Below are 55,338 nucleotides of genomic sequence, written 5' to 3' on the forward strand. Positions count from 1 at the left end.
CCGCGCACCGTCCGTCAGGCCGCCGAACACCTCGCCTCAGCAATGATGTGGAACCTATGGCCGCTCCTGCTGCCCACCGACACCGCGACCGCGCTGCACTGCCAGGTCACCGCCGACGGAGTTGACGTCCAGGTGCCTCGGCCACAAGACGAGCCGTGTATCAAGCCTTTCGTCGACGCCTACCGCGCGCTGGGCGATTCTCCAACGACCATCCTCCGTAAACGTCCCGCTACGGTGCTCGGTCATTTTGCTGTCCGCACCGGCATCGCGCCGATCCACACGAGTGTCGCCTCGTTGGCCGCCCCCTTCACAGGTCCCGCCCACCACTGCGCCCGGATTCGGACGCCGCGCTTGATCGTCGACTACCTTGAGGGCCCCCGGCTGGCAAATGATGCGGTGCAATACGGCGCGGTGTTCCGGGCTGAGCAGGAGCATAACCAGGTCTTTGCCGATGCCGAACCACCGACCCACGACGCTTGGGTGCCTGACAAATTGACCGGCAACGCCGCCAGCATCGTCCGACGGGCCGAGGCTGAGTTGCGTACCGCGCTCGCGGCATACGCTGAACAACAGACCGGCACGTCGCTGGGTGGTGGTACCCAGCCACCGCTCGGCGCGCTAGCCAATCGCCTAGCTGCGCTGATCCCCGCCGCGAGCGGCCCAGGCGCCGACGGAGGCGGAGGCTCTTTCCCTTCTAACGGGGGCGGAGCTCCGCTGGCGCGGTTGACGAATGCACCCCGGATGGTGCGTCTGGATGGCGTCTCGCGCATCGTTGCCGGGTTCAGGGTAGCTCCGACATCGCAATCGGTTACGGTGCAGGTGATCGCAGCCGTCGCCCTGGACGTCGGCAGCGAGGACGAACCGCCGGTCGGCGCGGACGTCCCGGTCGTCTTGGAGATGCGCGACGAGGACGGTCGAACCGTTCCCGGCGACACCGTCACCGTAGGCCCAGCCGATCGGCGAGACTGGATCGTGATCATTCGCCCGGCGAGCGGCGCCGCCGCCAAGGTCAGACTCATCGCCCGGCACGGTGACGCGTGAACCGCGGGGTCCCCCCATTCTTGCTGCCCGACCCAAGCGTCGTCACCGCCGACCCTTGGCGGCTACACCAGGACACTGGCACCGCCGCACTGCCGGCATTTCTGGCCGACTGGGATTACAACACCGACCTGCATCTGTCCCGCGACATCCGGGTCGACGCGGCACGCGCGCGCCTAGAGTCTGGGCTGCCCGCGGATGCTCCGCTGCTGCTTGCAGTGGAATGGACCGCGGCCGCCGCGCAGATCTCCGGCCGCGCCCGCCGTATCCCGGTGTCCGACGGCGCGAAATTCCATGTAGACGTACACATACGCGGGGCCCTGCTCGGTGGTGCGCTGATTCTCGCCACCCGCCTGGTCCTCGGCGATGACACTCCGGCTGCGGACCCGTTCCTTGCACAGCGGGCCGGTGACATCCTGTACGAGGAAAACGTCCGAACCGAGTTGCAGGGCACCGCAGGTCGACTGCCCACATACGTCGTGGACTTCGCCGAGGCCGGGTTCGACCCCGACGCACGTTGGCACGTTGAACTGCCCACCAGTCTGTCCGAACCCGCGCTGGCTGCAGTGCGGCTTTACCTCAACAGCGCCGACACGGAGGTCGTCAACGCTGCGAAGAAGGCCGCTGCCCCGACACCCATACAAAAGCGGATTCTCGAGTGGATGGAGACGGACCTGACCTGCCGGCTGGTCGAGGCAGCTCTGCGACCCGAATGGCGGGAGACGTTGTACGACTACGCCGACGACAACGACACCATTGCCGCGAGCATTGCTGCATTGCTGAGAACCCTGTTCCCGCACGAATCCTTGGCGACGCTGGTCGTTATGCGCGACAGCGATCCAGGGCGATTCTACTCCTGCCTGCAGGGCGCGTTGAGACGGATGCGAGTAAACCGTGATGATGACGCTATATCCCCGGCTGTCTGACGCCGAGGGGCGGATACTCCTTAAGCAGATCCGACTCCAGAATGTCGACACCCTCGCCCGGGATGCGCGGCTCGATCACCCGAGGATCTACGCGCCGACCGGCGGCATTCCCGCTAGTCGAGAGCACCTCGAAGCCGTCGCCGGTGCGATCCGCCAGTGCGCCAAAGCCTACGGTTACCCTCATTTCATCGACGACGCCACTGGCGGCTTTGATCGGGCTCTAGCCGCCGTTGTATTCGAGGACACTGACATGGCTCCGGCCGAGGCCGCCGCACCCGAGGTTTGGACGTACATGGCGACCCGATTGGTGCCCGACGTCGTCATGTGGCGATGGCAGCCGAAGCACAACGACAAACGTTGGATCGGCCGCGGTCTGGTCCGTCATACTTTCGGCCGGCTATGGTGGCAGGCATACGCTCTCGGCGTCGCGGCTGGCGACGGACGCGACTATGCGCTGCTGAACTCGCTGTCCGAGGCCGATCTTAACCAGATCTTCGAACGTCGCAGCATCGGCGGTACCCCGCCGCTGGCCCGGGCCCTCGTCTCTGAACTCGCCGACGTCCGCGTCGCTGCATCGGGCCTGGCACGGCGCGCTGTCGTCCGTGATGTCACCAAGCGGGTTTGCCGACTCATCCCGTTCACTTCGTTCCTCGCTCTCGACGAACCGCAGATACGGGTGCGACTCCATGACCTCGTAACCGAATCCCTGACGGCTCTCGCAGCGACGAGGTGACTCGCTTCTTGCGGGGCATCTCCTCGCGTCTCTCGGGCGAATCACGCTCGGCCGGAAACGAGTCGGTCGGGCCCACGGTACGCTGTGTGACCGCCGAGCAGTTTGTTTCCCATGGGAAACCGAGTGCGAGAAGCTTGCGGCAGCATGAACCCAGACAGACACACCTGGAGATCCAGTGCAACCGGTCCTGATGGTTGACTTGTTCGCCGGCCCTGGCGGACTTGACGTGGCGGCAGAGAAGCTGGGTGTCAAGACGGTGGGTGTGGAATGGGACGACGGGGCATGCGCAACACGTCGTGATGCCGGCCTGGCCACCGTGAAGGGCAACGTCCGGGACTATGGACCGTCCTACCGTGACTTCTCTGACGCGGACGTGCTGGCCGGAGGGCCGCCATGCCAGACCTTCACGGTCGCGGGAACCGGGGCCGGTCGTAGGGCGCTTGATGACGTGCTGGGCTTCGTTAAGCGCATGGTTGCCCGAGAAGATCGTAAACAGATTGACCGGGAGCTCTCCAAGATGGAAGACGAGCGGACCGGATTGGTGCTGGAGCCGCTCCGCTGGGCTCTTCAAGCAATCGATGATCGCCGCAGCCCCTATCAAGCGATTATTCTTGAGCAGGTGCCGGCTGTGCTTCCGGTGTGGGAGGCCTATGCGGCAGCGTTGGAGAACGAAGGATATTCGGTGGACTGCGGTATTCTACGCACAGAGCAATATGGTGTTCCGCAGACCCGTAAAAGAGCCGTGCTGATCGCCCGTTTGAACGGCGGGAAGGTTGCTCTTCCTCTGCCTACGCATCGGGCCTATCGAAAAGGCGTCCCTCGCCAGGTCGGAAGTAATGAACTTCAGCCATGGCGTACTATGGAAGATGTGCTTGATAGGCGATATGAATTTTCCGTGATCTCGAATTACGGTACTGGTGGGGATCCCGAGGCTCGCGGCCGTCGCTCATCCAAGGAGCCGTCAGCGACAGTAACAGGAAAGATTTTCCGCAACCGCATCGTATCTGGCAAGAACATCGAGCGGAGGCGCTTCTCCTTTTCGGAAGCGGGTCGTCTCCAAACGTTCCCGGCCGACTATCCGTGGTCCGGTCGCGATGTGGGCCAGCAGATCGGAAATGCCGTTCCGCCACGTTTGGCTATGCATGTCATTTGTGCTGCACTCGGTTGGGTGCCTCCAACCGAGGATCTTTTGCAGAGGTTGGAGACGTGGGGATCGGAAGAAATATTGGAGTCGGCGGTTCCAAGCGATGCGAATTTTGACAGGCCGGATACGCCTAGTACCGGCATTCGCCTGCTCGGCGCGGCGTTGGGCGGCTAGTGTCCTGAGTCGGAAACTCGCTACATAATTCTGCTGGTGCGGCATGATGGCCGGATGGCGAGGACAGGACGGCCGAAGGCCGAGCTGGTGCTGACTGACGAAGAGCGTGGAGACCTTGTGTCGCTGGACCCGTCGTCGGGGCGTCCTCGCAGGCTTTGGCGCTGCGGTGCCGGATTGTTCTGGAGCGCGTGACCGGGTGCGGCTAACAAGGATGCCGCCGCCCGCCTCGGTGCTGTGGTAAGCCGGTGGCGGGCCGGTATGCGACCGGCTGGAGAGGCTGACCGATGAGCCGCGCCCCGGTGCCCCGCGGAAGATCACCGATGAGCAGGTCGAGGAGGTGATCGTCAAAACGCTGGAGACGACCCCGAAGGATGCCACGCATTGGTCGGCCCAGTCGATGGCCGAGCACGCGGGTCTGCCGCAGTTGGCCGTGTCGCGGATCTGGCGGATCTCCGGGCTACGGCGCCGGATAGGCGATCTCGCACTGGATCAAGTGTCGTGGGCTGGGCGTAGGCTCTAACCGCCAGTAGAAGCGTCCGGGAGGGGCGACGTGCACGGGCCTGAGATCATTGCACATACGCTGGAGCGGCCGTCGAGGCCTGACAGCCACGGCAATACCTGGCAGTATCACTCTAGGTCAGACCGTCACTCCAAGGTCGCATGCTGGACGATCTTGTATGAGATGCTACAACGGAGCACGGTTCTTCAAGATCAAGTGCGAGATGGCGCGGTGGTCCTTGGCATCGATCAGCCGCTCTGCGACTCGAGTACGAGGCGCAAGAAGAATCTAGATCTCGTTATCGCATCGCCTGGTGGCGATGAGCATCTCAAGTCGGAGACTCTCGAGGATCTCGCGGTCCGATGGGGTGTTCGTCTCGGCCGCTCGGACCAGGAGAGACTCGCTGCGCTTCCTGCGATCGCAACCGGACCGGTGGACGTCGTCCGGGTCGCCTTCGAAGCGAAGGCATGTATGACCGAGCACGTCAAGGCCCTACCCCGACTATTCGATGAGCTGGCCTCCAGTCAGCAGGTCGTACACGCGGACACCGAGGATGCGATCGCCGTTGGATTCGCGATCGTCAATGCGAGCGAGACCTTCATCAGTCCCGATCGGAACAAGCGAAATATCACGATCGATGCCGCTTACGTATCGACCCAGGCTCCGCACGGTGCAGCGCGGACAATGGCGAAACTTCGTGAGCTGCCGCGTCGTACAAGCTCGATCGAGGATGGCTTCGATGCCTTCGGGGTCATGATCATCAAGATGACCAACGACGGCGGTCCGATCGGGCTTGTCGACGGCCTCCCGGCGCCAGACCTATCGGATGATCTCCACTACGAGCGGATGCTGGAGCGTCTCGTGTACCTCTATGAAGCACCGCGCGCGGACGCGCGCTGACGGGCGCGCGGCAGCTGGCTGATTTTGGCGACACGCCACACGAATATAACAAAATCGTCACGGGCCGCCGTGCTGCCCACGCGCACAGAGCGGTCCGTCTCGAGGACGCTGACCTGCTTTCTCAGGAAGAGGCGTAACCTGGCGTCGGGCTTCCTGAGAGACTCTGCAGGGCAATGCGTCACGTCGAGGGCCCCCCTCGTGACTCGAACTCCACGCGCTGACTCCTTGGGACTGCTAGCCTGCCAGAGACAAGAAAAAACGGGCCGAACCCACGCAACGCTTCAAGTCACCGGGTCCGGCCCGAACCACTAGTACGCCCCGAGGGGCATACCAGCAGGTAGGTAGCACTCCTCATGGTAGCCCCTCAGGGTGCGTCGACGCGCATCCATGGAGAAGGGTTACTGCTGATGAGTCAGAACAACCACAATCCGGCTGCCGACGGAGGCTCCCGTAAGGAGCCCGCATCAAGTGGGAGCGGCGGGCGGTCGGCCATGCCGGACCTGTCGGCCGGCGTTCCTCTCAGGGGAACCCCCACCAAGGGCCTGATTTACGAGCACTCGATGCACGAGGTTCTTGAGAGTATCGCGTCCGACCTCGGGGACACGTACGCCGACACCTCGACCAAGCCGGGACGTATCAAGAACTGCAAGAAGGGAGACGGCCTGCTCACCGTGGCGGACCAGCCCGGCGTTCCAGCTGGCACCGCGCGAGTCGTGATCGAGATGAGTGATGCCGATCGGCATGTCCGGGACTGGCCCGACTGCCTGGAGCAATGTGAGAGGAACCGCGGCGCCCAATCCTCGCTCGGTCTCGTCCGCCACATCAGTCAGGTCCCGGGCGGCAGACGGATCCCGAGCGGAAAACGTCGCGTCCGTGTTTACGGCGCGCGACGCTTCGTGGTCGCATTCGACCCGGAGGTCGACGAGGTCAGTTTCCTGCACGCCGTGATCGCGATGCTGCGCAGCCAGGCGGTCCACAGGGCGGCACGCAGTGGTATGGCGCATCTCGCGACGGCGCAAGAGAAACTCGCGCACATCGAAACGCTCACGTTTGAGCTTACCAAGCTCCAAGCGATCGCCGAGAGGGCTCGGGTCTCGGCGACCAAGCTCGTGGCCGACATTGGTGTGCTGCATTCGAACCTCGCGGTCACCCTTGCTGAGGCGAGAAGCGCAGTGGGAGAAGTCGCTCACGCGACTCCGACCATCACCAAGAATTCCTAAATGATCCCGGCCGCCACGATGCCGCCGATCGAACCGGAAATGGGCAACGAGATGACGATCCCGGACGAGCTCGATCTTTCAGCGGGCCAATACATCAAGGGAATCAAGCTCAACGAAAAGATCTTCATAGCGCAGACGAACTTCAATCAACTGAAGGTGATAACACGCAATCCGACCATGCTTCAGGAGGGTGCCCGTCGCCCCGACTACGATGACGATCTCGCATCTGAGGCGGAGATACATAACCTCATCCAGCGTGCTCTCGTCGGCGCGAAGAAAAACAACGTTCCCAAATACCGAGATTACATCGAGCGGGTCGTTAGCGGTGGCGTGGGTGTGCTCCCGCCGATGCATCTGTGGTCCGAGCAGGAACTCAAGCTGGTCGAACTTGGCAGCACCGTTTACGTACTTGTGCCAAACGATGATCATCTACTCGCCATCGACGGTGAAACCCAGCTAACGGCACACTGGACGCTCAGCGGCAGCGCCAGCCCTGAGCTGAAGGATCTTCATCGCAAGTATCCGCTGGGAGTCATGATTCACCACAACGTTCCGATCGAGGAGGCGCGCCAGTACTTCCACGACCTCAACGTCCTCGCCGTACGTCCGAACACCAGCCTCAGCCTGTCGATGGACACAAGAGATCCTGTCATGCAGGTAGTCGGCGGGCTTGAAGCGAAGGTCCAATTCCTTAGGGGACGTATCGACCGACAGTCGCGCCAGCTGCCGAAGCGCAGCACCAAGGTCGTCACGCTTCAGTCGCTTCGCCAGATGGTCGTCAACATCGCACGAGGAATCAGCGGCATCCAGTACGGAACAAAGCCTGCACCGGTCGACGACATCGATCTCGATGATCTTAAGGATGTCGCCGTATCATGGGTCAACGCCTACGTAAATATCTTTGCCAACGAGATCGTCGATCGCGAAAGATACTTGGCCGGAGCGGGATCGGTCCTTGCAGCCGTCGGAGCCATGGGCCAGGTGCTGCTCCAGACCGAACCGAGCCAGCGCCCAGTCGTCGAAGAGAAGCTGCTGGACATGCTCCGTGAGGTCGATTGGTCCAAAGGCGATCAGTGGGTCGGCATCGCCGGTAACCGCACACCGACGGGTCACTTCTCGGTTAAGGGGACCAAAGAAGTCGCATACGCGGTATTCAACGCGCTCACCGACCGCGACAACAGCAGTTACGTTCGTGTTCGCCAAGGCGGCGGATCCTCACGGCGGTCGAACCACAGCATCTCGCCGCACGACTCGTCCGAAGATCTATTCGGCGACCTCGGAATCGACTGACACTCGTTCTCGGCCCGCCCAACAACTCTCATAAACGGGCGGGCCATGCAAGCGGAATCCTTCGGCTCGGCCATAGGCCGACAGCACGATGCCAGACAGGAGTTAGTGCCGCGTCCAAGATCGTTGTTCGTGTAATTGATCTTTAGCCGGGTGCGGGCCAGGCTGCCTTCGAGTGCGATCTCGGAGGTGGTGATGGGGCGTCCCCCGGAAGTCTTCGGCCAGCCGGTCACGATGACCGAAGGACAGCGGCTGCAGCGGATCGGCCGGACCTCGAAAGACCCGGTGAAGCTGCGGCGGGCGATCGTGGTGCTGATGTCGGCGCAGGGCCAGAGCGTCCCGGACATCGCGCACCTGTTGGATTGCTCGGCCGAGTACGTCCGCGGCGTGATCCACGACTTCAACGACATGGGGTTCGATGCGTTGAACCCAAAATGGAGCGGGGGCAGGCCGAGGGCGATCAGTGAGGCGGTCCGCCGCCAGATTCGCCTGATCGCCCGGTGCTGCCTCCGCGACCTGGGCCTGCCGTTCAGCACGTGGAGTCTGAGCAAGCTCGCCGAGCACCTGGTGGCGACCGGAGTGGTCGCCTCGATCAGCCGTGAGTCGATCCGGCAGATCCTGCGGGCCGGTGGGATCACCTGCCAGGCCACCAAGACCTGGAAGGCCCCAAACGACCCGGACTTCATCACCAAAATGCACCGTGTACTGGAGCTTTACGACACCCCGCCGGACGATGGGCGGGTGGTGTGCGCCGATGAGTTCGGGCCCTTGAACTTGCAGCCACGGCCCGGGCACGCCTGGCGTCCGGCTGGCCACACGGCCCGGCTGCGCGCCACTTACAACCGCCGGGGCGGGGTCCGCACATGCTCGCCGCCCTCGATCTGGCCAGCGGGAAGATGGTCTACCGGATCCGGACACGCAAACGATTCGGTGAGTTCTTGTCCTTCCTGAAGATCCTGCGCGCCCGCTGGCCGGGCGAGAAGCTGTATCTGATCTGCGACAACTTCTCGCCCCACAAGCATCCCGACGTGGCCGCCTGGGCGGCCGGCAACGACATCGAGTTGGTGTTCTTGCCGACGTATGCCTCGTGGTTGAACTGGATCGAAGCCGAGTTCGCCGCTTTGCGCTACTTCGCCTTGTCCGGCACCGATCACCACAGCCATGCCGAACAGGGCGGCGCGATCGCCGCATACGTTCGCTGGCGCAACGCCCGCGCTCAGCCCAAACGCGACTTCGCCCCCGAATCAACCATCCGTACCTGGACCGGTTACATGATCAACGTTGCATGACGCGGCACTAGGACGTCTGCGGCCGCATCGCTTCCACATGCTCCTTTAGCGCTATCTTGAACGCTTCTTGGGTACGCAACGAGCTCCTCTCAAGGCGGCTGTGAAAGCCCGCAGTGGCCTTGAAACTGAGGGGCGTCAGCTCTTCTTGATTAACCAGGTCGAGGAGATGTGTGTACTGGTGCTGCTCCGGCCACAACGAGACTGGCACCGCCCAGCGTTTACCAGACGAACCCCATGCCGCCTTCGGCCACTTATCGATCGGGCTGAGCGGCACACCGTAGTCGTGATCGAAGTCGCCCGGCGATGTCAATCGGCGGCCGAGCCATTCGGCGACTCCTACGGTGACGGCATTGCCGACGAGCTTCCATCGGGGCCCAGGCTTTCCGACCTCCAACGCGGCCTCTGTCCAGCCACGTGGGAATCCCTGCAGCTGCTCGGCGTCCTCAATGCTCGGCGTAACGATCGCCTGACCTCGCGGCGCGTCTGGGATCCAGATTGCCGGAGAGGATGGGATACCCAGCCCCGATCCACCCTTCAGCGTGGGGATCGCATCCTTAGCCCACCCCAAGCCGGTGTTTCCCTCGGTCCAGTAGAAGCCATAGGCGTCGTCTTTGAATCGATCATCCCCCGGTTCGCCCGCGTCGTCAGAGAACAAGACGTTGGTCGGGTCATCTTCCTTTGAAGCGACCATGATGACCCGCTGACGGCGCTGGGGGACACCCGTGAAGCGGGAGTCGACGAGTCGGTACGCCCAGCGATACCCGAGCCCTTCGAGCTGCTCCACCAGGTAGGACATGGCGTGGCCCTTACCGAGAACCAGCATGTTGCGTACGTTCTCGATTACTACCCAGCGCGGGCTCGCGTCCCTCAGCAGCTCAAACAGATGTTTGATCAACCCTGAAGCCTCCCCATGGATCCCAGCAGTGCGGCCAGCCTGTGACAGGTCGGTGCACGGGAAGCCGGCTGTGACGACGTCTGTCTTCGGAAGCTTGTCGAGGGTCTGGATGTCCTCGTGAAGAGGAACATCGGGAAATTTGTCCTTCAGGACGGCCTTGGCGGGACCCCAGACCTCGCACAGTAGCTTGGTCTCGCCGCCGGCCGCATGAAGCCCCAGCTCAAGTCCACCGATCCCGGCAAACAGCCCAGCGATGGTGAAAGCGGGAGGAACTGCTGAGCCGGTCATGGCAATGAATATCCCATGAGCCGAGGACAGTTCGCTGCATTCTCGCTGGGTGTCGCTCGTCTCATGTGTTACAAGACACCGCCGGTGCTCATGAGTCGCCAGGTAGGTGGGCTGTTGGTCCGTGAGGTGCCGGAGCCCGCCGCGGTGTTCTCGCCGTCCTCCCTTCCTCATGAGACGCCCGCAGCGCTCGACGCGGCTCGAACGATCGGCCGCTCGTCCGGCAAGAATGTTCCGGCAGCAGAGTCCGGATGCCCACGCAGTGGATCCAACCGTCGAACAGGCTGTGAGCGGAGGACGCGGACCAAATGGCGCCCCTCGGCCGTCCCAATCGCTAGCTCGCGACCGAGGTTGTCACAGGAGGGGCGTCCATGAGGTAGGCCATGCTCTTCTTCGAGCCTGGTGGCTCGTTCCAGAAGCTCTGCTCGACAGTTGGGCGCCGCCCGTCCGCACTTTGGATCGGACTGCCGGACTGTGCTGGCCGTCTTGATCTGGCCGGCCGCAGAGTCGGCCCCGGCCATCGGCCGTCCCGCCGCTGCATCGTTGAGGCAGTCGGATCGGACCTGGATGTCCCGCAACAACGCGGGTCCGGCTTCAGCCCGCCCGGGGAGCAACAGCGGCGGGACGGCGTCGAATGCGGCGCGGGCGTAGAGGCCCTGAGCAATAGGTTCGGCGACGCCGAGCGCCAGCGTTGCCAGTCCAGAGAACGTCAGCAGTCGTCTAGCTGGACGGAGCCGGGTCGGATCGCCAGCGTACAGGCTCAGGTAATGTGGTCCGATCAGCGGCGCTGCCCACGGCTCGACACCGAGCCTGAGTGCCAACGCCCACACGTTTCCGAAGCTGAATACGAACGTAGGCGTGGCGATGATCGCGTGGATCGTTGCGATCGTCTGGTGGGTGAACAAGTCCGCAGTTGAACTAGTCCGGGCTCCGATGCTGGCGGAAGTCCGAGCGGCCGTGGATTCGCCCTCGTGCGTAACCTCATACATGGATCCTCGCCCTCCTTTCCGGGGTGGCGTCTAAGGTCCTGCCGGGTGTGGCGCACTCGGCGGGCTCGTCTTGCTCAGGGGCCAACCGCACAGGCATCTCAGGCGACGCCTAGCCAGATGGCGATGTCGCTGATGTCGACCCCGACGAGCTGCATTGATGCGGCGATCGGTGTTCCCATCCTGTCCTTAGACCACTTGGCGTAGGCATTGAGCTGGGCGGAGAGGCTAGCTCTTGCCGCCCTACGATGGGCCGGGGTATGCGGCCGTTGAGCCACTTTGGAGACGCGGAGGCGGCGAAGGCCGTAGACGTCGCGGTCGAGTGGTGGGACGTACTCGTTGGGCTCGGCGGTTCTGTATGGATGTGTCGGTCCATGGCTGATCACCGTGACCCATCTTTGAAGGTGGCGGTGAATGTGCGGCTGGCGTGACCTCCGGACCAGGTCAGCTCGTTCGCTAGTGCCTGAACCGTGTAGAGGCCGCGGCCGCATTCGGACATGTCATCGAGGTCTGGGATCGTCGGCTCCTTCGGGCCGCCCTGATCCATTAAGGCGATGGTTGCGCTGTCCGAGCGGCGGCGTACCTCCACGAGGAACTGGCCGCCGAGCTGGGCGGATGCCGTATGGCGGAGGGCGTTCGCTACGAACTCGCCGGTTACGAGGACCGCATCGTCGAGGGCGGGCAGGTCGGAGAGAAGGAAGGCGACGAACTCGCGGGCTGAGCGAGAGTGCTCGGCCAGGCCCGGGAAAGCCCGTCGCCAGACCAGTTCACAACCCTCTGGATAGACCTCCACTGCGAGACCTCCTTGTCCGTGGTTGATGAGGCCGCGGCCCTGGTTGTCCCTCGTCCCACACGAATCCAGGGCCGCGGCTTGGCGAAGCGGTCAGGGGGTGCCGCTCGCCGTCGTGGCCGGCGCCGGTCCGAGCGTCCGGCCACCGGTACTCCCACTACAGGCCACCTGTCGACATATAGCGGATGTCTGCCGCAATCTGCCGAATGACCGTAGCCCACCGTGGTCGCACGGCTACACTCTGGCGCAGTAGCTCGGACCGCACAAGTGGTTCACAAACAAATTGTGGAGACGCCGTGACGTACACGCCGACGCTTCGCGCCCGCCGAGTCGCCAGGGAACTGAAGCACCTGCGCAAGGAACGCAAACTCACTGGTGACGATGTCTGCCGACTACTCGGGTGGGACACGTCGAAGCTCAGCCGTATGGAGAACGCCAACATGCGGACGACCTCGGGCGAGGTCATGGAGCTTCTGGAGGTGTATGGGATCACCGGTCCGCGGCGCCAAGAGATGATCCAACTCGCCCGCGACGCTCGAAAGAAGGGGTGGTGGCAGGACTACACCGACGAGGTGAAGGCAGGCTTCAGCGACTACCTCGCTCTTGAAGACGAGGCCCAGACGTATCGGGCTTACGACGTCCAGCTCATTCCCGGCCCGTTCCAGACCGAGGAGTACATGCGGGCGATCTATCGCGGTGCCCGCCCTCGGACAGAGGCGGAGACCCAACGGATGGTGGAGGTCCGCCTTGCCCGTAAAGAGCGCCTCACATCGTCGGTGGATTCTCTCCACGTCATCCAGGTCATCGAGGAAGCCGCCCTGCGCCGCATAGTAGGAGGTCGAGGAACGATGCGGGCGCAGCTCAACCACCTGCTAGAACTCGGTGACCTGGCGAACATCTCAATCCAGGTGGTGCCGTACCGAGCGGGAGTTCATGCGGCGATCGACGGTCCCTTCATACTCCTGACGTTCGATAGCTATCCCGATGTCCTGTACGTCGAGCATCTGATGGGTTGTCTGTATCTGGAGATGCCAGAGGAGACGACGCGAGGTAGCTTGGTGTTCGATCACCTCCGTGCATCTGCGCTCAATGCGAGTGATTCCCGGGCGCTGATCAAGGAGGTCGCACGAGACTTCTAGATCGAATGAGAGGCGGGCGCGGGCGTGAGTAACCCGGACCTGGCCCCTGCTCAGTGGCGCAACAGCACGTACAGCGGCGACGGCGGGCACTGCGTCGAGTGCGCCGTTGCCTGGCGAGCCAGCGGCATTAGCAGCGCTGAATCAGGGCGTTAGTCGCCAAGTCGCCGCAGCTGTCACCCGCGATGAGCAGGTCAGATTGTGGCGGTGAGGTTCCGCGCGACGGTTCAGTCGGACGGTAAGACGGCGACGGGGATCAACGTTCCGGATGACGTCGTGGAAGGGCTCGGGGGCGGTAAGCGGGCCCGGGTGAAGGTCACGATCAACGGGCACGCGTATTCGACCACGCTCGGGAGCATGCGCGGCGTGACGAAGATCCCGGTGAGCGCGGAGCACCGGAAGGCCGCCGGAATCGCGGCAGGTGATGAGGTGGACGTCGAGATCGAGCTCGACGACTCGCCGCAGGAACTGGCCGTACCAGCCGATCTGGCGGACGCGCTGCGGGCCGAGGCGGAGGCTCAACGATTCTTCGACGGGCTGCCGCCCTCCCACAAGAAGGCGTACGTGACCTGGATCGAACAGGCGAAGAAGGCCGAGACCCGGGAGCGTCGCGTCGCCCGGGCGGTCGAAAAGCTGCGCGAAGGACGTCCTTGGCGCTGAGTCGGTCTCGCGGAGATCAGCCAGCAGGCCGACACGGCCCCGGGCTGTCAGCGGACCGCGGCCAAGACGGTGAGGGTCGCCAACTCATGGCGCGTGACCTCGGAGGACAGGCCGCCGAGACCGCGCTCGATGCGGGCGAGCTGGTCTTCGGGCAGTGCGAGGCCGCGGGCGATCCGGGACGGCCGGGTCCCACCGTGCCAGGCGATCAGCACGCGCCCGCCGGGACGCGTCACCCGATGCAGTTCGCGCAGACCGGCTTCCAGATCCGGCCACAGCGCGACGTTGTTCACCGAGACCACGCAGTCGAACTCCGCGTCGGAGAACCCCGTACAGTCGGCCGTGCCCAGCCGCAGGTCGATCCTGCCCGCGGCGATCTGTGCCTTGTGCGGTCGGCCGGCAAGGTCACGCATCTCAGGCGAGGGGTCGACACCGCAGATCCGTTTCGCGGGCGTCCGCTGGAGTAGGCGGATCAGCCCGCCGGGCCCGTAGCCGACCTCCAGCACCTGCTCCCCGGCCTGGATGCCGAGCAGGTCGAGTATGTCCTGCTGCCGGTTCATCCACGGCATCAGACGGCTGGCGAGCCGCCCGGCCAGTCCGTTCGGCAGCGCGAACGGCGAGCGGGTGGGCTCCTCCCGGGTCCAGGGCGTCGCGGTCTCCACGCACTCAGGTTGTCGCCTCAAGTCGACTTGAAGTCAAATGGCCGACGTGGATCTGATTCCTATCGGTGAGGCCGCCAAGCGGCTTGGCATGCGAACCTCGGCGCTCCGCTACTACGAAGAACGCGACCTCGTACGACCGGCGGCGCGGGTGCACGGAACGCGGGTGTACGGCCGGCCGGAGCTACGGCGCCTGGCGTTCATCCAGATCGCGCAGCGGCTCGGCATCGGCCTGGACGCGGCGGCCGCCGTGCTCGACGAGGGGAGCGAGCAGTGGCGCGAGACGGTCGGCGCGCAGATCCAGAAGCTGGACGCGCTGATCGCCAGGGCACAAGGCGCGAAGGACTTCCTCAGCCACGCGCTCATGTGCCTGGCGGAGCATCCCGCGCGCGAATGTCCCCACCTCATCGACACGCTGGACCGGTTGCTCGACGGCACCTCGTTCGAAGAGTTGGCGAAGGAGCACATGGACACTCAGCACGGCAAGACCTGACCGGCCGGGATCGCAGGACGGCGCGCTGATCAGGGAACGCGGGAGGGGCGTATCACTCAGGCGGTCGAGAAATTGTGGGAAGGGCGAGGTCGGCGTAGCCGAGCGGTCCGATCGAGGAGGTGACCCTCGTCAACGGCAACGCCGGGGAATCGCTCGCGGACATCTCCGAGCACCTGCCGTGGCGGCCGGCTCATCGGCGAGCGCCGGCGGCTATCGCAGGAGCTTCACGCGGATGTCGGCGCCGTGCTGGGGGCGCGTGCCGGAGGCGACCAAGCGGCCGCTGTCCTCCCACGTGTACCTGACGGCGGCGGGCGGCAGGGAGGGGCAGCACTCGGCGTCCTGCGGCGCGTAGTGCGGGTAGGTGATCCGGAAGTAGCCGGGACCGCCGGTGAGGCCCCGTACGGCGTCGGTCTCCGTGACGGCGTCCCAGCCGAGGAACCTCGTGCCGTGCCAGAAGAAGACGAGCTGGCCCATGCCGTCCGCGGTCGGGTACCGCTGGCCGACCACGGCGGTGAGGGTGCCGCCCTGTCGGTCCGACGTGGTCACCGGCCTGCGGTCGAGGACGAAGTGCGTCGAGGGGTCCGGCGCCTCGACGGTGCGGGCCAGGACGCGCCGGATGGCGGCCCGGTTCGGGACGCCGACGGCGGGAACGGAGGCACTGGCCGTCGGCGGGGGTGAACGGGTCTCCGCCGTCGGAGACGGAGAAGAAGGGACGGGGCTCGACGCGGCGGTGGTCGGCGTGGCCGGGGCCGAGAACACCGGCGGCTGCGCGGAGGGCTTGTCCGGTCGGCAGCCCGCCGCGGTGACGGCGGCCAGGAGGACGACCGCCGCCGCCCGGGGCCGTACGAAGGAAACCCGGGCGTTGTTCTCGATCATGGCGACATCCTCCTGCGATATCCGATCGGGGTGCTGTGGGCTGGGGCGTGCGCGGGCCGCCCCGTACGGGGACCCGGCCACAGCGCCGATTCGGGGCGATCGGCGCTGTGACGGGGTCAACCGAACCGGCCGAGCGTGTGGGCCCGCTGGTCGGCCGGGCGCGGGCCGTGGTCAGGATCCGTCGTTGATGTGGATGAAGTTGTCGGGATAGGTCACGTGCCAGTCGCTGAAGGAAGCGGTGTGGTACGGGTCGGCGGGGTCGGCCGGGTGGTCGGCCTGCGTGTCGGTGCCGCCGCCGTTCGGGGTGAGGTGGAGGGTGGAGTAGCCGGTGTCGACGCGCAGGTTGTACTGGGCGATGTCGACCGAGCCGTCCGGGTAGACCTTGGTCACGTAGCCGACGTGCCCGACCGAGAACTGTCCCTCGTTGGCCGCATGCGGGTTGTTCGGGTCCGGCGCGGTCCACTGGGCGACGGCGCCGACGTGCGGAGTGTGGTCCACCCGGTAGGCGGCCGCGGCGGTGACGTTCCAGGAGCCGGCGTTCCCCCAGTCGGGCGTCACTGGGGACTTGGCACTCCCGTCACTGGGGAACCAGCCACTGGCCGGCCGGTGGGAGGGGAACTGCCTGCCGCCGTTGTTCTCGTACAGCTTCCACGCCACGAACGACACGCACTGCCCGTAGCCCATGCCCCATTTGTCCCCGATGCGGCCGGTGGCGGGGTCGCGGCGTAGTTTCTCGCCGTTCTCCCAGTACACGGAGAATCCGTCCCACGGGTAGTCGTTGTCGCCGTCGACCCCGCCGGGGTCGCGGACATGGTCGCCGATGTTGTCCGCCGCCCGTGTCTTACTCGGTGATCCGGCGGTCAGGGGATGGATCGGGTGGGACGGGGGTGCCTGGACGCAGGGCTTGAGCTGGGTGGTGACGTCCCCGCTGGTGTCCAGCCACACGTCGGCGACATATCCGAGGACGTTCGACGGGTCGACCGCCGCGGCGACCCGGTCCCAGTGCCCGTTGGTGCCGCCCCAGCCGCTCTCCTCATCGCCGTTGGTGTAGCAGAGCACCCGGTAGTAGCCGGCGTGGGTGTCGGCGATGCCGGTCGCGTCGTAGCGGGTGCCGGGGCCGGAGCGGATGTTCAGCGGCAGGCTCGCCCGTACGGTGCCCGCCACGCCGGGCAGGTCGGTGGCGTGCGCGGTGGCGCCGGCGATCAGCCCGGCCGTGAGGGTGATCGTGATGGTGGAGGCGATGCCGATGGTCAGGCGCCGAAGCGCGGCAGATGGCTGCATCCCTGGTCCTTTCCGTCATGGCGCTGCGGTGAGTGCGAATGACTCGACTGCGCATGGAATGGCGTGACAGAACATGTTTAGATGCGTAGTTGTCCATTTACCGCTTTTCGTGGACAACGCGGATGCCCGGTTGTCCACGGCACGCCGCCGGGGTTGTCCAGACCCCGGTCGACCAGCACGGAAAGGGGATCGGTCGCATGGGCCGCCCGCCCAGGAACGTCAGTCCGAACGCCGGCCCGGCGGCCCGGTTCGCGCTCGAACTGCGTGCGCTTCGCGAACAGGCGGGGAACCTGCCGTACTGGAAAATGGCACGTCGCTGTGGGGTGTCGAAGAGCGCGCTGGCCGAAGCGGCCGCGGGCCGGCAGATACCGTCCGAGCGGGTGCTGGACGCCTATGTGAGCGTCTGCGGTGGAGACCTGAACCGGTGGCGTGCCCGCCGCGTCGAGGCGCTCGAAGAACAGGAGACGGCGGCCCGGCCCGGGACGGCGCTGCTCCCGGCCGGCGACCGGTCACTGGCCGGCGAACCCGGCGAACCCGGCGACCGGCCCGGCCAACCCGGCGATCCGGATGACGCGTCCGGCTTCGCGGATGATGAAGACAAATCGGTACCGGCCCTCCGGCGGCCGGTGAGCGTCGCCGCGCCGGCCGCCGGGGGCTCCATTGCCGCCGACGACATCATCGACGCCGAGATCGTCGAGGACTCGATCCTCCACCGCGTCCGGGCGTCGATCGCCGGGCACGCCGCCGTCTACCTCGCGGGCCTCGCCCTCCTGGTCGCCATCGGTACGGGCGTCGCCGTGATGGTGACGCGGCCGGCCTCGAACGCGGCGATCGTCAGACCGGGTGTCTCCTCGCCCGCCTTGGTCAAGCCGACGGCGGCCGGTGGCGGCGCGCCCATCTCGGGGAGCCCATCCGCAAGCCCCGATCCCAGCGCCAGCGGCTCGCCCGTGCTGCCGCCCCTCACCGCGCCGACCACCACGCCGCCGGCGTCGGCGCCCCGGGCCGGCCGGACTCCCAGCGGCCAGACTCGTCCCACCGCCGGAAAGACCGGCGGCACGGCACACGTCTACAAGGTGACCGCCGCGGACAGTAAGGGCCTGGCGGTCCAGACCGAACCACACGTCGGCCACGTCGTCCACTACGTACCGAACGGCACCACGCTGCACGTCGTCTGCCAGACCAACCACGGCGACTGGGTCAAGGAAGACAACCGCTGGCTGTACGGACGGCACTTCACCACCTGGGACCAGCTCGCCGACGGCACGTGGGTCTACGACTGGTACACGAACACGCCCCGCATCGACCCCAGCGGCTACTCACCCGGCATCTCACCCTGCCCGGGCGGCTGAGCCCCTGATCGCCCCGCCCGTCCGCGGCCGGGCCGAGGTCCAGGGCAGCGGTGGCCGGATGGGTCGGCTCGATGAGTACGGAGCGTCGGTCCCCCCGCCGCAGCGCTGGGGAGGAACCGCACGTTCTCCGGCTTCGGCGGCACGGCCGGGCAGCTGGTGACCGATTCGGATGAACCGATGCAGCCCGATCCCCGTGGTCGCACCCTTTCCGGCGTTTCAGGCCCGTTTTCCAGCGGTGCGCGTGGTCTCCTCGCCCGCCCAATCGACCGCCCGGGCTCACATCTCACCTCGGCGATCGGCCTACGCCCGGATACGGATCCCGTGGTCCCTGAGTGGGCCGACATGCAGGCCGTGCTCCGCGCAATGATCGAGGACAGTCGGCAGGGCCCCGAGAGTGGAGTGCCAGGAACCGCTGGCGGAGGTGCAGTCGGAGTCGTGAAGCAGGATGGTGCCTCCACCGTCCAGATCGCGGCTGACGGTGTCGTACACGGTCTGCGCGGTCGCGCGGCTGCGCCAGTCTTCGCCCCAGGCGGTCCACAGCACCGGGGTCAGGCCGAGTCGGCGGCAGGCGAGATGCGCGCTGGTGCTCATCACGCCGTACGGGGGCCGGAACAGACGGGGCTCCTTCCCCACGGTGTCGGCGACGGTATCGCGGGCGCGGGCGAGGTCGTCGTACGTGGCGCGGGGGCCGCGTACCAGCAGCGGCCGGTGTGCCCAGCCATGGATGGCGATCTCGTGCCCGGCGGCGGCCATCTCCCTGGCCAGGCCGGGTGCGCGCTCGAGCATGGACCCGAGCAGGAAGAAGGTCGCGTGGATCCCGCGGGCTTCCAGCAGGCGCAGGAAATGCGGGGTCGATTGCGGGTCGGGTCCGTCGTCGAAGGTGATCGAGACGTGGTCGGGCCGGCCTCGTCCGGACAGGCGGGGCATCACCCGGTTGCGCAGTGGCCCGAATGTGGAGATGACGGGGGCCGCATGAACGGCGGCCAACGCCGGTGCCATCGCGGCTCCGCCCCACAGGGCGGATCGGATCAGGCGTGCGGACGTCATCGGTGATGTGCCTCTAGCAACTCTGCGGGCGAGTGGAAGTGTACGGGGAGGTGGCCCTCCACGGCTCCGGCGCTGATGCCGAGGCCGACGGTGGCGGCCACGGCGGCGGCGAAGACCTTGATTCTGCGCCGCGCCAGGCTGGGGTCGTTCCTCGTACGTGCGGCGACCGCCCCGTCCGCGACGACCGAGGCGATGGTGTGTTCCGGACCGGGGCCGGCCTCGTACAGTCTGAGCGCCTCGGTGCGTTGGCGACGGCCGAGTGGTCCGTCGAGGAGTTCGGCGAGCACCGGCTTGAGCTGGTCCGCCTCCCGGATCCACGCTGCCAGGCCCGCTTCCTCCAGGGCGGCGGCGTTCGTCCGGCCATGGCCGGGAATGCAGCGATAGCTCGCCACCGGGAGCCCGCTGGCGAACGCTTCCAGGCTGGTCAGGCCGCCTGCGTTCTGCACGAGGACGTCGCAGGCCCGCATCAGGCCGGGCATGTCGTCGACCCAGCCATGAACGTGACCGAGGCCGTCGTGCCGCAACCGGTCGGCCAGAGCCTGGTTGCGACCGCACACCACGACGGGTACCGCGATGCCACTGTTCAGGATCTCGGTGGCCGCCTCCCGAACGGATCCCACGCCCCAGGAACCGGCGACCAGGAGCGCGAGCGGGGCGTTCTCCGGCAGCCCGAAGCGGGTTCGTGCCGCCGCCCGCTCGGCAGGCATGGCAGGGGAGAAGGCCGGATCGACGACGGGTCCCGTCACGGAGACCACCGTGGCGCCCAAGGTGCGAGCCTGATCGGCGGATATCGGGTGGATGGCCATATGGGCGTCGATACCCGGCGCGACCCAGATCGGATGTACGGACAAGTCGGTCAGGTAGGTGAGCGCCGGTACGGCGAGGTCACCGCGTAGGCGCAGCCCGCCGAGCACCTGGCCGGCCGCGTGGTGGGTCGATACGACCGCGCGGGTGTCCAGCGGCAGTGCCGCCAGGGTGCGGCGTTCGGCGCTGCGGAGCAGGGCCCGCAGGACCAGACCCGGTCGGCAGGAGCGCTCGGTCGTGGCGTAGATCCGCTGGTACGCCGTCGGCGCGACGATCAGCAAGTGGCGATATCCGGCGCGCAGCAACCTCCCGAGACGGGCGGGGAACAGGTCCACGAAGTCGAGGCGGGTCACGCGGTATCCCGCCGCCGCAAGACGCCGAGCGACTTCGGTGGCCGCGCCGTCATGACCTGCGCCGACACTCGCCGAGATGATGACGATCAGCTGTCCATCGGAATGCCGCGTCGTATCGGCCCGCGGGTGCATTCGGTCACTCACCAGGTCGTCGCGAGATGACACGGCACATCAGCCTCCTGATCGACCAACGCGACACGGGGTTCACGACCGCACGCGACGCCGGGTGCGGGGCAGCGCGGCCACCCGGATGTCCCCGGTGGTTCCCGGATCAAGGAAGCCGTGCCAGAAGCTACTACACGGGTCGTAGTAGCAGGAAATTGGAGCTTGGTCCGGCCTGTGTTCCATGGCGCAGGCGGGCTCCACGAACGTCACGCCGGGGTGATCACATCGACGGCGGATGCCCGGCGGTCTGATGCAAAGACTCTTTGCAAAGAGTCTTTGCGATGGTCTATGATCTTCGTGTGGCAGATCGACCTCCGGCTCAGGAGATCACCGACGTCGCGGCGCTCCGGCTGCTCGTGCACCCGATACGGCGCAAGATCGAGCAGTGCCTGCGCGACGGGCCGGTGAACTCCGCGACCCTCGCCCGGGCGCTCGGCGAGAGCACCGGGGCGACCAGCTACCACCTCAGACAGCTCGCCAAGCATGGCTTCGTCGAGGAGGTTCCAGAGCTGTCCAAGGGACGGGAACGCTGGTGGCGTGCTGTGCCGGGTGATCGACGGTTCCCGGCTTACAGCCGCCAGACGCCGGAGGTGCGCGAGGCGCTATCGGAGATGGTGCAGCACAACTTCGCCGAACTCTTCGAGCTCTTCTCTCGCTTTGCGGCGAGCCGCGACGCGCTGGGCGAGTGGGCGGATGCGTTCTTGTTCTCCCGCGCCGCCCTTCGTCTCACGCTCGATGAGGCGAAGGAGTTCTTCGAGGAGTACATCGCGCTGATCTACCGCTTCTCACGATCGGCAGAGGAGACGCCTCCCGACGCACGCCTTATGCACGTCCGGCTGCTCGGCATCCCCGAGGCGGCCACCTCCGAACCCACGGCAGGCTCCGAGGAATGAGCCGGGCCGCCGAGCTGGCACTCGGCGACCCGGTGAACGGAGTCCGTGTCACCACGCCCATGCGGCGTGTCTTCGCGTACACGAATCCCAGAGAAAGGAGAGCACGTCGTGCTGCTCTCGTTCAAATCCCGCCGGGTCCGAGTGGCCGGGTTGGCGATCGGCCTGCTGGCGTCGCCGCTTCTGGCGCTCATGCCGTCGTCGGCGACAGCGACCCGCGCCACGTACGACGCCGCTGGTACGAGTTCCACGCGTGACGGCGTGAACCGCAGCGATGTCACCTTCTGCGGCGGTGCGGGTGTCATCCTGCACGGCACGGTCGTCGCGCCGAGCAAGATCACCGGCCGTGTTCCGGGCGTCGTTCTGGTGGGTGGTGCGGGTCCGGGGCCCCGGCAGGAGTACACGCAGGAGGCCGAGGCGTTCGCCCGCGCCGGGATCGCCGCGCTCGTCTACGACAAGCGGACCATCGGCTACTCGAAGACGCACCGCGACTTCTCTCTCCTGGCCGCCGACGCGCTCGCCGGCGTGCGTGCCCTCCGGGCCCGTCCTGGCGTCGACCCCGCTGAGGTCGGGTTGTGGGGTTTCAGCGAGGGCGGCTGGGTCGCGCCGCTGGTCGCGTCGCGGTCCTCGGACGTCGCGTTCGTGATCACGCTCGGCGGCCCTGGCTACACGCCGCTGCGTACGCAGACCTGGTACCTCGCCGTGCATATGCGGCATCAGCACATCTCCGGGTCGTTCCTCGACACGGTCGCCGGACCGGCGGCGCACCTCTTGGACGGTACGGGTCTGTTCCCCGAGGCCGACTACGACCCGGTGCCCGTTCTCGAACGCCTGCGGCAGCCGGTGCTCGCGCTGTGGGGCGAACATGACACTCAGGTGCCGCCGCGAGAAAGCGCGCAGATCTTCGAACGCGTCCTCGCCCGTGCGGGGAACGAGCACGTGACCATCCGGTTCGTCGCCGGCGCCGGCCACAACGGGCACCGTACGACCGACGGGTTCGACCACATCGGCGGTCCCTTGCTGGGCGGCCACCCGCTGGGCGCGCTGGCCCCCGGCTATGCGGACACGATGACGTCGTGGGTCCACCAGGTCGCGGATGGCCACGCACCGCTGTCCAGTACCGCCGCACCTCCACGGCAGGCGCTCACCAGCCGTGCCGCTTCGAACGGTGCCTGGTACGAGGCGAACGGCCTTCAGTGGGCCGCGATCGCGTTCTTCCTGGTGGTGTTCGCCGGATATCCGGTGACCGGGATCGTACGCCGGATCACCGGGCGCGCAGGAGCGGCCCCAGCCCGCCGCTCAGCCCGCCTGCTCGCGGCGACGGGTCTGGCCGCCGTCGCCGGAACGCTGCTGGTCATGCTCTCGGTCTTCATCACCAGCGGGCAGCTGAACGGGCCGGTCCTCGCCGGTCGCCCGATCCCGTGGCTGATCCTCCAACTCCTCGCCGTCACCGTCACCATCACGACGGCCGCGACCGCCACGATCGCCTGGCGGAACCGGCGTATATCGACGACCGGCTCACGCATCCGCATCGCCACGGTGGTGGCCGCCGGAGCGATCTTTATCCCCTGGGCGGCCTACTGGGGTCTTCTCGCCTGGTGAGGAACGACCAGCGAAGACGAACCTCACCCAGTTCGTCAGCTGCTGTGGACGATGACGGCTCGTTGTCATAGGGCGTCGGGGCCGGGCCTATGACAACGAGCCGAGAGCGGCGTTCAGGCCGACCTCAAGCCGATCCAGCAGACATCGTCATAGGTTGTCGTCGTGGGCGAAGAGCCAGATGGCGGCCGTATCGCCGGATTCGTCGACGAAGAGCGGCGATTGACCGGGCTGCTCGACGGTCTGGCTCCCGCGGCTCGGGCGGCGCTGGCGGCGGCGGTCGCCGCCCGCCTGCTGCCGCACTACTGGCGGTTTCATGAGCAGACCGGGCTGGGTGAGCCACTGGTGCTCCAAGGCGCTCTGGGCGGCGTCTGGGATCTGCTGGAGCAGGGATCCGCCATCGACATCGTCACCGTGGGCGTGGCCTGCATGGACCAGGCGTTCGTCGCCGCCGAGTTCGGTTTCACCCTCGCCGGGACGAGGGCGTGGGAGGCGTGGAGGGTGGTGAACGGGGCCGCCACGCCATTGGTGGAGAACGCCGTACACGCCGCCTGGGCTGTGGCCGGCGCCTGCCATGTCGCTGTCCACGGTGGGGTCACGGAGACACTGCACTGCCTGCGGTACGGCCGAGGCGCTGCGCTGGCAACGGCCCATTCTCGTCGGCAGGGGGCCGAGGTCCAGTCGGTTCGGGCCGCAGAGAGCGACCTGCTGGTTGAGCAGGAAGAACGCCGCCAACTGCTCGACATCGAGATGCTGGGACGCTCGGCGCTTACCGCGCAGGTCCTCGCCGAGCTGCGAAGGCCGACCTGACGCGTCACCGCAAGAAACAGCCGCCCCGGCTCAGACGCTGACCCGCCCGTTCACGTCGGCGGCGTTCAGGCCAGCCTCAGGTCGATCCAGTCGACGTCGTCACCGGGCAGCTGGTACCTGTCGAACTCGACGAAGCCGTGCTTCTCCGCGAAGCGCAGGCCGTCGACGTTCGCGGTCCAGACGACCGTTTCGATGACCTCGGCGCCGAGCTCTCGTGCCTGCGCCAGCCCTCGCTCGTACAGCGTCTCTCCGAAGCCCTGGCGGCGGTGTTCCGGGAGGATCCGGGCGATCACCGTGGCCGTCGATCCGTTGTCGCTCGTCGGCGGTCGTACCGTCGTGCAGCCCACGAGGACGTTGTCGGCGTACGCGACGTCCAGCAGGTTGCGGCCGGAGCGCTCACGGACCTCGTCGAGCGACAACGTGGCGGCCGGAATGATCAGGTTGTGGACGTACTGCCAGTCTTTGAGGCCGGTCTCGCCGTCCACCCGTTCGATGCGAAGGTTGGGCACGGGCACAGAGAAGCGCACTGCGCCGTGCGGCGTCAAAAGGGATTTCGGTCAGGTACGACCGGCGGTCACGGCGCGGCGGAATCGGACGGGTCGAGCGTTGTCGGCTGTAGCGGCCGGGGACGCTCGCGATGGTCGTCGGGGGCGTCCCCGGGTCGGCATCAGCCGGTGGTGAAGTAGTGGCCTTGCTCAAGGTCGGCGATCAGGCCGGGGTGGACCGGCTCCCAGTCCAGTAGTTTCCGGGTTTCCGCGTTCGGCATCGTGAGGTCGAGGGTGACGAACGGGAAGTTCTTGAAGTGGTCGGCGGCCTGCTCGGCTGGGATGCTCACCGTCGGGATGTCCAGGTGGCGTCCGATGGTCTCGGCGATCTCGCGCACCGCGATGCCCTGTTCGGCCGCGGCGTACAGTTGCGCTCCGGCCGGTGCCTTTTCCAGCGCCAGCCGGTAGAGGCGGGCGACGTCGAGGGTGTGAGCGGCGGGCCAGCGGTTGGCACCGTCGCCGACGTAGCCGGACACGCCCGTGTCGCGGGCGATCTTGATCAGCGTGGGGATGAAGCCGTGCCGGTCCCTTGTGCTGTGCACGACCGGCGGAATCGCGACGAGCACGGATCGGACGCCGCGGTCGGATAGTCCGGCGACCGCGCGTGCGGTGGCGGCGCGGGGGTTGGCGTTGATCACCGCGTCGACGGCCTCGATGCCGGTGGGCTTCAGGCCGATGCCCATGAGGGTCTTGCCCGTGCCGGCCAGTGCGTCGCCGAGCGTCTGTACCACGGTGTGATCGGCGGCGGCCGCGCCGGCGAAGTCCCCGGCGAACACGGCGTCGTGGTCGAACGCGAGGTGGACGACTCCGTCCGCGTCGGCCGCGGCTTCGCGCAGCCCGTTCAGGTCGCCGAGGTCGCCGCGGCGCACCTGGGCGCCCATGGCCTCGACGGCGGCGGCCGAGGCATCGGATCGGGCCAGGCCGACGACCTGGTGTCCGGCCTGGAGCAGTTCGGGCACCACGGCCGATCCGATGTGGCCGCTGGCACCGGTGACGAAGACGCGCATGAGGAGCTCCCTTGGGGATGACTCACCCCGTCCAGGCAAGACGAAGTGATGTGACTTGGTAACGTCACCGTAGCAGGCGTGATGTTACCGAGTCACATAACTTATGCTGTCCTCCATGGCTCGATGGGAACCGAACGCGCGGGAGCGGCTGGTGCGCGCCGCCGTCGACCTGTTCACCGAGCAGGGCTACGACGCCACCACCGTCAACGGGATCGCCGAGCGGGCCGGACTGACCAAGACCACCTTCTTCCGGCACTTCCCCGACAAGCGGGAGGTGCTGTTCGCCGGCCAGGAGACGCACAGCCGGCTCCTGGCCGAGGCGATCGCCGCGTCGCCCGACTCGGCCACGCCGCTGCAGGCGGTCGCCGCGGCGCTCGACGCCCTCACGGCCACCTTCACCGACGACCGCCGCGAGTTCGCCGCCCGGCTCCGCACGGTCATCGCCGACAACGGCGAACTGCAGGAGCGTGCCGTGTTCAAGCGCATCGGCCTCGCTGGAGCCATGACTGACGCACTCCGCAAGCGCGGCGTGCCGGATCCGACCGCGAGCCTCGCGGCCGAACTCGGCATCCGCGCCTTCCACGACGCCTTCGACCTCTGGTCCGACCGGACCGACCAGCAGGCGCTCGCTGACCTCACGCGCCAGACGCTTGACGAACTACGCGCCGCGATGGCCACACTCGACTAATACTTCAGCTCTCCGGCCGGGCACTCGTCGTACGGCCGGCGGTCAGACGCGCGGGGTGAACTTCGAGAGCTGGTAGATGTCCAGCTTCCGCTCGATGCCGGCGACGCGGTCGACGACGCCGGTGAAGCCCGCAGCGCCGAAGCGCCGGTGTTCCTCGTCCTCGAAACGCTCGCCCATCTCGGCGAACTCACGCGCCGGCATGATGTCGCGGAACGTCGGGAACACGACGGTGTCCTCGCGGGCCTCGTGCGGCGCGTACATCCGGTCGAAGGACCTCATGGCGTTGACGACCCGTTCGCGGGTGTGCTCGTCGGCCAGACCCTGGGCGGTGGCGCCGGCCAGGATGCGGCGGGTGAGGATCCGGCCCATCTCGTGCTGTGTCGTCAGTACGGCGACCGTGTCGACCAGCCGTCCCGCCTTGCGCAGGCGCGGGAAGACGTAGTTCTCCTCGAGCTTCTCGTGGTACTGCTCGATGAACGTACGGATGATGTCGGCGGACTCGCGGAGTGCCTCCGGCGGAAGATCCCGGCCGTGCTGCAGCCGCCGCTCCGCCTCCTCGTAGATCAGCAGGACCCGCTTCAAGACGCCGTGCTCCCGCATGAGGTCCTCGGTCGGCGGGACCTCCTCGGCGGGTGCCGCGGCGACGTCACCGGCCGCCGTACGGTCGCCGGCCGAGGAGAGCAGGACGCCACCGGCCGTCGCCGCCGACAGGCGCAACAGGCGGCGGCGTTCAAAGGCCGGGTCGACACTGTTCATGAGGGACCCTCATCCTCTGGTCGTCGCGGACCCGATGCCCGGGGACGTACCCGCTGAGAGTCCTCAGACGGTGAGGAGTCGGCCAAAGCCGTGCAAGGTTCCTGTCAGCGGCAGGTCCCTCGGCGGATTCAGGAGAGTCCCTGGTCCGTCGATGAGCGTCAGATCAGGCCGCCGGGGTGCCGGTCGGCGAGGTAGGCGCGTCCGGCCTCGGCGTCGCGCGGGGAGAACAGGTAGCGGATCCAGGCCTGCTGCTCGTGCAGGATGGCGCCCATCTCCCACACGCAGTACGTCCCTTTGGCCGTTTCTCCGAACGGGATGAGCTCGAACCCTGCCGCATCCTTGAGGTAGACCGTCTCCCACAGTTCGTTGTCGTTCAGCCACGTGCATACGACCAGGAGATAAGCGTCGCCGACGCGGTGCAGGATGACGAAGCCGAGATCGCCCGTGGGAGTGATCCCGCCGATCTCCGCCCGGAGGATCTCGCGTGCCTCCTTCCGTACGTCGTCGCCGATCTCGTGGTCCTCCCGGTGGAGGTCGTACCACTTGAGCCGGACGCCGGGCAGCTCGATGCCTTCGCCCGCCGAGAGCCGCTTGCGCCGATGCGTGTAGTCAGGGGAGACACTCGTCATGGCTCGACACTAGGCATGCGGCAGGGCCCGGTGTCGAGAGCCACTTCCGGCCATTAGCGGGACGCCAGTCGGCCGCTTAACGGACGTCGACCTCGACGGCGTCGCCGCCGACCGCGTCGCCACGCCCGGCCCCAGCGGCGCCGACCAGGATGCGGCACCGGCTTACCCCCTGCAACTGGCAAGCCGCGGACTGTTCGTCCAAAGGGATCGCAAGGCCGACGTCACGTGTGCACCATCTCGGCCGGGCGCTCGCACTGCTGATGCGTAGGCGTTGCGGCGGTTTTAGTTGCTACTAATGGTTTGTTCGCTCTGACCGAAACGGAATGATGGCGATCCGCCGTTCCTTGCAGGTAAGGCGTAACTTTCCTGTCTCATGACAAATGAGATGCTTGTTGCTGCAAAGCTGCGGAGTGACATGTCCTGGCTGGTTGAAGCCGCCATCACGCATGGAGGATCGGCATAGTTGCCGTCACGGCTGTTGCTCATCATAAAGTCGTGTGTGACAATTCGACTCCAGTCAGGTCGAAGGAGTCGGCAGATGAACGACAGCGTTCGTCCCTGGGAAGCGGATCCCGAGGCGGCTCTTGCGCGCCGTCTAGGCAAGTCGCCTCTGGAACTGGGTAATACCACGGGAAGCCCAAGCTGCCCGGACATCTGGGAGCTCAGCAACGGTGACGTTGCCGTGATAGGGCGAGACCTTACCGAGGTGTACGAGACTCGGCTGCCCGAAGGTGTGAGCGTTGGCGGAGATGAACGACTTGTCATCATTCCGCGCAACGTGCTCATCGCGGCTAAGAAGGACATCCCCGATGCTTGAGACACTACGCTCTGTGCCAGGTGTTCGACTCAACAGTGACGAGTACCTCTCGGACTTCTGGCCCTACTTCAAGAACCTGCATGACGTGTTCCTCAAGCTGGAAAGACGTCAGGAATTCCGCGAACCCGACGAACCTAGTTGGCGAGCGCTTGACGCCGGTGACTGGCCCGAGGCCATCCGCCTCATAGACGGGCGGCGGGATGAGATCCAGGCGCCCGTCCATGAGGTCGATGACTTCGTGCTACGACGCGTCCGGGTCGCTGAGAAGCCGTATACCCCGTACCTCCGCTGGGAGCTTTACTATCTGAGGCTTCGCGCCGAGGCGGGCGAGGACATTCGGGTCATCGATGCTGCTCGCATCCGGGAGGGTGAACGTTCGGGCCCATTGCCCGAACTGGTGATCCTGGACTCGGTCGTTATGTATGAGGTACTGTACGACAAAAAGGGCGATCTTGAGGGTGCGCGGAAGATTCTAGATCGGGACACCATCAAGGCGGCTCGGCGCTATGTCGAAGACCTGTATGCTGCCGCCGAAGATCTTCAGTCGTTCTTCGCGAATGAGCCGTCATCCTTGCCGCCTCCCGTCCCAGGGGTCGCGAAGGGGCAATAGCGTATATGAATAACCGTCGCCCGGTAGAGTGGCTACTCCATGTCGGCAGGCGGCGGCTGTTCATTAACATCCTGATTCTCGTCACCATACTGATGTCGTCCGGATTAGTGGCGCTTTCGCCTTTTGCGTTGACTTATTTGAATGTCCGGAAATCGACAGACTGGAATCAGCTGAGCGCTATCGGGCAGACGTACGGCGCGGCTTCGGCTCTTCTCGCGGGCCTCGCGCTGCTCGGTATTGCGGCCTCTCTTGTTTTCCAGGCACGCGAAGCCAAGGCCACGCGAGAGCAGGCCCTGCGTGCACTCCATGGGGATCTCATGAAGATGGCCATGGAGGATCCCCTTTATCGAGCCTGCTGGGGGGCGTTCTTCTCTAGTGAGGATGAAGACGCTCAGCGTGCCCATATGTACGTCAATATGATCATCAATCATTGGCTTCTCATGTGGGAGTTGAATGCCATCACGGAGGAGCATCTTCGTGCAATAGCACGTGTCGTGCTGTCCGGTGAGATAGGGCACCGTTTTTGGTCTGATGGGCGAGACCTTCGAATGGCCAGCGCCGGCACCAAACGTGAACGCCGGTTCAACCGAATCCTCGATGAGGAGTACCGCAAGGCTCCTGCGCCTCCGCCTCGCATGGAAGTAGAAACCGTATCGACGGTGGAAGTCGCTCCCGAAAAGCGCACACTTTACGCGGTGGTGGCGGGGGTGCTACTGGGCGCGGCTGGTGCTTCGGTGGCGAGAAGGGTGGTCAAAGCCAAGACGGACCATCGAGGTTAGCCATCTCCTCAATCTCTGCGAACCCGTGGAGGCGGCGTCTGGTTGATCTCGACAGGCCATGCGGCGCTAGGTACCATGCGTCGCATGGAACCGGGTGACGCATCGAACCTCCTCACGCAGATGCGAAGAGGCGCGCTGCCGTACTGCGTGCTGGCGCTGCTGCGTCATGAGCAGCGGTACGGCGTCGAGATCGTGCGGCTGCTCGGCGAGGTCGACGGCATGGTCATCAGCGAGGGGACGATCTACCCGCTGCTGTCCCGGCTGCGGCGCCAAGGGCTGGTCGAGACGGTGTGGCAGGAGTCCACCACCGGCCCGCCGCGCCGCTACTACCGGCTCACTTCGGCGGGACACCAGGCGCTGGACGCCTTCACCGCGGAGTGGGAGCGGTTCAGCGGCGCGGTCGAGCATTTCATTGGGAAGGGGACGTGAGGGCGATGACGGTGACCGATGAACTGATCGGGGAGTACCTCGGCCGTCTCGAGGCGGCGGCGCGGGGGCTGCCGCCGGATCGCCGGGCGGAGCTGGTCGCGGAGATCCGGGAGCACATCGACACCGTGCTGGCGCAGAGTCCCGACCGGACCGAGGCCACTGTACGGACGATTCTCGACCGTCTCGGCACCCCGGAGGAGATCGTTCAGGAGGCCGGCGTCGGCCTGCCGGAGACGGCGCCGGTACGGGAGCGGGCGGCGGCGGTCGGGCAGGCGTCTCCTCGGCCGCGTGCGGGTGCCTTCGAGATCGCGGCGGTCATGCTCCTGCTGATCGGCGGCGTCGTCCTGCCCGTGCTCGGCTGGCTTGTCGGGGTGGTGCTGCTCTGGGCGTCCGCGCGCTGGACGCTCCGCGACAAGCTGATCGGCTCGCTGCTGTTCCCCGGCGGGCTGGCCATCCCGGTGTTCTACTTCTTCTTCTGGAGCGGGAGCGCTACCTGCAGCGGGACGGGCGACTGCGAGTCGTCCGGCACCTCGGCCGACACCGTCCTGACGCTCTCGCTGGTCGCTTTCGTCGGCTCTCTCGCGTCGGCGGCGTATCTGCTGCACCGGGCGCGGCGCGCCGGAGACTGACCCTTCGCGGTACGTCGCCCGGCTCCCGTACGGGCCGGGCGCGTCGGTGCTCGGGTCACCTCGGCAAGGTCTCAGGCCAGGACGTCGGTGGCGCGGTGGTCGTCGCCGGTACCGTCGATGAGCAGGATGGCGCCGCGGGAGTGGTCCGCGCGCAGCGGGATGATCTCGCGGTAGGCGGGGGAGTCGTACCAGGCGCGCGCCTTGTCCAGGTCGGGGAACTCGATGACGATCAGGTCACCCGACCAGTCGCCCTCCCGCACGTCGGCCTTGGCGCCGTGGATCACGTAGCGCCCGCCGTACGGCTCCAGGGTCGCCTCGATGCGCTCAAGGTACTCCACGATCGCCGGTCCCGGGGTGACCTCGTGCAGGTGTCCGACGGCGTATCCGGCCATGGCTCTCCTCCATCATTTCTCGGCTCCGGAGCGGGTGTCCGGTTGCTGACAGAGCCAAGAATGGCCGCCCGAGGTAGATTGAGCGATTACGTACGGGGTAATGGGAACGCTGCGGAGATCGGGGCTGGCGGTCCTCTGATCCAGCGGTTAGCGTGAGATCCCGATCAGTGCGGGAGGGGCATAGGTCCATGGGTGACAAGAGCGGCGCTCGTTCGACACCGCGCCGTTCCGCCGTCAGGGCCGCCGCGGTCCGCCTTGCCGTGGTCGGTGCGGTCCTGGGCTCAGCGGGAGTCATGGTCGCCGCTTGCGAGTCGGAACACGGTTCGAGTTGCCCAGGCCCATTCCTGCAGTTCACCGTGCACGGCCAGACCCTCACCGAGGGATCCTGCGCCGGGCAGTACGCCGATCTGGGCCCGGTCCACGTCAAGGTAGGCGATCGGATCACTGCGAAGATCCCCCGATCGTTCTCGCTGTCCGACGCGCGAATGCCGGTGAGCGGAAACGCCTCCGTGCTCCGGTCGGATACGGGAACCGCTCGCCGGCGGGTCTTCACCGCAGTGAGCCAGGGAACGACCAGCCTCAACATCGCCACGTTCTTCTGTGACCGGGAATCGTGGCTCCTGGCGCCGTCGCCCAACCCGACGGCGCCAGGATCTCCCGGAGCCCACAAGCCGATCTGCCGTACGCTCACGGTCACCGTGACAGGTTAGGAACAGCGCTTCCAGGAATTGGTCCAGCCGGTCGACTTGGCCTTCTTGCTTTCCGGGAACTGGGTCGGTGCCGACAGGGGGATTCCGTCGTCGTTCCTCATTGTCAGCTGAGTCCATCCCTTGTACTGATACCCAGGGAAGTCGCCGCCTTCATAGCTGTTGGAGAACGCCGCAGCGGAGAATATCGAGCTGCCCGTTGTCGGCTTCCTCAGGTTGACGTACGACTTTCCGTACGTGGGGCGCTCGGCGATCGCCTCCGCGTATGTTCCGTCGTAGTAGCCCGATACCTTGTGATACCAGCCTGGATTCTTCTTGAGTTTTATCCACGGGCCGAGGGTGACGACCTTCTTCCGGGTCAGGTTGCTGATCTGGAAGACGACGGTCTTGTCGACGCGGTCGTAATAAGTGGTGACGGTGAGCTTGTCACCCGCCGTGACCTTCAGGTTGCTCACTTTCATCTCGGGGAAGGTCGCCGACTTGCTCTGGTTCAACGCCTCCCAGAAGACGTAGTCCTGGTTAGGGCCCTTGCCGCCGAGGTTGTCGACGCCCGCCTGGAGCAGACCCCACTTCTTCCCCTGGATGACCTTGTATCCGCCGATCCCCGACCAGATGGTGTAGCCGGACTTGCCCGGGCACGCGGCGGCGAACTTCGGCTCCACCCACGTGACGTGGGCCGCGGTGAACGCCGGTTCGTTCGGTGTTTTGATAACGACGCCGCCGGACCAGTTGGGGCTGAGGTCCACGAGGGATCTTCCGCTGGACGCCGTCCGTGGCTGCGATGGGAGGTGGTAGACGCCTTCCATCGCGCACATCGTCGGGACCACATAGTCGATGTCGCCGGAGGGGTATCGCTGCTCCCACGCTTTGCGGGCGGGGCCGGACGCCGGCCGGGGCGGAAAACCGTACAGGTGAAGCTGTTCGTCGCTCGCCGTTCGCGGGTTGAAACCGTGCGGCGGCACGGTCACCTTCATCGGTGCGTCCTCGCTGCCGAAGACGCGTACCGTACCCGTCGAGCCGGTCGCACGAGCCGTTCGTCTGCCGGAGCCGTCGATCGGGTAAGTCTGCAGGATCGGGAACGGAGTGCATTTCGGGTCGGCCGTGGCCCTCGCCGAATGGGAGGGCGGTTCGGCGACCGCGACGGCCGGTGGGCCAAGGAGTGCGACTCCTACGACTGGAACAAAGGCAGCATGAAACACGCGATGGCGCGCCATCGGACCCCCGTTTAAAATTGGCTCGGTCATCTGCCGTGATCATCTTAGATAGGCATAAATCAAGTAAGTCGGTATCTGACCGGATTTGGCCAATTCGAGTAAGGCGGCGGCGACTTTCGGTGGTGTCCTCTGTCGGGGCGTGGTCTGCCTTCTCCAGGGACCGCTGACCCGTGCCGACGGCCATCCGTCGCAGGCGGCTTCGTGATCTTGTTGTGATCTTGGTCCGCGAACCGGTCTCGTACGCCCGATGTCTCACCTCACGGACGTGCCGCAAGGGCGCGGCCATCTGTGAAGGGGGAACCATGAACCTCGACCTCCGCCGCCGGGTCCCGGCCCTGCTCGCCGCCACCGCCCTCATGGGCGGCCTGGCCGCCGCCACGGCCGGGAGCGCGTTCGCCGACACGACCTCGCGGACCTCGGTGAAGTGCGCCAAGGCGGCCGGCAAGTACAACCCCGTGCTGATCAAGAAGTTCACGATCTGGGGCCACGACGAGAACACCGGCAAGCACGTCGCGGTCGGTGGGCACCTCGACGTCTACCGCTCGGACGCCTGCAAGACCGTGTGGGCCACGGCGGTGAAGACGGGGAAGTACGCCAAGAAGACGACGGACCTCATGGCCGGCATCGAGTGGACGGACCCGAAGACGCACAAGCAGAAGGTCGCCTACAAGTACAAGCCGACGACGAAGTCGAAGTCGCTGTCGAGCCCGGTCGTGCGCCTCGCCAACAAGACGAAGTTCGACGCCGAGGGCGGGTTCACCGGGAACTACCAGTACATCGGCGGCGGCCGCCTCGTCGCCCGCTTCAAGTAGGTCCCCAACCGAGACGGGTCACCGTCGGCGGCGCGGCCGACGGTGACCCTTGAGCCGAAGGGGCGAGGTCAGCCGTCGCAGGCCTGCTTGAGCTCCTTGCCCGCGCTGATCAGGTCCGAGGAGTCGGGGAACTGCGGGTTGCCGCCGGCCGACGCCTTCACCTGACCCCCGAGCTTCTCCATCGCGGACGCCGCGTGGTTCGCCGCCTTCTCGACGTCGCCGTCCCCGGAGTCCTTGCCCTCCTGCCGCATGGTCGCGGCGCTGTTGACGTACGTCTGCGCCAGCGCGTTCGGGTTGTTGATCTGGGTCATGCCGGTGCGGCTGGTCTGCTGGATGGTGTTCTGCAGCTTCTCGCACGCGGCCTTCTTGTCCGCGCTGCCGCAGGCGGTGGCCGACAGTGCGAGCGCGGTCGTCAGGGCGAGCGCTCCGGCGAAGCGAAGGGGGGTCTGGGTCACTGGTGGATCCTTCGTGATCGTTCGTTCGTGCCGCCCGGGCGGAGGTCCCGGGCCTCTATTCGATACGCATGTGGCCCGTGTGGTTCCAGTGAGTTACGTTGCCGGACGTGTCCCCCTGCGTTCCGTTTGTTCACGCAGGGGGCAGAACCGTAGGGTGACGGTCGCCCGACCATGATCATCTTTGGTCCGGTCCCGCCAGAGGCGCGGTGAATCTCCCCGAAGGAAGTCCTACGTGTCCAAGCGACTTGTCTCTCTTTCCCTGGCAGCCGGAACGGCGCTCGCCGCGCTGGTGCTGCCCGCCGCCGGTGCCGGCGCCTCCGTCACCTCGCAGGCGTCGGAGGCGAACTGGACCGTCCACACCAACATGGTCAAGAAGAAGCTCGCCGAGGGCCGAGGGTTCAAGGCGCTTCGTACGGGCCCGATCTACCTCAAGCTCACGAACACCGAAGGCATCGAGCCGCTCTGGCTGCGCCTCGTCACCTGCGACAAGCGCCACGTCGGGTTCACCGATTGGCGGGACAGCACCTGGCCGCCCCACATGCAGAAGAACAAGTACTACGCGATGACGCTCAACCAGAAGCCGCGGACCCTGAAGAAGGGCACCTGCTTCACGGTGCAGACCAAGGCCTTCGGCATGTTCGTGCCCAAGACGATCAAGGGCAAGGTCAAGGACGCCAAGGCCCTCTGACGCCTCCTATGGTCGGGCGCGGCCGTCGTCACCGGGGGTGATCAATAGGCTCCGGTGCGGGGCGTGGGAGAATCCCGGACGGTTCCCCGTTCCTCTGCTCGGTCGAGCATGATCGTCGGAACGTCCCCCTCGGGGAGGCGACCCGGATGCGGCCCTCCCCGGTTCGTTCACCAGGAGGATCGATGTCCGCGCCCTACCCCCCGCAGCCCTCGCCCCAGGGCGGACCGCCCAACTGGCAGCAGCCCAACCCGATGCCGCCCTCCGGGCCGTCGGCCCCCGGACCCGGCGGGCCGTACGGGCCTCCCCCCGGCGCACCCGGACCCGGTATGCCTCCCGCCGGCGCACCCGGGCCCGGCATGCCTCCCGGCGCGTACGGTGGTCCGCCCGGACCGTACGGCACGCCGCCGGGGCTCACGCCCAACCAGCGCCGGAAGCGCCTGCTGATCGTCGTGCCGGTCGCGCTCGTCGCCCTGGTGGGCATCATCGTCCTCAGGGGGCGTTCGTCCGGTTCCGACGAGGCGGCCGTCGGTGACTGCGTCAAGAAGACGTCGGACCAGACCACCTCGAGCGGCCAGCACGTCACCGGCGACAACATCAAGACCGTCGCCTGCACGGACGCGTCGGCCAGCTACAAGGTCGTCGGCAAGGTCGAACACGTTTCCCGGATCAGTGTCAGCATCAAGGAGATGGACGGCAAGGGCGTCTGCAGCCCGTACCCCTCGGCGACCGTCCGCTACTGGCGTGGCAAAACGGGCGGCGGGGACGGTTACGTGCTCTGCCTCGCCCCGAACCAGCACTGAGCGGTCCCAGGGGTCAGTGCTCGGCGCGGAAGGAGCGGCCGAGGCGGGAGCCCAGGTTTCGGCGTGATGTGGGATCCGGCGACCTGGGCTCCGTGTGCCGTCTCGTTGACCAGGCCTTCACCCTAGGACCGGGACATTTCCCCCATGGTCGAACCGATCGCCCTGTTGTACGGCCGGGGGCTCGCGGGTTCCAGCGGAAAGTTCCGGTAACGCGTCTCCAATGGCGTTGGTGGGGCACAATCTGACTACTGTCCGCGAGAAGGGAGTCACGCATGGAAGCCGAACCTCCGAGTAGCCCGTCCTCCAGCGGTCCGCACGCGTGCGTGGTCCGGCCCGACCTCGAGCTTCTGGAGGACGTGCTGGACCAGTTGGAGATCAGCTCGTTCCGGGACTCCCGTGGCCGCCTGGGCACGAGGTGGCCGTGCTTCAGCCTCTTCTTCACCATCGACGATCAGGACGACGTCTTCTCCGCGCGCACGATCTATGACCACTTCTTCAGCGTGGACGACAAGCCGGAGCTCTGCGCGGTCCTCGACGAGTGGAACCGCGACACCACCGGGCTGAAGGTCTACAGCGCCACCGACGACGACGGCAGTGTGATCATCGTCAGCGAGGCGATGATGCGGATCGACGGCGGGGTGACCCGTGAGCAGTTCGCCGCGAGTACGGCCATCTGGCTCGGGAACGCCGGGTCCTTCCACCTCTGGCTCACCCAGCGGCTCTCCCTCTCCGGCCTCGCCGGCGAGCCGTTCTGACGTCACCCGCCCGTCGGCCGGCCGTTACGGACAGGGCCTCCCAGACCATGATCGACAACGCATATCGTTGATCATCCCGGATCGGGGTGATCCGGTGTGTGCGACGTTCGGCTGGGAGAGACATGAACGGAATGAAGAGGCTCGCCGTGGTGGCGCTGGGCGGCGGCATGGCGCTGGCGGCGTCGGTGGGGACGGCGGCGGCGGCTGGGACGCAGCCGTTTACCCCGGAGCAGGTCTGCGCGACGGTCGGGACCGGTTTCCAGGTGGTCGAGTCGCAGCCGCTGGGCACGGCCGGCGAGGCGCGCGTCTACTGGCTGAACAACGGTACGAGCAACTGTGTGGTGACCCTCAAGCAGGGTTCGTACGTCGGGAACTCCGTCAAGGTCTCGGCCTCTCTGACGACCGGCGCGACCACCAAGGTCGACGGCCCGTCTGCGTTCAAGTACTACGCCGGTCCGGTGACGCAGGCCAACCCGAGCGGCGAATGCGTCGTCTATGGCGGCACGTACGGCTCCTACAAGTTCACCTCGCAGCCGGCCTGCGGCTGACCCGCATCCACGACTGCAAAGGGCCGGCCGGGCCGCATGGCCTCGGTCGGCCCTCTTTTAATGCGCCGAGTCCGGTGTAGATGATGTCGTACGTCCGCCTGCCGGGCGCCTCCATCGCGTCGTAGACATCCGCGGTGACGAATCGGGCGTCGAGGCCGAGTTCGGCGGCGAGCGCGCCTGCCTGATCGACGGCGGGCGCCGAGAAGCCCAGCCCCGTCACACGTGCCCTGTGGCGCGCGACACGTTGCTTAGGGCAACCAAGTAGGATTATAGTTGCTTTGGGCAAGCAAGTAATGATCTTCATCGTCTCCCGGTCATCGCCTCGTCGAGGTCAGACCCGCGCCGGTGAGGACCCTCCAGTCCTCCCGCCTGTCCCCGCGCCGACGCCACCGCGCGGTCCCCGCCACCCCCCACTCCCGTACGGCCATGGGAGCGAAAGGAACTTGATGACAACCGCAGCACCGGCCGAGGTACGGGCGGCGACCGACCACGGCGCGGACGCTCCGATGTCGCATCGGCAGATCATGGAAGCGCTGTCGGGCCTGCTACTCGGCCTGTTCGTCGCGATCCTGTCGTCGACCGTCGTGTCGAACGCCCTGCCCACGATCATCGCCGACCTGCATGCGAGCCAGACGACCTATACCTGGGTGATCACCGCCACGCTCCTCGCGACGACGGTGTCCACTCCCATCTGGGGCAAGCTCGCGGACCTGGTCAGCAAGAAGCTCCTCGTCCAGCTCGGCCTGCTGATCTACGTCGCCGGCTCGGCCTTCGCCGGACTGGCGCAGAACCCGGCGATGCTCATCACCGCCCGGGTGGTGCAGGGGCTCGGCGCCGGCGGGCTCACCGCCCTCGTCCAGGTGATCATGGCGGTGATGATCTCGCCGCGGGAGCGGGGCCGGTACTCCGGCTACATCGGTGCGGTTTTCGCGCTGGCCACCATCGGCGGCCCGCTGATCGGCGGCGTCATCGTCGACACCTCCTGGCTCGGCTGGCGCTGGTGCTTCTACGTCGGTGTGCCGTTCGCCATCGTCGCGCTGCTCGTCCTGCAGAGGACCCTGCACCTGCCGGTCCGCAGGCGGAAGGTCAAGGTCGACTGGTTCGGCGCCACGCTGATCACCGCGGCGGTGTCGCTGCTGCTGGTCTGGGTCTCGTTCGCCGGTGACAGGTACGACTGGCTGTCCTGGCAGACCGGCGTGATGGTCGGCGGCGCACTCGTCATCGCGCTGTTGTTCATCCTCATCGAGACCAAGGCGGCCGAGCCGATCGTGCCGCTGCGGCTGTTCCGCAATCGCACCATGGCGCTGGCCGTGACGGCGAGCCTCTTCGTCGGCGTCGCAATGTTCGGCGCGACGACCTTCCTCAGCCAGTACTTCCAGCTCGCCCGCGGCGACTCGCCGACCAAGGCCGGCATCATGACCCTGCCGATGATCGCCGGGCTGGCCCTGTCATCGACCATCGTCGGCCGGATCATCACCCGCACCGGCCGCTGGAAGGCCTTCCTGGTCACCGGGGGCCTGCTCATCACCGTCGGTTTCGGCCTGATGGGCCTGTTGCGCCACGACACGGTGTACTGGCAGGCCTCGATCTTCATGTTCGCCGTCGGGGCCGGGCTCGGTATGACGCTGCAGAACCTCGTCCTGGCCGTGCAGAACCAGGTGCAGAACCACGAACTGGGCGCGGCCAGCTCGGCCGTGGCGTTCTTCCGTACGCTCGGCGGCGCGATGGGCGTCTCGGCGCTCGGCGCGGTGCTGTCCAACCGGGTCACGCACTACACGGCGGAGGGCCTCGCGCGCCTCGGCGTGCGCGCTGCCGGCGGCGACGGCTCGATCCCCAAGCTGTCGGCACTGCCCGCCCCGGTGCGCGCGGTCGTCGAGGACGCCTTCGGCCACGGCATCGGCGACGTCTTCATGTACGCGGCGCCGTGCGCGCTGCTCGCGCTGCTCGCCATCCTGTTCCTCAAGGAGGTGCCGCTGCGCAGCGCGAACCACGAGCACCAGGCGGCACCGGCGGTCGCCCCACACGCGGCGCAGGCCGTCCCGCGAGCGGCGGCGGCCGCCCCGCGCGCGCCGGAGGCCGCCGTACGCGGCCAGCACGCCCGGCGTGAGGAGCCGGACCTGGCCGGCCGGCTCGTCGCCGCCGAGGTCCGGCAGGGCGGCGTCATCCGTGGCATCGTCCGCAACGCCGACGGTACGCCGGTACCCGCCGCGGCCATCACGCTGATCGACATCCGGGGCCGCCAGATCGGACGTGCGGTGGCGCGGGCGGACGGCCGCTACGAGGTGGCCACCCCTGGCAGCGGCACGTACGTGTTGATCGCGGCGGCCGGCGACCACGACCCGCAGGCCGCGACTCTGGTCACCGGCGACCGGCCGCTCGACTTCGACCTCGTCCTCACCGGCAACGGCGGCCTCGCCGGCATCGTGCGGGACACGAACGGCACGCCCGTCCCGGGCGCGACGGTCGTCGTCACCGACGTCCGCGGCGAGGTCGTCGCGAGCGGGGTGACCGACGCCGAGGGCGGCTACGCCTTCGCCCAGGTGGTCGAGGGGACGTACACGGTCGCGGTCAGCGCCGAGGGCCACCGCCCGGCCGCGGTGCCGGTCGAGGTCGGCGGAGACTCGGGCGTGACCCGGCAGAACGTCGAGCTGCGGCCCGGCGTCCGGGTCGCCGGAACCGTGCAGGCGAACGGCCGCGGCCCGGTCACCGATGCCCGCGTCACGCTGCTCGACGCGGCCGGCAACGTCGTCGGCGTAACCGTCACCGGCCCGGACGGCCGGTACTCCTTCGCCGACCTGACCGGCGGGCAGTACACCGTCACCGCCGCCGGGTACGCACCCGTGGCCAGCTCGGTCAGCCTGAACGGGCACGACGAGGACGCACACGACGTGTGGCTCGGCCACCCGGCAGCGTGACCGCGAGGACCGGGCCGGCCCGCCCCGGCCCGGTCCTCCGGCTCGCTCCGGTGGGCCCTGTCCCGGAGCGGGTTCGGACGCTCTGCGGGTGGGGTCGGCTCCTCCGAGGCCCCGGCTGCATCGGGACGGTTTCGCGGCGGGCCGTGCCAGTCTGGACGGAAGCGCGAAACCGGGCCGGGCGGGGTGGGATCATGCCATTCGGCCTCGCCGAGGGCACGGCTCAAGGGAAGCGAACGATGACCGAAGCACCAGTCTCGACCGGTACCGGCAAGCACGAGGCGTATCACGCTCTCGAGCACGAGATCGGCGTCCTGCTGCGTCGCGCGCGGGCGCTGTCCGCCCAGATGATGCGCGAGGTTCACCCCGAGCTGGACTCCACGGCGTACGGGCTGCTCGTCGGGTTGCGCGAGTGCGCGCCGGCCCGGCCCAGTGACCTCGCGGAGTACTTCGGGATCGGCAAGGCCACCATGACCCGCCAGTTGAAGGTCCTGGAGGACCTCGGCCTGATCGAGCGGAGGCCCGACCCCGACGACCGGCGCGCGCACCGGTTCGACGTCACCGCCGAGGGGCGCCAAAGGATGGACACCATCAGCACCGCCCGCCAGGACAAGTTCCACAGTCTGCTCGCCGCCTGGCCGGAGGACGACGTCCGCGTCCTCGCCACGATGCTCGCCCGCTTCAACCGCCTGGTCGGCGGGGTAAAGATCGATTAACTTTCCGCTGCCAGTAATCTTCGGCGGATGCGGCGAATACTCATCTTCTGCACCGTTGCCGGGATGCTCGCGTCGGCCACCGCCTGCGGTGGGGGTTCCAAGGCGAAGGACGACACCGCCTCTGCCAGCCCGAGCGAGAAGGCGGCCGGCTCCGGTGGCGAGGCCAAGAAGTCCGGGGAACCGAAGTCCAAACCCGCGGGGGGCGCTCACGCGGTCGTCCTGGAGGTGCTGGGCTCGGGGGAGCTCCCAGGGATCTACTACCACGCGAGCAGCAACGGCACGGCCACGAACGCGAAGCTGCCGTGGAAGAAGACCGTCAACGTGAAGGGCGGCCTGCTCGCCGTGCTCGCCAACGCGCCGTCGCAGCAGAAGGTCACCTGCCAGATCACGGTCGACGGGTCGGTCGTCGTCAAGAAGACGGGCGAGGTCGCCCAGTGCCGGTACACCCTCAAGAAATGAACGCCCGGCGCACTCTGTACGAACTCCGGGCCGCGGCCTACTTTTTCCTTGGGAGCGCTCCAAAACACCCCTGGCGGACCTAAGGAGACGGTGTGGCGCGTGCAGTCGGGCAACTAGGCATCCCCCGCATTCCCGTGTCATTGCGGTGGGATGGGGAGCCGGCGAGTTCGTACACGATGACGGACGACGGACTCGAGATCTCTGCCGGTCCGGGCACGGACCTGTTCATCGACCCGCAGCGGACGGCCGTGACGCTGAACGCGCCGCACCTGCTCGCCTGCGCGGAGGGGGACTTCCTGCTCAGCGCCCGCGTCCAGGTGGACTTCCAGTCCACGTTCGACGCGGGCGCGCTGCTCGTGTGGCTGAACGACCGCGCCTGGGCCAAGCTCGCCTTCGAGCTGTCCCCGCAGCGGGAGCCCATGGTCGTGTCCGTGGTGACGCGCGGCACGTCCGACGACTGCAACGCCTTTGTCGTGGACGGGGGCCAGGTCTGGCTGCGGGTGGCGCGGGTCGGCACGGCGTACGCCTTCCACGCTTCCACCGACGGCGCGTACTGGCGGCTCATCCGCCACTTCGCGCTCTACGCCTCGGAGGTCCCGTCGTACGGCTTCGAGGCGCAGTCGCCCACCGGGGCCGGCTGCACCGCGACGTTCGACGCGATCGCCTACGAACCGAGACGCCTGCTGGATCTGCGCGACGGCTCCTGAGCCACGACCGCGAACCGAGACGCCCGCTGGACCTGCCGTCCACGAGCCGAGACCCGTGCGGCGGCTCTTAAGCCACGGTCGCCTACGAGCCGAGGCGCCCGCTGGACCGGCGGGACGGCTCCTGAGCCGTCGTCCTCCGGCGTTCGAGCTCCACCGGGTCGTGGGCGGAGAACATCGTGACGTCGCCGGCCCGGGCCAGTTCCCGGAGCCGGCCGACGTTGTGCAGCCGGGTCGTACGGTCGGCCTGGACGAGGGACTGGAAGGCGCGCAGGCCGGGCGGGCAGGCACCGGACTCGACCTGGCGGTGATGGAAGTAGGCGTCCCCGGCGTGCAGGAGCCAGCCGTCGCCGGTGTCCACCGCGACGCCGGCGTGGCCGCGCGTGTGCCCGGTGAGCGGGATCAGGAGGAGCCCGCCGGGGAGGCCGCGTACGGATTCGAACCCGTGCCAGCGTTCGCCGCCGGGGTGGTGCTCGACCCAGCGCGGGCGGTGCGACCACACCGCGGTCCGGTAGCGCTCCCGCTCGAGCAGCGTCACGGGCCGCCGGGCCGCTTCCAGCTCCGCGACGTGTACGTGGACCTCCGCCTCGGGGAAGTCGGTGAGCCCGCTCGTGTGGTCGACGTCGAGGTGGGTCAGCACGATGTGGCGTACGTCGGCGGCGGCGTACCCGAGTGCCGCGACCTGGCGGACGGCCGTCTCGGCCAGGTCGAGCCGGGGCCGGGTCATCGCGGCGAAGGAACGGCCCAGGATCTCCTTCGGCCGGGCGACGGCCTGCGTGCCGATGCCCGTGTCGACCAGGATGAGGCCCTCGTCGGTCTCGATGAGCAGGCAGTGGCAGACCAGCCGGGCCGACGCGAGCCGGTCACCGCTCCCGTTGAGGAGGCGTCCGCCGAAGGGGAACATCGTGCCGCAGTTGAGGTGATGGACACGCATACAAAACCCCCCAAATCACCGCCGTCCCGGGGGGTCATCGTAGGGCAGCGTGATCAGCCATGACGAGCCCCTGGCTCGGCGGACACCGCTTTTCTCGACGCGCGGCGGAGCCGGCCGACGGCGGGGACGGCGAGGGCGGCCAGGATGCCGAGGGCGATGGCGACGACGTGCTCGCGCCCGGCCAGGTTGGGCAGCAGGGTGACCTCGGTGACCATCGCGGTGAGCAGGACGGTCATGGTGCGCGGGGCGTGGCGGACGCAGCACACGTACGCGACGAGCGCGACGACGGCCGCCGACGGGCCGGTGTCGGAGACGTACCGGGAGATCCACGGCAGGCCGATGATCGAGTCCGGTCCGAGGTAGCACATGATCCGGCCGCTGAGCGTGCACAGGAAGGTCGCGGTCAGCGCGACCGTCAGCGTACGGCGCCAGCCGATCAGTGCCTCGGCGATCCCGAACACGACGAACACCTGCAGCAGCGAGCCCCACACCGGAAGGTTCGGCGCCGGAGCGTACATCGACGCGGGTAGCCGGACGACGGCGAGGTAGAACGGGGTGGAGGCCGAGACGTCGCTGATCAGGCGGACGATGTACGTGCCGAGCGAGGTGAAGTGGAGCGACCAGAGGATCAGCACCGTGGCGGACGATGCGAACGCCAGAGGCAGCCGGCCCCGCCGCAGCCGGGCCAGCGGCTCGGCGGTCAGCAGTCGCAGCTCGGCCAGGATGCCTGTGATCCAGGCAGGCCGGAGGCGTCCGGGGTGCCGGCCGGGGAGAAGACCGGTGGCGGTGCTCACATCATTTCCTCGTGGGGGAGGCCCGTTCACGGGGCGTTCTGGACCCTTGGCGTAATCATCACCGAGGGAGGGCCTCGCGTCCTCACACCGCAGGCTGATTCTGGCTCCACCGGAAGGTGGAGCGACCCTCCGGTGTGACACTGATCGCGAAACGTGTTCAAGAGGGGTCGAATAGTCCGATTTGGGGAGGAAGGGGGATGTGGGAGCGTCTACGAAGAGTGAATTTGTTGTCGTCGCCAACCGGCTGCCCGTCGACCGTGTGATCGACGAGGACGGCGCGGCGTCGTGGCGGCGCAGCCCGGGCGGTCTCGTCACCGCGATCGTGCCGGTCATGCGGCGCCGTGGCGGCGCGTGGGTCGGCTGGGTCGGCGCACCCGACGAGCAACTGGAGCCCTTCACCGCCGACGGCATGGACCTCGTGCCCGTATGCCTGACCGCGAAGGACATTGAGCGGTACTACGAGGGCTTCTCCAACGCCACCCTTTGGCCGCTGTACCACGACGTGATCGTCCCGCCGGTGTACAAGCGGACGCTCTGGGACGCGTACGTCCGGGTCAACCGGCGCTTCGCGGAGGCGGCCGCCGAGGTCGCCGCCGAGGGCGCGGTCGTCTGGGTGCAGGACTATCAGCTGCAGCTCGTCCCGAAGATGCTCCGCGAGCTGCGCCCCGATCTGCGCATCGGCTTCTTCCTGCACATCCCGTTCCCGCCGATGGAGCTGTTCGTCCAGCTGCCGTGGCGACAGCAGATCCTCGAAGGGCTGCTCGGCGCGGACCTGGTCGGCTTCCAGAGCGCCGACGCCGCCGCGAACTTCGCCCGGCTCTGCCGGCGCCTGTGCGACGCGAGGACGCATCGGAACCAGGTCCTCGTCGACGACCGGATCGTCCGGGCCGAGGCGTTCCCGATCTCCGTGGACGTCAAGGAGCTGATCGACCTCATCGGGCAGCCCGAGGTACGGCAGCGGGCCGCGCAGATCCGCGAGGACCTCGGCAACCCGGCCACGATCCTCCTCGGCGTCGACCGGCTCGACTACACCAAGGGCATCAGCCAGCGGATCCAGGCGTTCAGCGAGCTGTTCCGCGACGGAAAGCTGAAGAGCGGGGACGCGGTGTTCGTGCAGATCGCGACGCCGAGCCGCGAGCGGGTCGAGCAGTACCGCATCCTGCGCGACGACATCGAGCTGCAGATCGGCCGGGCCAACGGGCTCTACTCCGAGCTCGGCGCCCCGATCGTCAACTACCTGCACACGTCGTACACGCGGGACGAGCTGGCCGCGCTCTTCCTCACCGCCGACGTGATGGTGGTGACGCCGCTGCGGGACGGCATGAACCTCGTCGCCAAGGAGTACATCGCCTGCCGGGCGGACCTGCGCGGCAGCCTGCTGCTCAGCGAGTTCGCCGGCGCGGCCGAGGAGCTCAAGCGCGCGTTCCTCGTCAACCCGTACGACATCGACGGGATGAAGCAGAAGATGCTGCAGGCCATGCACGCCGATCCGGCGGAGCAGAACCGCCGGATGCGGGCGATGCGCAAGCGGGTGATCGAGTACGACGTCGACCGCTGGGCCCGCGAGTTCCTGGAGGCTCTCGAAGGCCCGCACATCGGGAAGGAGCCCGCCGTCGAGGAGGCCGCGCCCGCCGTCTGACCGGCAGGCGCCGCCTCCGCAGCGTCAGTGGAGGGTGCCGGACTTGACCGTGTACGTGTAGGCGCCGCGCTTGTCGTTCGACACGTCATAGTCGAGCTCGGCGACCGCCTGCCAGGTGCCCGCCTTCTTGGCGGCGGAGGCCGGGATGCCGACGAGCTGGAGCGGCTGCTTGCCGCGGACGGACCACAGGTACCGCTTGACGTACTGGCCGACGCCCCGGTGCTCGACGACCTGCGTCTTGCCGTTGAGCTTCAGCGTGATCTTGATGACGGTGTGGTTCGTGGGGTACTTGAAGTCGAACCCCTTCGTGCTCGTGCCGTTCGCGTGCATCATCGGCTTGATCCAGGCGACGACGTCCGTCTTCTTCGTCTCCGAGTTCTTTTCCGTGCCGATGCAAACCTTGATGTCCCAGGTGGGGTCCTTGTACTTGGGCACCGGGACGGTCTTGGTCTCGGTCCGGCACTTCAGCGCGGTCGTGGTGGCGGCGCCGGCGGCCGGGGCGACCGCCGCCACGGTGCCGAGCACCGCCACGGACGCGAGAGTGCCGGTGATCGTACGCTGCGCGAGATTCAACATGACTCCTCTACAGGGAACGTACGCAGCAGTATGGTGATCTTGATCGGCGGTGGACAGGGACCAGAGGATCAATCTCGCGTCAGCCGCCCGCCGGGGGCACGGCGGGTTTGACGTGCGCCCACCAGTCGCGCAGCTCTTCCGGGGCGTGCGCGCCCTCGACCGTCAGCGAGCCCGGCATGAGCGGGAACCGGCGGCCCGGGCTCCACGTCCGTGGGTACGTCGGCGGGTCGAGCACGACGATCCGGGTGCCGCCCACCTCGGGGATGTCGGCGGGGACGCCCTCGTTCCAGATCCAGGAGCCGTGCGCGTCGACGAGGTTCCAGACGCCGGCGACCGGGGGTGTGCCCGGCTCGACTTCCTGGTCCATTGACGAGGCCACCCAGCGCGGGTCGGGCGCCTCCCCGGGCATCCCGCCCGGCCGGATCAGCGCGTGCGCGAGGAGCGTGTGCAGCTGGAAGTTGTCGCCGACCCCGCCGATCACGACGGTCCACCCGCGCCCGGTGGCACGGTCCAGCACCAACAGGCGCTCGCCGTCGAGGACCTTGAGCAGGTCACGGACGTACTCCAGCTGCCCCAGGTACGGCGCGGCCTGGTCCACCACCGAGACCTTGAAGTCGCGTTCGGCCACGGAGGCGCGGACGGCCTGGTCGCGGGCGAGCATCGTGGAGGCGGCCATCGCGAACTGCGGCAGCGCCCACCAGGACTCCATCGTGACGCCCGCGCCGTCGCCGAGCTCGGGGTGCACCGTCTCCCAGACCTCCCGGGACGGCTCGTGCTCCATCGGGTCCGGGGGCGCGCCGCCGGTCGCCTTCTCCCAGGCGCCCGCGAAGGCCAGGGCCGCGGCCGCCACCTCGACCAGCCGGTCGATGACCGCCGGGCCTGCGGGGCCCGCGTCGGCGCCGTTCTCCACCAGGGCACCCGCCAGCACGGCCACCCAGCCACCGAGGTGCGGGGACGCCTCCGCGATCGCGCCCGCCATCGCCCGGGCCCCGGCGGTCAGCCGGTCGGCGGGAAGGCCGGCTGCCTGCTCCTGCACCGCCGGAAGAAGGGGGCCGAACGCCTGCTGGTCACCGGCCAGCGCGGCGTTCGCCAAGTTTGCGCATATCTGTTCAAACACACCGATTACAGTGCCACAACCGTCCGACAGGCTCGGAACGAGCGCCGGATCAGGGCGCGGCGGTCGTTCCGCTGGATCTCAGAGCCGGTCGACGGACGTGACGTGTACGACCGCGCGGCCCGCCTCGTCGGAGGCGCGCAGGTCGACCTCGGCGCCGATGCCCCAGTCGTGGTGGCCGGCGGGGTCGTCGAGGACCTGCCGGACCCGCCACACGTCCGTCTCCCGCTCGATCTGCAGGAGCTTCGGGCCGCGCGCGTCCGGGCCGGTCTGGATCTCGTCGTGCTCCTCGAAGTAGGCGTCGAGGGCGTCGGCCCAGCGGTCGGCGTTCCAGCCGTCCTCCGCGTCCATCTCGCCGAGTTCGTAGTACTTCTCCAGGGCCGCCAGCTCCACCCGGCGGAACATCGCGTTGCGGACCAGCACCCGGAACGCCCGCTCGTTCGCGGTGACGGCGGTGACCTTCTCCTCGATCCGCGTGTGCTGCTCGGCGGTCTCCGGGTGCTGCAGCTGCTCCCACTCGTCGAGGAGGCTGGAGTCGACCTGGCGGACCAGCTCGCCCAGCCACTCGATCAGGTCCTGCAGGTCGTCGGTCTTCACCGAGTCGGGCACGGTCTGCTGCAGGGCCTTGTAGGCGCTCGCGAGGTAGCGCAGCACGATGCCCTCGACGCGGGCGAGCTGGTAGTACGCGACGTACTCGGAGAAGGTCATCGCCTGCTCGTACATGTCGCGCACGACCGACTTGGGCTGGACCGGGTAGTCCGCCACCCACGGGTGCCCGCGCCGGTAGATCTCGTACGCGCCCTCGAGCGTGTCCACCATCGGCTTGGGATAGGTGATGTCCTGGAGGAGCTCCATCCGCTCCTCGTACTCCACGCCGTCCGCCTTCATCTGCGCGACGGCCTCGCCCTTGGCCTTGTTCTCCTGAGCGGCGAGGATCTGCCGGGGATCCTCCAGGGTCGACTCGATCACCGACAGCACGTCCAGGGCGTACGACGGTGAGGACGGGTCGAGGAGCTCCATCGCGGCCAGCGCGAACGTCGACAGCGGCTGGTTGAGCGCGAAGTCCTCCTGCAGGTCGACGGTGAGGCGTGCGTACCGGCCCTCGTCGTCCGGCTCCTCGAGCTGCTCGACGACGCCGCCGGCCAACAGGCTGCGGTAGATCGCGATGGCCTGCGAGATGTGGCGGCGCTGCCTGGCGCGGTCCTCGTGGTTGTCGGTGAGCAGCTTCTTCATCGCCTGGAAGGCGTTGCCCGGCCGGCCGATGACGCTGAGCAGCATCGCGTGGCTGACCTGGAACCGCGACTGCAGCGGCTCCGGGTCGGCGGCGATGAGCTTGTTGAAGACCTCCTCGTCCCAGCCGACGAAGCCCTCCGGCGCCTTCTTGCGCACCACCTTTCGGCGCTTCTTCGGGTCGTCGCCGGCCTTGGCGAGGGCCTTCTCGTTCTCCACGACGTGCTCGGGGGCCTGGGCGACGACGTAGCCGACCACGTCGAACCCGGCCCGGCCCGCGCGCCCGGCGATCTGGTGGAACTCCCGGGCCCGCAGCCGCCGCACGCGGCTGCCGTCGTACTTGCTCAGCGCGGTGAACAGGACGGTACGGATCGGTACGTTCACCCCGACGCCGAGCGTGTCGGTGCCGCAGATGACCTTGAGCAGCCCGGCCTGCGCGAGGCGCTCCACCAGGCGGCGGTACTTCGGCAGCATCCCGGCGTGGTGGATGCCGATCCCGTGCCGGACGAGCCGGGACAGCGTCTGGCCGAACTTCGTCGTGAAGCGGAAGTCGCCGATCAGCCTGGCGATCTCCTCCTTCTCGGCCTTGGTGGAGACGTTGATGCTCATCAGCGCCTGGGCGCGCTCGGCCGCGGCGGCCTGGGTGAAGTGCACGACGTAGATCGGGGCCTTCTGGTCCTGCAGCAGTTCCTCGATCGTCTCGTGCAGCGGCGTCACCCGGTACTCGTACTTCAGCGGCACCGGCCGCTCGGCGGAGGTGACGACGGCCGTCGGGCGGCCGGTGCGCCGGGTGAGGTCCTCCTCGAAGCGCTTCACGTCGCCGAGCGTCGCCGACATGAGCAGGAACTGCGCCTGCGGCAGCTCCAGCAGCGGGATCTGCCACGCCCAGCCGCGCTCGGGCTCGGCGTAGAAGTGGAACTCGTCCATGACGACCTGGCCGATGTCGGCGTCGGTGCCCTCGCGCAGCGCGATGCTGGCCAGCACCTCCGCGGTGCAGCAGACGATGGGGGCGTCGGGGTTGACGCTCGCGTCGCCGGTCATCATGCCGACGTTCTCGCTGCCGAACATCTCGATCAGGTCGAAGAACTTCTCCGACACCAGGGCCTTGATCGGCGCGGTGTAGAAGGTGACCTGGTCACGGGCGAGCGCGGAGAAGTGCGCCCCCGCCGCGACCAGGCTCTTGCCCGAGCCGGTCGGGGTGTTCAGGATGACGTTCGCGCCCGAGACGATCTCGATGAGCGCCTCCTCCTGCGCGGGGTAGAGCGTGATCCCCCGCTCGGTGACCCACTCGCTGAAGGCTTCGAAGACGGCGTCGGGGTCGGATCCCTTGGGCAGACGGTCGATGAGGCGCACACGTCAATACTGCCCGTCCCCACCAAATCGCGGGACCGCGCCTTGCGCGGACGACACTTGCCGGACCAAGATCACTTGCCGTTGTGATCTTGCATCACCCCCCGCCAGCAACCAGGAGAACAATGAAGCTGACCGCATCCGCCGCTGCCCTCGCGGCGGCCGTCCTGCTCGCCTCCCTGCCCGGAGCCGCCGAGGCGACGGCACAGACGACCAGCGGCAAGGCCCTTCCGAGCGTGAACATGGAAGCCCTTGTCAAGGCGGCCCAGATCGACCCGCGGCGGTCCGACACCAAGCTGACCCCGGGCGCCAAGGCCAGTGTGCTTCTCGTCGAGCGGGCGCTGCGCGACCGGCACCTGCTCGACAAGAAGTGGGTGGACGGGTCCTTCGGCACCACCACGGTCGCCGCCTACGCGAAGTATGAGAAGTCGCTCGGCTACAAGGGCCTCCAGGCCAGCGGCCTGCCGAGCAAGGCGTCGCTCGTCAAGCTCGGAGCCGGACGCTTCAAGGTCACCCACATCATCGGGCCGGGTGCCCGGGTGCATGTCGGCAAGTTCGTCATCAACACCCGCACGCGGAGCATGCTGGCTGAGGCGCAGCGGCTGCTCGGCCGCAAACTCGTGCTGGACCAGGGCTCCTACAACCCCGGCGGTGACCCCACCTCCGCCGGCACCCACGACGGTGGCGGCGTCGTCGACGTCAACGTCAAAGGGATGAGCTCCGCCACCCGCGTCGCGGTCACCCGCGCTCTGCGCCGTGTCGGCTTCGCGGCATGGGTGCGCAGTCCCAAGCAGGGCAACTGGCCGTGGCACATCCACGCCGCCGCCATCAGCGACACCGACCTGTCCCCCCAGGCCCAGAACCAGATCGGTGACTACTACCTCGGCCGCAACGGCCTCGCCAACCGCGGCCCCGACGACGGACCGAAGGTCACCATCCGCACCTGGGAGGAGTACAAGCTCCACTGACCCACCCGAATCCGAGCGCCGCGTTCCTCACCGTGGCGACCGCCGCAGCGGCGCTCGGTGGGGCGGTGCTCGGCACCGCATCGCCCGCCTCGGCGGCGAGCCGCAACGGCACGTGCGAAAGCGCCGTCGGAGACGTAGACGTCCCGGCGTGAGCCTGGCTCGCGTTCCCGCCGGATCATGTGAACCTGAGAGAGGTAGCGCACCGCGCCGGCGATCGCGCACACGTCAGTGCTGCCCGTCCCGGCCAAATCGGGGGACCGCGCCTTGCGCAGGGAGACCTGTCGGCTTAAAGTGATATCACTTTGATTTCACAGGCCAAGCAGGTTGGAGGAGCCGTGACCGAGCTCGAGATGCCAAGGCCCAAGGTCGGCGAGCGGGTCGCCGACGGGGTCAACGGGTGGCCGATGCTGGCGGCGTCCCTCGTGGCGATCGCCGCCGGAGTCGCCCTGTTCTTCACCCGCGAGCCCGCGCTGGTCGTCGTCGCGATCGTCCTCGTCCTGGCGGCCGCCGTCCTCCTCATCGGACTGACCGCCGTCGCGCCCGGCGAGGCGCGCGTCGTCCAGCTCCTCGGCCGGTACGCCGGGACGATCCGCACGGACGGCCTGCGCTGGGTCAACCCCCTGACGACCCGGCGCAAGATCTCCACCCGGATCCGCAACCACGAGACCGACCGCACCAAGGTCAACGACGCCGAGGGCAACCCGATCGAGATCTCCGCCGTCGTCGTCTGGCAGGTCGAGGACACCGCCAAGGCTTCGTTCGAGGTCGACGACTTCGTCGAGTTCGTCGCGATCCAGACCGAGACGGCCGTCCGCCACATCGCCGGGATCTACCCGTACGACGCGCACGGCGACGAGGGGCTCTCCCTCCGCGAGAACGCCGACGAGATCACCGGCAGGCTGTCCGAGGAGATCGCGGCCCGGGTCGCGTCGGCGGGCGTCAAGGTCATCGAGTCGCGCCTCACCCGCCTGTCGTACGCCCCCGAGATCGCCCAGGCGATGCTGCGCCGCCAGCAGGCCGGCGCCGTCGTCGCCGCCCGGCAGCGCATCGTCGACGGCGCGGTCGGCATGGTCGAGGCCGCGCTCAACCGGCTGGCCGAGCACGACGTCGTCGACCTGGACGAGGAGCGCAAGGCCGCGATGGTCAGCAACCTGCTCGTCGTCCTCTGCGGCGACCGCGACGCCCAGCCCGTCGTCAACACGGGATCCCTCTACCAGTGACGGTCGGCGACGAAGGCCAGGCCCCCGAGCGCAAGGGCGGCGAGCGCAAGAAGCTCCTTCTGCGCCTCGACCCCGCGGTGCACGAGGCCCTGGCCCGCTGGGCCGCCGACGAACTGCGCAGCACCAACGCGCAGATCGAGTTCCTGCTGCGCCGGGCGCTGGCCGACGCCGGGCGGATGCCGCGCGCCGCCGGCCGCATACGAAGACCCGGCCGACCTCCGAAGGAGGACCTCGACCCATGAACCTGCCGAGATCGCTTCCCGCGCGCCTCTACCTGCTGGCCTACGACGTCGAGAAGGAGCGGATCACCGCGCGCACGCAGCTCGGCCTCGTCCTGCGCGCCGCCGCGCTGGCCGACCTCTACCTCGACGAGCGGCTGGCCGACGACGACGGGAAGGCCACGGTCGCCGCCGCCACGCCGACCGGCGACCCGATCCTCGACGCCGTGCTGAGCCAGATCGCCGACGGCCGACCGCGATCCTGGCGGCGCTGGGTCAACGCCGACGAGCGCCGCATCGTCCGCGAGGTGCGCGACCAGCTGGAGAAGGACCGATTGATCAAGGTGGAGCGGCGCAGGATCCTCCCCGACCGGGTCCAACTGCGCGACCGCCGGGGGGTGAAGCGGTACGCGACGCAGGTCAAGGCCGCCCTGCGACCCTCCTCGGACACCGATCGCCGCACCGCGGCCGCGCTCGTGCTGGCCGCCCGCGGCGAGCTGCCGACCGTGCTGTCCCGCCGCGGACGCCGGGAGCACGCGCGCAGGCTGGAGGCACTGTCCGATCCGGTCTGGCCGGTCGCCCGCGCCCTGGAGAAGGCCGTACGGCAGAAGCACGCCGCGTCCGCCTGAGGCTGATCCGCGGCCGACCGCGACCGGCGTGCAGTGGGCACGCGACACCCTGTGGACCCGTGCCTTCGGCGCCTACTGGAGCGCGTCACCCGGTCCCGCGAACTCGGCCCGGACACCTTCCGAAATGGCGTGAGATAACGGGGATTTTCACTGCGGGCACTGAGCGGTTGGCTCATCGAATTCCGGGGAATGAGCGTCATCGGGAAATCCGAGGGATCAATTCCGAGGGTGGGCGATGCTCATGGAGATGCGGAAATTCGCGTCCTTTGTCGGTGTTATTGGATTGGCGGGCGGGGTCCTCGCGGGGGCATCCGGGGCGAGCGCCGCGGTGCCCGTGCCGGCCCGTACGACCGCCGTGCCCGGGTGCGATGTGCTCCAGCCGGGCGCGTCGCCGGTGGCGCAGCAGGCGGTCCGGACGGCGTGCGCGCAGCTCGGCGTCTGGTACAGCTGGGGCGGCGGCCACGGGCCCGTTCCCGGCCCGACGTACGGCCATTATGACGGCCAGGATCCGGCCAGCAAGAACGACGGACAACGGCTCGGATTCGACTGCTCGGGACTGGTGCGATACGCCTATTATCGGGCGACCGGCCGCGACATTCTCAACGGCACGTCCGACAATCAGTTCCATACCCGGCTCGCCGGCGCGCGGTTCTCTCCCGGGCAGGGCGCCGGTCCGCTGCTCCCCGGCGATCTGCTGTTCTGGGGTCGCGGGCACATCCACCACGTCGCCATGTACCTCGGGGCCGGCCAGATGGTCGAGGCCTTCCAGTCCGGGACGCGCGTCCGCGCGGTGCCGGTCCGACTGGGTGGCGACTACGCCGGCGCCGTCCGCGTCAACGCCTGAGCGCGGCGGTCCCGGACCGCTGACCTGGGCTCAACTCCGGCGGGCGGCGAGCAGTTCGGCCTTGCGCACCTGCCATCGGGCGCGGAAGCCCTCCATCTCCTCGCCGACGAAGTCGAAGAACGCGAGTGTGATGGCCAGTCGCTCGCCCGCCGGGGTGTCGGCGCCGAGAGCCTCGATACCCTCCTCGAGGCTCTTCCGCCAGCGAGCGATGACCCGGTCACGGTCGAGCAGCGTCTCGTACCAGATGTCACTGTCGACGACGTACAGGTCACGGCGGGAGCCCGGCTCGCGTTCCCGCCGGACCATGTGCACCTGGGCGAGGTAGCGCACGGCGCCGGAGATCGCCGCGGGGCTCGCCTGAAGGGTTTCCGCAAGCTCCGCGGCGGTGAGGCGCCCGGTATCGGAGCCGATCAGTGCGCCGAAGACCCGGGAGGGCATGCGCTGCATCCCGGCCTCGACCATGTCCGAGGCGAACCGCTCGACGAACCGCCGGACGGCTTCCGGGTCCCGCTCGGCCACGCGATCACACTCCTTGTCCGAAACCAGCTTATCGGAGTTCACTAGCTTCACGAATTCGTGAAACTAGTGTACCTTCAGAAAAATGATAGACGCGATATCCGTGTCCGGCCTGGTGAAGACCTTCGGCCGGACGCGTGCGCTCGACGGTCTGGACCTGACCGTCCGGTCCGGCGAAGTGCACGGGTTCCTGGGCCCGAACGGCGCCGGGAAGTCCACGACCATCCGCGTCCTGCTCGGCCTGCTGCGGGCCGACGCGGGGACGGCGCGGCTGCTGGACGGTGACCCGTGGCGCGACGTGACCGCCCTGCACCGGCGGCTCGCGTACGTCCCGGGTGACGTCGTCCTGTGGCCCAACCTGACCGGCGGCGAGGTCATCGACCTGCTCGGGCGGCTGCGCGGCGGCCACGACCCGAAGCGCAAGGCCGAACTGCTCGAGCGGTTCGAGCTGGACCCGAAGAAGAAGGGCAGGGCGTACTCCAAGGGCAACCGGCAGAAGGTCGCGCTGGTCGCGGCGTTCGCGTCCGACGTCGAGCTGCTGATCCTCGACGAGCCGACCTCCGGCCTCGACCCGCTCATGGAGGAGGTCTTCCAGCGGTGCGTCGAGGAGGAGCGTGAGCGGGGCCGCACCGTGCTGCTGTCCAGCCACATCCTGTCGGAGGTCGAGGCGCTCTGTGACCGGGTGAGCATCATCCGCAAGGGCCGCACCGTCGAGACCGGCACGCTCGCCGACCTGCGGCACCTGACCCGCACCTCGATCACGGCCGAGCTGGTCAGCCCGCCGGACGGGCTGACCACCCTGCCCGGCGTGCACGACCCCGACGTCCAGGGCACTCGCGTCAAGCTCGAGGTCGACACCGACAAACTCGACGAGGTGCTGAAGCACCTGACCCGGGCGGGCGTCCGCACCCTCACGAGCACCCCGCCGACGCTGGAGGAGCTGTTCCTCCGCCACTACGAGGACGAGGCT

61 protein-coding genes (2 of these 61 cut by a window edge) are annotated in these 55,338 nt (G+C 67.7%); 40 read left to right on the forward strand and 21 right to left on the reverse strand.

What is annotated here, in order from left to right; translation table 11 throughout:
* The 10 genes from ABEA24_RS34145 to ABEA24_RS34190 form a co-directional block, all read left to right on the forward strand.
* Window positions 1-1,041, forward strand: partial view of a hypothetical protein gene (locus tag ABEA24_RS34145; RefSeq protein WP_345436055.1) — the 3' portion only. Its footprint begins 741 nt before the window's first position; the window shows 1,041 of its 1,782 coding nt (coding positions 742-1,782); its start codon lies off the left edge, out of view; its stop codon occupies window positions 1,039-1,041.
* 20 nt (window positions 1,042-1,061) lie between these two features.
* The gene (locus tag ABEA24_RS34150) at window positions 1,062-1,964 is read left to right on the forward strand and encodes a hypothetical protein (RefSeq protein WP_345436057.1); all 903 of its coding nucleotides are present in this window, start codon (window positions 1,062-1,064) and stop codon (window positions 1,962-1,964) included.
* Window positions 1,936-2,697: a DUF6339 family protein gene (locus ABEA24_RS34155; protein ID WP_345436235.1), complete on the forward strand. Its 762-nt coding sequence runs from the start codon at window positions 1,936-1,938 to the stop codon at window positions 2,695-2,697. Before ABEA24_RS34150 ends, ABEA24_RS34155 begins: the two co-directional genes overlap by 29 nt.
* 175 nt (window positions 2,698-2,872) lie before the next feature.
* Entirely contained in the window at window positions 2,873-4,015 is a 1,143-nt protein-coding gene (locus ABEA24_RS34160; protein ID WP_345436059.1) for a DNA cytosine methyltransferase, read from the forward strand.
* Window positions 4,016-4,292: 277 nt separating this feature from the next.
* Complete coding sequence (locus ABEA24_RS53775) at window positions 4,293-4,535, forward strand: helix-turn-helix domain-containing protein (protein WP_425551271.1); 243 nt, start codon at window positions 4,293-4,295, stop codon at window positions 4,533-4,535.
* A 30-nt stretch (window positions 4,536-4,565) separates the two neighbouring features.
* The gene (locus ABEA24_RS34170; RefSeq protein WP_345436061.1) at window positions 4,566-5,414 is read left to right on the forward strand and encodes a hypothetical protein; all 849 of its coding nucleotides are present in this window, start codon (window positions 4,566-4,568) and stop codon (window positions 5,412-5,414) included.
* A gap of 407 nt (window positions 5,415-5,821) precedes the next feature.
* Window positions 5,822-6,634 (forward strand): hypothetical protein, encoded by an 813-nt coding sequence (locus ABEA24_RS34175; RefSeq protein WP_345436063.1) that lies wholly within the window; start codon window positions 5,822-5,824, stop codon window positions 6,632-6,634.
* Window positions 6,635-7,924, forward strand: a complete 1,290-nt coding sequence (locus ABEA24_RS34180) for a DNA sulfur modification protein DndB (RefSeq protein ID WP_345436065.1) — start codon at window positions 6,635-6,637, stop codon at window positions 7,922-7,924. It abuts the gene before it with no gap.
* A 150-nt stretch (window positions 7,925-8,074) separates the two neighbouring features.
* Complete coding sequence (locus ABEA24_RS34185) at window positions 8,075-8,872, forward strand: IS630 family transposase (protein ID WP_345436067.1); 798 nt, start codon at window positions 8,075-8,077, stop codon at window positions 8,870-8,872.
* The gene (locus tag ABEA24_RS34190) at window positions 8,785-9,210 is read left to right on the forward strand and encodes a transposase (protein WP_345436069.1); all 426 of its coding nucleotides are present in this window, start codon (window positions 8,785-8,787) and stop codon (window positions 9,208-9,210) included. The genes ABEA24_RS34185 and ABEA24_RS34190 overlap by 88 nt, the downstream gene beginning before the upstream one ends.
* A 7-nt stretch (window positions 9,211-9,217) precedes the next feature.
* On the opposite strand, the gene ABEA24_RS34195 is transcribed toward ABEA24_RS34190, so the two are convergent.
* From ABEA24_RS34195 to ABEA24_RS34205, 3 genes are all read right to left on the reverse strand, one after another.
* Window positions 9,218-10,393, reverse strand: a complete 1,176-nt coding sequence (locus ABEA24_RS34195) for a DNA cytosine methyltransferase (protein WP_345436072.1) — start codon at window positions 10,391-10,393, stop codon at window positions 9,218-9,220.
* Between the two features lie 1,084 nt (window positions 10,394-11,477).
* Window positions 11,478-11,762 (reverse strand): hypothetical protein, encoded by a 285-nt coding sequence (locus tag ABEA24_RS34200; protein WP_345436074.1) that lies wholly within the window; start codon window positions 11,760-11,762, stop codon window positions 11,478-11,480.
* Entirely contained in the window at window positions 11,759-12,169 is a 411-nt protein-coding gene (locus tag ABEA24_RS34205) for an ATP-binding protein (RefSeq protein ID WP_345436076.1), read from the reverse strand. Before ABEA24_RS34205 ends, ABEA24_RS34200 begins: the two co-directional genes overlap by 4 nt.
* Before the next feature lie 293 nt (window positions 12,170-12,462).
* Here ABEA24_RS34205 and ABEA24_RS34210 point away from each other — a divergent pair, with 293 nt between their 5' ends.
* Genes ABEA24_RS34210 through ABEA24_RS34215 form a run of 3 tightly spaced genes read left to right on the forward strand, consistent with a single transcriptional unit; the run spans window position 12,463 to window position 13,962 of the window.
* Window positions 12,463-13,305 carry a helix-turn-helix domain-containing protein gene (locus ABEA24_RS34210; protein ID WP_345436078.1) on the forward strand — a complete coding sequence of 281 codons (843 nt, stop codon included), beginning with the start codon at window positions 12,463-12,465 and terminating at the stop codon, window positions 13,303-13,305.
* Window positions 13,306-13,329: 24 nt separating this feature from the next.
* Window positions 13,330-13,458, forward strand: a complete 129-nt coding sequence (locus tag ABEA24_RS53780; protein WP_425551266.1) for a DUF397 domain-containing protein — start codon at window positions 13,330-13,332, stop codon at window positions 13,456-13,458.
* 51 nt (window positions 13,459-13,509) lie between these two features.
* Window positions 13,510-13,962: a YdeI/OmpD-associated family protein gene (locus tag ABEA24_RS34215; RefSeq protein ID WP_345436080.1), complete on the forward strand. Its 453-nt coding sequence runs from the start codon at window positions 13,510-13,512 to the stop codon at window positions 13,960-13,962.
* Window positions 13,963-14,009: 47 nt separating this feature from the next.
* Here the strand turns inward: ABEA24_RS34215 and ABEA24_RS34220 are convergent, their stop codons facing one another.
* Complete coding sequence (locus ABEA24_RS34220) at window positions 14,010-14,621, reverse strand: class I SAM-dependent methyltransferase (protein WP_345436082.1); 612 nt, start codon at window positions 14,619-14,621, stop codon at window positions 14,010-14,012.
* Window positions 14,622-14,667: 46 nt separating this feature from the next.
* On the opposite strand from ABEA24_RS34220, the gene ABEA24_RS34225 reads away from it, so the two are divergent.
* Complete coding sequence (locus ABEA24_RS34225; protein WP_345436084.1) at window positions 14,668-15,111, forward strand: MerR family transcriptional regulator; 444 nt, start codon at window positions 14,668-14,670, stop codon at window positions 15,109-15,111.
* A 210-nt stretch (window positions 15,112-15,321) separates the two neighbouring features.
* On the opposite strand, the gene ABEA24_RS34230 is transcribed toward ABEA24_RS34225, so the two are convergent.
* Together ABEA24_RS34230 and ABEA24_RS34235 are read right to left on the reverse strand one after the other, a co-directional pair.
* A complete protein-coding gene (locus tag ABEA24_RS34230) occupies window positions 15,322-15,987 on the reverse strand; it encodes an LppP/LprE family lipoprotein (protein ID WP_345436086.1) in 666 nt (221 codons plus the stop codon).
* Between the two features lie 171 nt (window positions 15,988-16,158).
* A complete protein-coding gene (locus tag ABEA24_RS34235) occupies window positions 16,159-17,268 on the reverse strand; it encodes a CHAP domain-containing protein (protein ID WP_345436088.1) in 1,110 nt (369 codons plus the stop codon).
* A gap of 197 nt (window positions 17,269-17,465) precedes the next feature.
* On the opposite strand from ABEA24_RS34235, the gene ABEA24_RS34240 reads away from it, so the two are divergent.
* Window positions 17,466-18,617, forward strand: a complete 1,152-nt coding sequence (locus ABEA24_RS34240) for a helix-turn-helix domain-containing protein (protein ID WP_345436090.1) — start codon at window positions 17,466-17,468, stop codon at window positions 18,615-18,617.
* A 300-nt stretch (window positions 18,618-18,917) separates the two neighbouring features.
* Here the strand turns inward: ABEA24_RS34240 and ABEA24_RS34245 are convergent, their stop codons facing one another.
* Together ABEA24_RS34245 and ABEA24_RS34250 are read right to left on the reverse strand one after the other, a co-directional pair.
* On the reverse strand, window positions 18,918-19,616 hold the full coding sequence (locus tag ABEA24_RS34245; RefSeq protein ID WP_345436092.1) for a polysaccharide deacetylase family protein: 699 nt from the start codon (window positions 19,614-19,616) through the stop codon (window positions 18,918-18,920).
* 44 nt (window positions 19,617-19,660) lie between these two features.
* On the reverse strand, window positions 19,661-20,953 hold the full coding sequence (locus tag ABEA24_RS34250; protein WP_345436237.1) for an MGDG synthase family glycosyltransferase: 1,293 nt from the start codon (window positions 20,951-20,953) through the stop codon (window positions 19,661-19,663).
* A 332-nt stretch (window positions 20,954-21,285) separates the two neighbouring features.
* Here ABEA24_RS34250 and ABEA24_RS34255 point away from each other — a divergent pair, with 332 nt between their 5' ends.
* The 3 genes from ABEA24_RS34255 to ABEA24_RS34265 all read left to right on the forward strand — a co-directional run bounded on the left by ABEA24_RS34255 (window position 21,286) and on the right by ABEA24_RS34265 (window position 24,285).
* Window positions 21,286-21,879, forward strand: a complete 594-nt coding sequence (locus ABEA24_RS34255; RefSeq protein WP_345436094.1) for an ArsR/SmtB family transcription factor — start codon at window positions 21,286-21,288, stop codon at window positions 21,877-21,879.
* 108 nt (window positions 21,880-21,987) lie between these two features.
* Window positions 21,988-23,478, forward strand: a complete 1,491-nt coding sequence (locus tag ABEA24_RS34260; protein WP_345436096.1) for an alpha/beta hydrolase family protein — start codon at window positions 21,988-21,990, stop codon at window positions 23,476-23,478.
* A 162-nt stretch (window positions 23,479-23,640) separates the two neighbouring features.
* Window positions 23,641-24,285: a DUF416 family protein gene (locus ABEA24_RS34265; RefSeq protein WP_345436098.1), complete on the forward strand. Its 645-nt coding sequence runs from the start codon at window positions 23,641-23,643 to the stop codon at window positions 24,283-24,285.
* Window positions 24,286-24,350: 65 nt separating this feature from the next.
* Here the strand turns inward: ABEA24_RS34265 and ABEA24_RS34270 are convergent, their stop codons facing one another.
* Both ABEA24_RS34270 and ABEA24_RS34275 read right to left on the reverse strand, forming a co-directional pair.
* Complete coding sequence (locus ABEA24_RS34270) at window positions 24,351-24,794, reverse strand: GNAT family N-acetyltransferase (RefSeq protein ID WP_345436100.1); 444 nt, start codon at window positions 24,792-24,794, stop codon at window positions 24,351-24,353.
* A 158-nt stretch (window positions 24,795-24,952) separates the two neighbouring features.
* Window positions 24,953-25,837, reverse strand: a complete 885-nt coding sequence (locus ABEA24_RS34275; protein WP_345436102.1) for an SDR family oxidoreductase — start codon at window positions 25,835-25,837, stop codon at window positions 24,953-24,955.
* 115 nt (window positions 25,838-25,952) lie between these two features.
* On the opposite strand from ABEA24_RS34275, the gene ABEA24_RS34280 reads away from it, so the two are divergent.
* On the forward strand, window positions 25,953-26,525 hold the full coding sequence (locus ABEA24_RS34280) for a TetR/AcrR family transcriptional regulator (protein ID WP_345436104.1): 573 nt from the start codon (window positions 25,953-25,955) through the stop codon (window positions 26,523-26,525).
* 42 nt (window positions 26,526-26,567) lie between these two features.
* On the opposite strand, the gene ABEA24_RS34285 is transcribed toward ABEA24_RS34280, so the two are convergent.
* Both ABEA24_RS34285 and ABEA24_RS34290 read right to left on the reverse strand, forming a co-directional pair.
* Window positions 26,568-27,281 (reverse strand): hemerythrin domain-containing protein, encoded by a 714-nt coding sequence (locus tag ABEA24_RS34285; RefSeq protein WP_345436106.1) that lies wholly within the window; start codon window positions 27,279-27,281, stop codon window positions 26,568-26,570.
* 158 nt (window positions 27,282-27,439) lie between these two features.
* Window positions 27,440-27,910, reverse strand: coding sequence for a hypothetical protein (locus tag ABEA24_RS34290; RefSeq protein WP_345436108.1), 471 nt, complete (start codon window positions 27,908-27,910; stop codon window positions 27,440-27,442).
* Window positions 27,911-28,448: 538 nt separating this feature from the next.
* Between ABEA24_RS34290 and ABEA24_RS34295 the strand changes: the two genes are divergently transcribed.
* From ABEA24_RS34295 to ABEA24_RS34315, 5 genes are all read left to right on the forward strand, one after another.
* Complete coding sequence (locus tag ABEA24_RS34295) at window positions 28,449-28,727, forward strand: hypothetical protein (protein ID WP_345436110.1); 279 nt, start codon at window positions 28,449-28,451, stop codon at window positions 28,725-28,727.
* Window positions 28,720-29,337: a DUF6879 family protein gene (locus tag ABEA24_RS34300; RefSeq protein ID WP_345436112.1), complete on the forward strand. Its 618-nt coding sequence runs from the start codon at window positions 28,720-28,722 to the stop codon at window positions 29,335-29,337. The genes ABEA24_RS34295 and ABEA24_RS34300 overlap by 8 nt, the downstream gene beginning before the upstream one ends.
* A gap of 5 nt (window positions 29,338-29,342) precedes the next feature.
* Complete coding sequence (locus tag ABEA24_RS34305) at window positions 29,343-30,116, forward strand: DUF6082 family protein (protein WP_345436114.1); 774 nt, start codon at window positions 29,343-29,345, stop codon at window positions 30,114-30,116.
* Between the two features lie 84 nt (window positions 30,117-30,200).
* The gene (locus ABEA24_RS34310; RefSeq protein WP_345436116.1) at window positions 30,201-30,545 is read left to right on the forward strand and encodes a PadR family transcriptional regulator; all 345 of its coding nucleotides are present in this window, start codon (window positions 30,201-30,203) and stop codon (window positions 30,543-30,545) included.
* Between the two features lie 11 nt (window positions 30,546-30,556).
* The gene (locus tag ABEA24_RS34315; protein ID WP_345436118.1) at window positions 30,557-31,174 is read left to right on the forward strand and encodes an HAAS signaling domain-containing protein; all 618 of its coding nucleotides are present in this window, start codon (window positions 30,557-30,559) and stop codon (window positions 31,172-31,174) included.
* Window positions 31,175-31,245: 71 nt separating this feature from the next.
* On the opposite strand, the gene ABEA24_RS34320 is transcribed toward ABEA24_RS34315, so the two are convergent.
* On the reverse strand, window positions 31,246-31,566 hold the full coding sequence (locus tag ABEA24_RS34320; protein ID WP_345436120.1) for a DUF1330 domain-containing protein: 321 nt from the start codon (window positions 31,564-31,566) through the stop codon (window positions 31,246-31,248).
* 706 nt (window positions 31,567-32,272) lie between these two features.
* Complete coding sequence (locus ABEA24_RS34325; RefSeq protein WP_345436122.1) at window positions 32,273-33,247, reverse strand: G1 family glutamic endopeptidase; 975 nt, start codon at window positions 33,245-33,247, stop codon at window positions 32,273-32,275.
* 542 nt (window positions 33,248-33,789) lie between these two features.
* On the opposite strand from ABEA24_RS34325, the gene ABEA24_RS34330 reads away from it, so the two are divergent.
* Window positions 33,790-34,299, forward strand: a complete 510-nt coding sequence (locus ABEA24_RS34330; RefSeq protein ID WP_345436125.1) for a hypothetical protein — start codon at window positions 33,790-33,792, stop codon at window positions 34,297-34,299.
* A 68-nt stretch (window positions 34,300-34,367) separates the two neighbouring features.
* Here the strand turns inward: ABEA24_RS34330 and ABEA24_RS34335 are convergent, their stop codons facing one another.
* On the reverse strand, window positions 34,368-34,754 hold the full coding sequence (locus tag ABEA24_RS34335; protein WP_345436127.1) for a hypothetical protein: 387 nt from the start codon (window positions 34,752-34,754) through the stop codon (window positions 34,368-34,370).
* A gap of 232 nt (window positions 34,755-34,986) precedes the next feature.
* Between ABEA24_RS34335 and ABEA24_RS34340 the strand changes: the two genes are divergently transcribed.
* The 8 genes from ABEA24_RS34340 (at window position 34,987) to ABEA24_RS34375 (ending at window position 42,339) form a co-directional block, all read left to right on the forward strand.
* Window positions 34,987-35,442, forward strand: coding sequence for a hypothetical protein (locus ABEA24_RS34340; protein WP_345436129.1), 456 nt, complete (start codon window positions 34,987-34,989; stop codon window positions 35,440-35,442).
* Window positions 35,443-35,624: 182 nt separating this feature from the next.
* On the forward strand, window positions 35,625-36,242 hold the full coding sequence (locus tag ABEA24_RS34345) for an LppU/SCO3897 family protein (protein ID WP_345436131.1): 618 nt from the start codon (window positions 35,625-35,627) through the stop codon (window positions 36,240-36,242).
* Window positions 36,243-36,514: 272 nt separating this feature from the next.
* Window positions 36,515-36,997, forward strand: coding sequence for a YbjN domain-containing protein (locus tag ABEA24_RS34350; RefSeq protein ID WP_345436133.1), 483 nt, complete (start codon window positions 36,515-36,517; stop codon window positions 36,995-36,997).
* Between the two features lie 122 nt (window positions 36,998-37,119).
* Window positions 37,120-37,545: a hypothetical protein gene (locus ABEA24_RS34355; protein ID WP_345436135.1), complete on the forward strand. Its 426-nt coding sequence runs from the start codon at window positions 37,120-37,122 to the stop codon at window positions 37,543-37,545.
* Window positions 37,546-37,991: 446 nt separating this feature from the next.
* Window positions 37,992-40,460, forward strand: a complete 2,469-nt coding sequence (locus ABEA24_RS34360; RefSeq protein WP_345436137.1) for an MFS transporter — start codon at window positions 37,992-37,994, stop codon at window positions 40,458-40,460.
* A gap of 236 nt (window positions 40,461-40,696) precedes the next feature.
* Window positions 40,697-41,173 carry a MarR family winged helix-turn-helix transcriptional regulator gene (locus ABEA24_RS34365; RefSeq protein ID WP_345436139.1) on the forward strand — a complete coding sequence of 159 codons (477 nt, stop codon included), beginning with the start codon at window positions 40,697-40,699 and terminating at the stop codon, window positions 41,171-41,173.
* Window positions 41,174-41,200: 27 nt separating this feature from the next.
* Window positions 41,201-41,632, forward strand: coding sequence for a hypothetical protein (locus tag ABEA24_RS34370; protein WP_345436141.1), 432 nt, complete (start codon window positions 41,201-41,203; stop codon window positions 41,630-41,632).
* 134 nt (window positions 41,633-41,766) lie between these two features.
* Window positions 41,767-42,339: a DUF1349 domain-containing protein gene (locus ABEA24_RS34375; RefSeq protein WP_345436239.1), complete on the forward strand. Its 573-nt coding sequence runs from the start codon at window positions 41,767-41,769 to the stop codon at window positions 42,337-42,339.
* A gap of 82 nt (window positions 42,340-42,421) precedes the next feature.
* On the opposite strand, the gene ABEA24_RS34380 is transcribed toward ABEA24_RS34375, so the two are convergent.
* Window positions 42,422-43,270, reverse strand: coding sequence for an MBL fold metallo-hydrolase (locus ABEA24_RS34380; RefSeq protein WP_345436143.1), 849 nt, complete (start codon window positions 43,268-43,270; stop codon window positions 42,422-42,424).
* 53 nt (window positions 43,271-43,323) lie between these two features.
* The gene (locus ABEA24_RS34385) at window positions 43,324-44,064 is read right to left on the reverse strand and encodes a hypothetical protein (RefSeq protein ID WP_345436145.1); all 741 of its coding nucleotides are present in this window, start codon (window positions 44,062-44,064) and stop codon (window positions 43,324-43,326) included.
* Between the two features lie 199 nt (window positions 44,065-44,263).
* Here ABEA24_RS34385 and ABEA24_RS34390 point away from each other — a divergent pair, with 199 nt between their 5' ends.
* On the forward strand, window positions 44,264-45,703 hold the full coding sequence (locus ABEA24_RS34390; RefSeq protein ID WP_345436147.1) for an alpha,alpha-trehalose-phosphate synthase (UDP-forming): 1,440 nt from the start codon (window positions 44,264-44,266) through the stop codon (window positions 45,701-45,703).
* A gap of 24 nt (window positions 45,704-45,727) precedes the next feature.
* On the opposite strand, the gene ABEA24_RS34395 is transcribed toward ABEA24_RS34390, so the two are convergent.
* The 3 genes from ABEA24_RS34395 to ABEA24_RS34405 form a co-directional block, all read right to left on the reverse strand.
* Window positions 45,728-46,279 carry a hypothetical protein gene (locus ABEA24_RS34395; protein WP_345436149.1) on the reverse strand — a complete coding sequence of 184 codons (552 nt, stop codon included), beginning with the start codon at window positions 46,277-46,279 and terminating at the stop codon, window positions 45,728-45,730.
* A 79-nt stretch (window positions 46,280-46,358) separates the two neighbouring features.
* Entirely contained in the window at window positions 46,359-47,372 is a 1,014-nt protein-coding gene (locus ABEA24_RS34400) for a hypothetical protein (RefSeq protein ID WP_345436151.1), read from the reverse strand.
* Between the two features lie 102 nt (window positions 47,373-47,474).
* Window positions 47,475-49,976 (reverse strand): DEAD/DEAH box helicase, encoded by a 2,502-nt coding sequence (locus ABEA24_RS34405; protein ID WP_345436153.1) that lies wholly within the window; start codon window positions 49,974-49,976, stop codon window positions 47,475-47,477.
* A 122-nt stretch (window positions 49,977-50,098) separates the two neighbouring features.
* Here ABEA24_RS34405 and ABEA24_RS34410 point away from each other — a divergent pair, with 122 nt between their 5' ends.
* The 5 genes from ABEA24_RS34410 to ABEA24_RS34430 all read left to right on the forward strand — a co-directional run bounded on the left by ABEA24_RS34410 (window position 50,099) and on the right by ABEA24_RS34430 (window position 53,852).
* On the forward strand, window positions 50,099-50,941 hold the full coding sequence (locus ABEA24_RS34410; protein WP_345436155.1) for a peptidoglycan-binding protein: 843 nt from the start codon (window positions 50,099-50,101) through the stop codon (window positions 50,939-50,941).
* Window positions 50,942-51,291: 350 nt separating this feature from the next.
* Window positions 51,292-52,161, forward strand: coding sequence for an SPFH domain-containing protein (locus ABEA24_RS34415; RefSeq protein ID WP_345436241.1), 870 nt, complete (start codon window positions 51,292-51,294; stop codon window positions 52,159-52,161).
* Window positions 52,158-52,403, forward strand: coding sequence for a type II toxin-antitoxin system antitoxin (locus tag ABEA24_RS34420; RefSeq protein WP_345436157.1), 246 nt, complete (start codon window positions 52,158-52,160; stop codon window positions 52,401-52,403). Before ABEA24_RS34415 ends, ABEA24_RS34420 begins: the two co-directional genes overlap by 4 nt.
* Complete coding sequence (locus tag ABEA24_RS34425) at window positions 52,400-53,008, forward strand: GOLPH3/VPS74 family protein (RefSeq protein WP_345436159.1); 609 nt, start codon at window positions 52,400-52,402, stop codon at window positions 53,006-53,008. Before ABEA24_RS34420 ends, ABEA24_RS34425 begins: the two co-directional genes overlap by 4 nt.
* 247 nt (window positions 53,009-53,255) lie before the next feature.
* A complete protein-coding gene (locus tag ABEA24_RS34430; protein ID WP_345436161.1) occupies window positions 53,256-53,852 on the forward strand; it encodes a C40 family peptidase in 597 nt (198 codons plus the stop codon).
* A gap of 30 nt (window positions 53,853-53,882) precedes the next feature.
* Here the strand turns inward: ABEA24_RS34430 and ABEA24_RS34435 are convergent, their stop codons facing one another.
* Window positions 53,883-54,371: a GbsR/MarR family transcriptional regulator gene (locus ABEA24_RS34435; protein ID WP_345436163.1), complete on the reverse strand. Its 489-nt coding sequence runs from the start codon at window positions 54,369-54,371 to the stop codon at window positions 53,883-53,885.
* Between the two features lie 82 nt (window positions 54,372-54,453).
* On the opposite strand from ABEA24_RS34435, the gene ABEA24_RS34440 reads away from it, so the two are divergent.
* Window positions 54,454-55,338, forward strand: the 5' portion of a protein-coding gene (locus ABEA24_RS34440) for an ABC transporter ATP-binding protein (RefSeq protein WP_345436165.1). The gene runs 21 nt beyond the window's last position; 885 of the gene's 906 nt are visible here — the first part of the coding sequence; it begins with the start codon at window positions 54,454-54,456; its stop codon lies beyond the right edge, outside the window.

Origin of the sequence: Actinoallomurus vinaceus (assembly GCF_039542055.1) — a bacterium.
GTDB lineage: Bacteria > Actinomycetota > Actinomycetes > Streptosporangiales > Streptosporangiaceae > Actinoallomurus > Actinoallomurus vinaceus.

Excerpts from the sequence above, each read along its gene's own strand:
- ABEA24_RS34275 (WP_345436102.1), bottom strand. The coding sequence starts at position 25,837 with ATGCGCGTCTTCGTCACCGGTGCCAGCGGCCACATCGGATCGGCCGTG.
- ABEA24_RS34360 (WP_345436137.1), top strand. The coding sequence starts at position 37,992 with ATGACAACCGCAGCACCGGCCGAGGTACGGGCGGCGACCGACCACGGC.
- ABEA24_RS34325 (WP_345436122.1), bottom strand. The coding sequence starts at position 33,247 with ATGAAGGTGACCGTGCCGCCGCACGGTTTCAACCCGCGAACGGCGAGC.
- ABEA24_RS34310 (WP_345436116.1), top strand. The coding sequence starts at position 30,201 with ATGGAACCGGGTGACGCATCGAACCTCCTCACGCAGATGCGAAGAGGC.
- ABEA24_RS34305 (WP_345436114.1), top strand. The coding sequence starts at position 29,343 with ATGAATAACCGTCGCCCGGTAGAGTGGCTACTCCATGTCGGCAGGCGG.
- ABEA24_RS34350 (WP_345436133.1), top strand. The coding sequence starts at position 36,515 with ATGGAAGCCGAACCTCCGAGTAGCCCGTCCTCCAGCGGTCCGCACGCG.
- ABEA24_RS34285 (WP_345436106.1), bottom strand. The coding sequence starts at position 27,281 with ATGAACAGTGTCGACCCGGCCTTTGAACGCCGCCGCCTGTTGCGCCTG.
- ABEA24_RS34295 (WP_345436110.1), top strand. The coding sequence starts at position 28,449 with ATGAACGACAGCGTTCGTCCCTGGGAAGCGGATCCCGAGGCGGCTCTT.
- ABEA24_RS34180 (WP_345436065.1), top strand. The coding sequence starts at position 6,635 with ATGATCCCGGCCGCCACGATGCCGCCGATCGAACCGGAAATGGGCAAC.
- ABEA24_RS34195 (WP_345436072.1), bottom strand. The coding sequence starts at position 10,393 with ATGACCGGCTCAGCAGTTCCTCCCGCTTTCACCATCGCTGGGCTGTTT.
- ABEA24_RS34330 (WP_345436125.1), top strand. The coding sequence starts at position 33,790 with ATGAACCTCGACCTCCGCCGCCGGGTCCCGGCCCTGCTCGCCGCCACC.
- ABEA24_RS34175 (WP_345436063.1), top strand. The coding sequence starts at position 5,822 with ATGAGTCAGAACAACCACAATCCGGCTGCCGACGGAGGCTCCCGTAAG.
- ABEA24_RS34370 (WP_345436141.1), top strand. The coding sequence starts at position 41,201 with ATGCGGCGAATACTCATCTTCTGCACCGTTGCCGGGATGCTCGCGTCG.
- ABEA24_RS34415 (WP_345436241.1), top strand. The coding sequence starts at position 51,292 with ATGCCAAGGCCCAAGGTCGGCGAGCGGGTCGCCGACGGGGTCAACGGG.
- ABEA24_RS34250 (WP_345436237.1), bottom strand. The coding sequence starts at position 20,953 with ATGCACCCGCGGGCCGATACGACGCGGCATTCCGATGGACAGCTGATC.
- ABEA24_RS34240 (WP_345436090.1), top strand. The coding sequence starts at position 17,466 with ATGGGCCGCCCGCCCAGGAACGTCAGTCCGAACGCCGGCCCGGCGGCC.
- ABEA24_RS34425 (WP_345436159.1), top strand. The coding sequence starts at position 52,400 with ATGAACCTGCCGAGATCGCTTCCCGCGCGCCTCTACCTGCTGGCCTAC.
- ABEA24_RS34355 (WP_345436135.1), top strand. The coding sequence starts at position 37,120 with ATGAACGGAATGAAGAGGCTCGCCGTGGTGGCGCTGGGCGGCGGCATG.
- ABEA24_RS34300 (WP_345436112.1), top strand. The coding sequence starts at position 28,720 with ATGCTTGAGACACTACGCTCTGTGCCAGGTGTTCGACTCAACAGTGAC.
- ABEA24_RS34395 (WP_345436149.1), bottom strand. The coding sequence starts at position 46,279 with ATGTTGAATCTCGCGCAGCGTACGATCACCGGCACTCTCGCGTCCGTG.
- ABEA24_RS34235 (WP_345436088.1), bottom strand. The coding sequence starts at position 17,268 with ATGCAGCCATCTGCCGCGCTTCGGCGCCTGACCATCGGCATCGCCTCC.
- ABEA24_RS34190 (WP_345436069.1), top strand. The coding sequence starts at position 8,785 with ATGCTCGCCGCCCTCGATCTGGCCAGCGGGAAGATGGTCTACCGGATC.
- ABEA24_RS34345 (WP_345436131.1), top strand. The coding sequence starts at position 35,625 with ATGTCCGCGCCCTACCCCCCGCAGCCCTCGCCCCAGGGCGGACCGCCC.
- ABEA24_RS34410 (WP_345436155.1), top strand. The coding sequence starts at position 50,099 with ATGAAGCTGACCGCATCCGCCGCTGCCCTCGCGGCGGCCGTCCTGCTC.
- ABEA24_RS34430 (WP_345436161.1), top strand. The coding sequence starts at position 53,256 with ATGCGGAAATTCGCGTCCTTTGTCGGTGTTATTGGATTGGCGGGCGGG.
- ABEA24_RS34280 (WP_345436104.1), top strand. The coding sequence starts at position 25,953 with ATGGCTCGATGGGAACCGAACGCGCGGGAGCGGCTGGTGCGCGCCGCC.
- ABEA24_RS34290 (WP_345436108.1), bottom strand. The coding sequence starts at position 27,910 with ATGACGAGTGTCTCCCCTGACTACACGCATCGGCGCAAGCGGCTCTCG.
- ABEA24_RS34245 (WP_345436092.1), bottom strand. The coding sequence starts at position 19,616 with ATGGCACCGGCGTTGGCCGCCGTTCATGCGGCCCCCGTCATCTCCACA.
- ABEA24_RS34380 (WP_345436143.1), bottom strand. The coding sequence starts at position 43,270 with ATGCGTGTCCATCACCTCAACTGCGGCACGATGTTCCCCTTCGGCGGA.
- ABEA24_RS34230 (WP_345436086.1), bottom strand. The coding sequence starts at position 15,987 with ATGATCGAGAACAACGCCCGGGTTTCCTTCGTACGGCCCCGGGCGGCG.
- ABEA24_RS34320 (WP_345436120.1), bottom strand. The coding sequence starts at position 31,566 with ATGGCCGGATACGCCGTCGGACACCTGCACGAGGTCACCCCGGGACCG.
- ABEA24_RS34365 (WP_345436139.1), top strand. The coding sequence starts at position 40,697 with ATGACCGAAGCACCAGTCTCGACCGGTACCGGCAAGCACGAGGCGTAT.
- ABEA24_RS34155 (WP_345436235.1), top strand. The coding sequence starts at position 1,936 with ATGATGACGCTATATCCCCGGCTGTCTGACGCCGAGGGGCGGATACTC.